Genomic DNA, 55,573 nt, shown 5'->3' with positions numbered 1-55,573 from the left:
GGGCGGCGGGTTCGCCCCAATAATTTTTCTTGACTATTTTATTTCTTAGTTTTATTATATACCACAGATAGAGGAAGGGACTTATTATAAAAAACATGGCAAGAGAAAGCGCAGCAGCTCTGCAGGAAGCAGCGATAAACCTGAAGCCAAAGATCAAGGCTGTTTTCGGGTATCAACTGCTGCTTGACCTTTATGACTGCAAGCCCGGCGTATGCGATGACCTGCATACCTGCTATCAGTTCCTTGATGAGATCGTAGGTTATTTAGGAATGGAAAAGCAGGCCCCGCCGGACATATTCAGGAGCGACGGGGTAAGGTTCCCCGATAAGGCCGGCCTTTCGGGCTGGGTCCCGCTTATTGAAAGCTCAATAGTAATTCATACCCTGAGCCCCAAAAACTTCATCAGTATAGATATCTATTGCTGCAAGGAATTTGATATCCAAAAGGCAAGGCAGTTCGTCAGAAGGTTTTTTGAACCCAGGCGGATGGACGAACGTTTTATAAAGAGGGGATTGGACTATTACAAATAGCGCCGGCAACTTAAAGGAGGAAGAGATGCAGGAAATTGAATTCTTTGATGTAAAGACGAAAAATAAATTCAAGACCACCGAATATCAGATCAGAGAGAAGGGCGGCAGGTGTTTCGCCGTTGCCAAATCACCCAACGGCCCCCATGAATGTTGGAGGGTGGTCAGCAAAGACAAGGTAAAGGACCTTAAGAAATAAGAAGGTTGTAGTCCCGATTTTAAGCAAGATGTATAGATCCCAGCTTCAGAAGGCAGTTGAGGCTGGGATTTATAATAAGGCGGTATAATGAATCTGGTTTGGGCGATAGGCGCTACTTTAGTGGTAAGCCTGGTTTCTCTGGTAGGCGTATTCAGCCTGATGCTTAATGAGAAGATCCTGAACAGGGCCCTCATCCTATTGATCGCCCTGTCGGCAGGGGCGCTTATCGGGGGAGCGTTGTTTCATTTATTGCCGGAGGCATTTGAGCATCTCAGCGTTCCTTTAGTTTTTGGCTCCTGTATTCTGGGGTTTTCCGCGTTTTTTGTCCTGGAGAAATACCTTTACTGGCACCATTGCCACAACGGCGTATGTGATGTGCATATCTTTACTTATCTTAACCTCATCGGCGACGGCATACACAATCTTATAGACGGGATAATGATCGGCGCCAGCTTTAACGCGGGGATCCATTTCGGCATCGTTACCACGGTCGCGGTCATCTTTCACGAGATACCGCAGGAGATAGGCGACTTCGGAGTCCTGGTTTACGGCGGATTCCATCGTTTCAAGGCGCTTGCTTTTAATTTTATCTGCGCCCTGGGGGCTGTGCTTGGGGCGTTGATCGGCTATTATTTCTCCCGTCAGGCAGGGCAGTTCTCTCTATTCATACTGCCGTTCGCGGCCGGAGGATTTTTGTATATCTCCACCTGCGACCTCATACCCGAGCTGCGTAAGCACGGCCCTTTCAAGCGGGCGAACCTTTCCGTGGCGTTTTTTCTCTTCGGGCTGCTTATTATGTGGGTAATGAAATTCTTTTTCCATAATCATTAATACATTAAGAATGGCGGATATCGGTTACGTTATAGAAAGCTTGATTGGGGAGATCTGGCATACTATGGAAGAGGCCGCCCCCTACCTTCTTTTCGGTATTTTTATTTCCGGCGTGATCCAGATGTTCATAAATAAAGACAAGATCGCCAGGCATCTGGGCGGCCGGGGGATAAAATCAGTCCTGCTTTCGGCTGTCTGCGGCATTCCCCTGCCTTTATGTTCTTGCGGCGTGATCCCCACAGCCGTATCTTTACGAAAGAACGGCGCGTCCAGAGGCGCGGTGCTTTCTTTCTTGATCTCAACGCCTGAATCAAGCGTGGACTCGATCGCCCTGTCTTACGCGTTACTGGACCCCATAATGACCGTGTTCCGGCCGGCGGCCGCCTTTATCACGGCTATTATCGCCGGCATCACGGAGAATATCTTCGGCAGAAAAGACGGGGCGCATTCATCAATCAGGCCGGGTTCCTGCGTTTTCTGCGAAGAGGAAGAGGCGCATACCCACAATTTAATCGAGAAATTTAAATACGGTATGCGTTACGCGTTTGTAGACCTGCTGGCGGATATCGCGGTATGGCTTGCCTTCGGCATAATAATGGCCGGCATCATAGCGTATTTTGTCCCGCAGAGATTAATTGAGGGGTATCTCGGTTATAACTGGCAGGCGATGTTCATAATGTTGATAATAGGCATCCCTCTCTATATCTGCGCTTCAGCCTCAACCCCTATAGCCGCCGCCTTGATCGCAAAAGGCATGAGCCCGGGAGCGGCGCTGGTATTCCTTTTAGCCGGACCGGCAACCAATATCGCCGGCATAATTACCACCGGCAGGTTCCTGGGAATGAGGTCCGTAGCGATATATCTGGCGTCTATCGCGGTTTGTTCAATAGTATTGGGGTTATTGCTTAATCAGATCTATCTGGCCTCGGGGATTGATGTGAAGAGCGCGCTGGGTGGGGCGGGAGAGGTTATGCCGCGCTATATCAAGGTATGCGCTTCCTGGCTTCTGATCATGTTGATGCTTAACAGCATTCGTTTGAAGAAACATAGTTGACGCGTGATCCCAGACAGGCGTTGCCGGTTAAATAAAATTATTTTTTTCTTGACAAATGATACTATTATGGTATCATTTATCAAGAACTGAAAGGAGAAGGGAGTGAAGCTGATCACCAGGAATACGGATTACGCGGTCAGGGCGCTTGTGTTCATAGCGGGCAGGAAAGGGGCATTAATCCCTGCAAGCGACCTTGTCAGCCGCCTTAAGATACCGCGGCCTTTTTTAAGGAAGATACTTCAGATACTGAATAGGGAGGGACTGCTTATATCTATCAGGGGGCAGGCAGGCGGATTCAGGCTCGCGGTCAGGCCTCAGAGGATATTTATTACCGACCTGATAAATATATTCCAGGGCCCGTTCAAGTTAAACGAATGCACCCTGAAAAAGCACATTTGTCCTAATACCAAAGAATGTGTTTTAAAAAAGAAAATCGACGCTATCGGCAGGTATGTGGCATCTGAATTAAGATCCATAACCATAGCTTCTTTGGTAAAAGAAGGAGGGCGTAGAGATGCCCAGGAGAAAGATCATAAAGATCGATGAAGGAAAATGTAACGGCTGCGGCCTGTGTGTCCCCAACTGCCCGGAGGGGGCGATGCAGATCATAGACGGAAAGGCGCGCCTCATAAGCGACCTGTTCTGCGATGGGCTGGGTGCCTGTATCGGCCACTGCCCTCAAGGGGCGATAACAATAGAGGAAAGGGAGGCAGAGGAATATGATGAATACAAGGTTATGGCAAATGTGGCAAAACAGGGCGGGAATGTTATCAATGCGCACCTTTTACATCTTAAGGAGCATGATCAGACGGTATATTTTAACCAGGCAGTGGATTATCTTAAGAAGAATAATATAAAGGTGCCTGATTTAAGTAAGCCCTCGCATGCCGCGCGTTCCGGCTGCCCCGGCTCAAAACTAATGGATTTCAGGAAAGAGCGGAATGAAACCGCCTCGCCAGCCACGGCCGGGCATATGGAGCCGCAGCTCAGGCAGTGGCCGATACAGATCACCCTGGTCCCTCCCTTCGCGCCGTATCTGCGGGGAGCGGACTTGCTGATAGCGGCGGATTGCGTGCCGTTTGCCTACGCCGATTTTCATAACGAATTGTTGAAGGGCAAAGTTGTGCTGGTGGGCTGCCCTAAATTAGACGATGTAGAGTCCTACAAGGAAAAATTTGCCCAGATCCTGCAAAACAACGAGATAAAATCCATAACATACGCCCATATGGAGGTGCCCTGTTGTTTCGGGCTGGTAAGCGTTATCCAATCGGTGATTTCCGATTCCGGGAAGAAGGTGCCTTTTAAGGAAGCGATTATAAGCATTCAGGGAGAGAGATTAAAATGATGCTGGAATGCCCGGGCGCGGGCAGGTTCAAACAGCCGGTGCCGGAAATTATAAACTGCCCTTATTGCAAACAGGAGATGGAGATATGGAGCGATGAGGCCAGGGCGATCTGCCCGTCCTGCAAGAAGGAGGTTATGCGTCAGGGGGATACAGCCGGCTGCCTTGACTGGTGCAAGTATGCCAGGGAATGCGTTGGGGATAAGCTTTATGCCAGGTATCTGGAAAACAAATCCATAATGCTTAAAGATAAAATAATAAAGGCCTTAGAGAATTATTTTGGGCAGGATAAGAAGAGGATAAGGCACGCGCGCAAGGTTATGGACTATGCCGAGGAGATACTAAGGAAGGAGCAGGCGGACTGGCATATAGTGATACCTGCCGCGTTGCTGCATGATGTGGGGATAGAGGCGGCAGAGCAAAAATACGGCTCATCGGCAGGCCATTATCAGGAAAGGGAGGGCCCAGCGATCGCGAAGGAGACCTTAAGGCGTATGGGGCTGGAGAAAAAGGACATAGATGAAATATGCCTCATAATAGCCAATCATCATTCACCCGGAAAGGTTAACACGGATAATTTCAGGGTATTGTACGATGCCGACTGGCTGGTCAACCTTAAGGATGAGGTCAAGACAGGGGATAGTGATAAACTGAGAGAGATGATCAACAAGATATTTCTTACGGCCACAGGCAAAAAATTAGCTGAGGAAATATATCTACAAGGAGGAAGGCGATGAGTATGTTCTGCTATCAGTGTGAACAGGCGGCAGGCGGCAAGGGTTGTACGGTATCGGGCGTATGCGGGAAGAAACCGGAGACGGCAGCGCTCCAGGACCTGCTTATATACGCTTTAAAAGGCATATCGGTCTATGGGAATGCCGCCAGAGAGCTGGGCGTAAGAGATGAGGCTACCGACATTTTTATAATTGAAGGCCTGTTCAGCACGGTTACCAACGTGGATTTTGACCCGGAAAGATTACGCGGGCTTTTATTGAGCGCGTACGAGCTGAAGGAGAAGAATAGGCGCCTGTTTCTTAAGGCCTATAAAGATAAGCACGGCGCGGAATTCAGGGGTAAGCTTGCCGCGGAGACCGATTGGGAGCCGGCTGATACGCTGGAAGGGCTCATAGATCAGGGTAAGGAAGTAGGCATAATGTCCGACCCCTCGCTTGATGAAGACATAAGAAGCTTAAAAGAGATCCTTGTTTACGGCCTCAAAGGCATGGCTGCTTACGCGGACCACGTCTATATATTAGGTAAGAAGGATGAGGAAATAATCTCTTTCTTCTATAAGGCGCTGTCCTTTATTACGAGGGATGGCCTGAAAGCGGATGATCTACTGGGCATGATCATGGATTTCGGCAGGGTGAACCTGAAGTGCCTGGAGTTGCTTGACGGCGCGCACGTTGAACGTTTCGGCCATCCCGAACCCACCAAGGTCTCACTGGGCGTGAGGAAGGGGCCGGCGATCCTGGTTTCAGGACATGACCTGCTTGATCTGGAGGAGTTGTTGAAGCAAACAGAGGGCAAAGGCATAAACATATATACCCACGGAGAGATGCTGCCCGCGCACGGCTATCCCGGATTGAAGAAATATAAGCATCTGGCGGGCAACTACGGAGGCGCCTGGCAGGACCAGATAAGGGAGTTTAATGATTTCCCCGGCAGTATCCTTATGACCACCAACTGTATCCAGAGGCCCGGGGATTCTTATAGGGACAGGATATTTACCACGGGCCTGGTTGCCTGGCCGGGTGTCAAGCATATAGAAGGCAAAGGCGGAAAAAAGGATTTCGGCGCGGTCATTGACAAGGCGCTTGAGGCCGGCGGCTTTAAGGATGACAGGGAAGATAAGGAGATACTGGTGGGATTTGCCCGTAACGCAGTTCTTAGCGTTGCCGATAAAGTGATAGATGCGGTCAAGGCAGGCAAGATAAGGCGTTTCTTCCTTATCGGCGGCTGCGACGGGGCAAAGTCAGGCAGGAACTATTATACTGAATTTGCCGAGAAGGCGCCCGGGGACACGGTAATACTTACGCTTGCCTGCGGTAAATACAGGTTTAACAAGCTGGAGTTCGGGGACATCGGCGGCATACCGCGGCTTCTTGACTGCGGCCAGTGCAATGATTCGTATTCCGCCATCCAGATAGCGCTTGCCCTGGCAGGGGCGTTCAAATGCGGAGTTAACGAGCTTCCCTTGTCGCTGGTCTTATCTTGGTATGAGCAGAAGGCGGTGTGCATTCTTCTCACGCTTCTTGCCCTGGGCATCAAGAACATACGATTAGGCCCTTCGCTGCCGGCGTTTGTTTCGCCGAATGTGCTTAAGGTACTGGTAGAAAAGTTTGGTATCAAGCCGATCTCAACCGCGGAGCAGGACCTGGATGCGGCGCTGCAGGGAAAATAATATTGTCATTTTCCTGATTCGGTGATATAAAAGTGTTGGGAAGGAGGCCCTTTATGGAAGAGATCAATATATTAAAGATAGGCGATAAGATCCCTGAGTTCGAGATAGATGTTTACCTGACCGAGAAGAAGGATTTCGCTAAGATCAAATTCACGGACATCTCCAAGAGGGGCAACTGGTTGATACTTTTCTTTTATCCTGCCGATTATACGTTTGTCTGCCCCACCGAACTTGCTGATGTGGCGGAAAAATACGAAGAACTCAGGAAAGAAGGCGCGGAGTTGATTTCCCTGAGCACCGACACTCATTTTGTGCATTACGCCTGGCAGAGATCTGAGGCGCTGCTGGCCGGTATAAGGTACCCCATGGGGGCAGACCCCACTCATATTGTCTCCAAGACCTTCGGGGTCTACGACGAGTCAACCGGACTGGCATTGCGGGGCACATTTATTGTTGATCCCGATAGAAAACTCGTTGCCTCAGAGGTGAATTATTTTCCGGTAGGCAGGAATTCCGATGAATTATTAAGAAAGCTCAGGGCGTTCAAGCATGTCAGGGAGAATCCCGCGCAGGTATGCCCCGCGAGATGGCAGCCGGGAGAGAAAACACTTACACCCGGTAAAGAGATGGTAGGTAAGGTCGCAGACAATCTAAAATAATGGCTGATTTCTCGGTTCTTATCGGCGGAAAGGCAGGGGAGGGCATAAACCAGGCCGCCTCCCTTATCGCGCATCTGCTCAACCGCCTGGGTTGGCGTATATATGTATACCTGGACTATCCCTCACTTATAAGAGGGGGGCATAACTTTGCTATTATCCGGGCGTCTGAGAAAAAGATCGCTGTTCATCGTGATAAGATAGACGTTCTACTCGCCTTAAATCAGGATACGGTGGACCTTCACAAACACCGCCTTAAAGATAACTCACTGATAGTCTATGATTCGGATACGGTTAAGTCAAAAGGCAGCGGCCTGCCTTTAGAAAAGATGATCAAGGAAGAAGGCGGCTCCGCGATAATGCGCAACTCCTGCATTATAGGCGCCTTTTGCAGGGCGGCGGGAATAAAACAGGATATTCTGGAGGAGGTATTTAAGAAACATATTCCCAGAGAGGCCGATTTGAATATCAAGATCGCCTTGCGGGGTTACAACGAAACAGAAGAGTCGCTTGCCCTGCCGGCGATATCTCAGGCGCCTTTTTCTCTATTTACAGGTAATGAAGCGATCGGTTTAGGCCTTATTAAGGCAGGGCTTAAGTCATACATTGCCTATCCTATGACACCTTCTTCCGGCGTCCTGCATTTTCTCGCCGGGCTTTCAAAGGAGTTTTCCTTAAAGGTGGTTCATCCGGAAAGCGAGATTTCCGTGATATTAATGGCGCTGGGTTTCGCCTATTGCGGAGAGAAGGCCGCCGTAGGCACTTCAGGCGGCGGCTTCTGCCTGATGAATGAAGGGTTGAGTTTGGCGGGTATGGCAGAGCTGCCCGTAGTTATTGTCATGGGGCAGCGGCCAGGCCCTTCCACAGGGGTCCCCACATATACGGCGCAGGCAGACCTGAATTTTGTTCTAAACGCCGGTCACGGAGAGTTTGTGAGGCTTGTAACAGCCCCCGGAGACGCGGAAGAGGCCTGTTACTGGTCAGCGGTCGCGTTAAACATCGCCTGGAAATACCAGATACCGTGTTTTGTCCTGACCGATAAGACATTAAACGAGGCAACATTCAGCTTTGAGGCATCCGCCGTAGACAGCGTAAAAGAGGAACCGCCGCTCTTATGGGATAAAGACGGTGATTATAAAAGATACCTGAATACGGAAACAGGGGTTTCTCCCCTGGCATTTGTCCCGCGTAAAGGCGCGGTTATAAAGGCCAGCAGTTATGAGCACGATGACTACGGTATAACCACTGAAGATCCCGCGACGATCACCTCTTCTTACGATAAGCGCCTGCGCAAGGAGAAATACCTGGCGCAGGATTTGGAGAAATATAGAGCGGTAAAGGCGTACGGTAATCCTTCTGCTGAATGCGCGGTTGTCTGCTGGGGCTCTAATAAAGGTGTATGCGTTGAGGCAGCGGAAAAGTTGGGGCTTAAGGTGATACAGCCGCTTGTGCTTTCACCGTTCCCCTTAAAGCAGTTCAGTGAAGCGCTCAAAGGCGCCAAAAAGGTAATCTGCGTGGAAAATAACGCCACAGGAATGCTCGCGGGCCTTATGTCAGCGCGCGGCCTGAAGGTTGACAAAATGATACTGAAATACGATGGAAGGCCGTTTTCTTTGGATGAGTTAGAATCCAGATTAGGCGAGGCGATGAGATGAGCCAGAATGACTTAGGCACTTACGCCGTAAATACCTGGTGTCCGGGCTGCGGAAACTTCGCCATCCTTAATGCTGTCAAGGCCATACTTGATGAGTTGAGGAATGAGGGTTTCCCTCTGGAGAAGGTTGTCCTGGTTTCCGGCATAGGATGCCACGCTAAGATAGTTGATTATATCAACGTCAACAGTTTTTATTCCATACACGGCAGGGTTGTGCCGGTAGCCATCGGCATAAAGCTGGCGAACCCTGATTTAAAGGTAATCGGCTTCGCCGGAGACGGAGACGCTTACGGGGAGGGCTTGGAGCATCTCATATTTGCCGCTAAACGCAATATAGACATAACAATGATCATACACAACAACCGGGTATACGGGCTTACAACCGGCCAATATACACCTACTTCGCCGTTGGGTTTCAGGGGCCGCTCCACGCCGTTCGGCACCAGGGAGTTGCCCATAAATCCCCTCGAACTTATGCTTTCAAGCGGCGCCACCTTCCTTGCCAGGGGTTATTCCCACGGCATAGAGCTTCTTAAGGGTATTTTTAAGGAGGCGTTGGCGCACAAGGGATTTTCCCTGGTAGACGTATTGCAGGTATGCGTTACCTTCTACAATATGTATCAGTATTATACCAGGCACGCGTATGAACTAAAAGACCATGACCCGCGTAACTATGACGGCGCCCTGCAAAAAATAAGGGAGTGGGATTATAACAAAGAGGCGCCGATCGCCCTGGGGACATTTTATAAGAAGGAAGCCGCGACATTTGAAGAGCCGTTTCGGGATTACGGCGCGCAAGTAGATAGAGGATCCAAGATCAGGCAATTACTGGAAAAGAATATATAGGAGGACAGGGTATGCCGGCAGTAAAGATAGCGCCAGATATTTATTGGGTAGGAGCGATCGACTGGAATCTGCGCTTTTGCGGTTCCTACACTACGCCGCGCGGCACAACGTATAACTCCTATCTTATTATAGACGATAAGATCGCGCTTGTGGACGCGGTGAAGAATGGTTTTGAGCATATTATGCTGGAGAGGATAAGGGAGATCGTTGACCCGGCGAAGATCGACTATATCATCTGCCAGCATTCAGAGCGCGACCATGCCGGATGCCTGCCGGAACTTAAAAAATACGCCGTAAACGCGAAGATCATCGCCACTAAGGCGGGCAAGGACGGCCTGCTGTCGCACTTCGGTACTGACTGGAATGCCGAGGCCGTAAAGACAGGCGATACATTAAAACTGGGCAAAAGGACGCTTGAGTTTATTGAAGCCGCCATGCTTCACTGGCCGGACAATATGTTTACGTATGTAAAAGAAGAAGAGATGTTGTTCACCAACGACGCCTTTGGCCAGCATATAGCGACCCATCAGCGTTTTGACGACGAATTAGGAGATGTGGTCATGCGCGAGGCGGCCAGGTACTTCGCGGTAATAGTAAGCATGTATTCCAATCTGGCGCAGGATAAACTCAAAGAGCTGGAAAAGATGAAGCTCAACTTGAAAATGATAGCCCCTGCCCACGGCTTGATCTGGCGCGGCCCCGGAAAGATAATTGACGCCTACAAGCGCTGGAGCAGCGGAGAGGCGGAGCCAAAGGTCACGATCGTCTTTGATACGATGTGGCAGAGCACGGATAAGATGGCGCAGGAGATCGCGCGGGGCATTGAGCAGGAGGGCGTGGATGTTACGGTGTTTAACCTGCGCTCCAGCGACTGGAGCGAGATAATGGCGGATATAATGGAGTCCCGGATAATAGCCATCGGCTCACCCGTCTTAAATATGGGGATGTATCCCACGGTCGGCGGCTTTATGACCTTTCTTAAAGGGATAAGGCCGGTAAACAAAAAGGCCGCATCTTTCGGAAGCTACGGCTGGGGAAAAGGGGCTGTAAAGGCCATAAATGAAGAATTGACAAAGATGAACATAGAGGTGCTGGACAGTATTGAGATAAGATACGTCCCCACGCCCGGGCAGCTATCAGAGTGTTTTGAGTTCGGCAGAAAGATAGCCGGATATACCCGCGGTTAAGCGCGGCACTTTGCGCTTTACAAAAGAAGCGTTATATTTTATAGTAAATATCCGGAAGACAGTTATGACAGATAATAGAGAAGCAGAGTTGTTGCGGGTTAAGAAATGCCGGCCCTGTGAAGCAGGAGGCCTTGCTATGCCTGAAGAACAGGCAAGGGGGTACGCGTCCGCGCTGCAGGACTGGGAGCTGGAAGAGGCGGTAAAAATAAAGAAGGAATTTAAATTCAAGGATTTCAAAGAGTCAATGAGTTTTGTAAATAAGGTCGCGGAACTGGCGGAAAACGAAGGGCACCATCCCAATATATTCATTTCCTATAACAAAGTCAGGATTACCCTGTCTACCCATGCCGTAAAGGGTTTATCCGAGAACGATTTTATCATGGCAGCTAAGATAGACGCTGTCATTTAGATCCGGGAGGAGGGGCCGATGGTACCGAGCGAGGCATTGGAATTGGCGTTGTCCAAGGAAATAGAGGCAATGGAGTTTTATGAACGGCTGGGAGTCGAGCACCCGGTAATAAAGGATATCTGCGTTTTTTTAAGCAACGAAGAATATAGGCACAAGGAGTTGCTTGAGAAGAAGATCCGGGAAATGGAAAAATAGCAACGGCATTATAGGAGGGAGAGGCCATGCAGAAGTATCGTTGTACCGTATGCGGTTATATATACGATCCGGCGGCGGGAGACCCGGCCAACGGCGTCAACCCGGGGACCGCCTTTGAAGACCTGCCAGCCGATTGGGTTTGCCCTGAGTGCGGCGTAGGCAAAGACCTGTTTGAGAAGGTGCAGGGATAGATTATAAGGGGGGTGAGATTGAGATGATGGCGATTATCAGATGGATGATCAGGCCCGTTACACATTGTAAAGAGGGCTGTAGTATCATGTCCTGGGCAAGACGCAAAACTGCCCGCCAGTCATCAGCATAAAGGTGTTGTCATGAAAAGATTGAACGAGAACATAGCGCATTTTTTGCGAAGCCAGAATTTTGTCATAGTTTCTACAGTCGGCAGGGACGGCACGCCCCATAATTCCTGCAAGGGCATAGTGAAGATAGACGGCAGCGGCCGTATTTATCTGCTGGACCTGTACAAAGAGAGGACATACGAAAACCTCAGGCATAACAGGCGTATGTCTATTACCGCTGTGGATGAGCATAAGTTCGCCGGCTTCTGCCTTAAGGGCGTGGCTAAGGTAATAAGAGAGGACCGGCTCCAGCCCCACATCATCAGGGAGTGGGAGGCCAAGATCACCCAACGGATAACGCACAGGGTGTTGAAGAATATCAGCGGGCAAAAAGGACATCCCAGGCATCCCGAAGTCGCCTTGCCTACTCCCGAATATATGATTGTCATGGATGTAAAGGAGATCGTGAATCTTACGCCCCATCATATAAAACAGCAGGGCTAGAGAGGAGAGGAATGTTCAGCGCGGCAGAGATAGCGGAGCTGGGGATCCAGATAGAGGAGAACGGGAGAGATTTCTACAATACATTGTTTGAGCGGTCGCCTGACGCTGAGGCGAAGGGGATATTTAAGTATCTCGCTGAGGCGGAAGAAAAACACATAAAGACATTTGAGCAGATACTGCGGGCGGCGCATCAATACGAGCCCAGGGAGGCATATCCGCAGGAGTATTTCGCCTATATGAACGCGATAGCGGCAAAATATGTGTTTACGCGAAGGGGCAAAGGCGCGGAGATCGCCGGAAAGATAAAAACCGACAAAGAGGCGGTTGATATGGGCATAGGGCTTGAAAAAGAATCCATCGTCTTCTACGAAGGCATGAAGACGGGTGTAGAAAAAAGGGAGCAGGGCTTAATTGATGGATTGATCAAGCAGGAGCGGGGGCATTTGAATAAATTGACAGAATTAAGAAAGAAGTTGTAGGAGGTTTATCATGCCAAGCAAGGTTATGATATATAGCACGCCGACGTGCCCATACTGCACGCGCGCCAAACAGTTCCTCAAGGACAGGAACATTGAGTTTGAGGATATTGATGTATCGCGGGACCAGGCGATGGCGGAGGAGATGGTCAGCAAGTCGGGACAGATGGGTGTCCCGGTATTGGATATAGACGGCGAGATCATAGTGGGGTTTGATAAAGAAAGGATAAGCCGGGCATTAGGGTTATGATACATGATCTGATCATAATAGGCGCGGGACCCGCGGGCATAACGGCAAGCGTATACGCGGCGCGCAAAGGGATGGACCTTCTGGTAGTCAGCGAAGACATGGGCGGCCAGGCCGCTTTAAGCGGTGATATAGAGAATTATACGGGGTATCAATTTATTACCGGGCCGGAACTTGCGGCAAAGTTTGAAGAGCATATGCGCAAGTTCAATATAACATTGAAAGAGGGCGAGAAGATAACCGGCCTCAAGAGTGAGCGCGGTTCCATATATGTCGGCAGCAGCAAAGGGACATACGAAGCAAGGACTGTAATAATCGCCTCCGGAAAGCGGTCAAGAGAGCTTGATGTGCCCGGAGAGAAGGAATTCAAGAACAAGGGGCTTACTTATTGCGCTACCTGCGACGCGCCTCTGTTTCACAAAAAGGACGTAGCCGTTATCGGCGGCGGCAATTCCGCCCTTGACGCGGCTTTACAGCTGATGAACATCGCCAACCACGTTTATCTTGTCAATATAGGCGCGCAGTTAGACGGAGACGCCATAATGCGTGAAAAGGTTGAGCGGAACAAAAAGGTTTCATTGCTTAATAATAGCAGGGTCAGCGCTGTTTTCGGGGACAAGATGGTAAGCGGGATCAAGGTACATAGCGATGGCGGCGAGAAAACCATTGACGTGCAGGGTGTTTTCGTGGAAATAGGGCTTATACCCAATTCCGAATTCGCCAAAGACATAGATAAAAACGAAAAAGGCGAAATAAAGGTTGATTGCTATAACAGGACTAATGTCCCGGCTGTATTCGCCGCCGGAGACGTTACAGATGTGCCGGAAAAACAGATCATCATTGCCGCGGGCGAGGGCTCCAAGGCGGCGTTGAGCGTATTCAGGTATCTGGCGCAGCAGAAATGAAGCCGTCTAAGATAACGCTTATTTTTGCTTCTTTTATCTTTATCTCTGCCTCTTTTATGAGGCAGGTTATGAATTTCTTATTAGATATTATAGGGTATCCCGGGATAGCGGCCCTGCTTTGGGTCCTTTTTATTATATTGGCAGCCCTGTCTTTCAGGACGGTTATCAAAGGCCCGAGGTTATTGTTGCTTCCGATTCTTTTATCGGCGCTTATCTACATTTCACAGATGCATATAATTGAAGAGCGCCTGCATATTATGAAATACGGCGTTTTAGGATGGCTTGCCTTAAGGGATACAATAGGAAACAAGCGTGTTCTTGCCTCTGTTGTATTCTCATTTTTTTTCTGCCTGTTGGTTTCATCTATAGATGAAACGTTTCAGTACTTTCTGCCCTACAGAGTAGGGGAGGTCCGCGACGTGGGGCTGGCCGCCCTGGGCAGCGCTTTCGGTATAGGCGTTTATCTGGTCAATCTCTATAACCGCTTAAAATAAAAGAAGTTAAGCTTCTGCTAAACAGGGATGGCGCGCAGAATTCGTTGTCCCTATTTTATTGACATTATTGGCATATTGATATAAAATAATATCCTTATGAAAGCGCGTGCTTTGGTTACGGGAGGGGCGGGTTTTATCGGCAGCCATCTGGCAGAGCGCCTGTTGGCAGACGGCCATCAAGTGGTTGTCCTGGATAATTTATCCAACGGCAGGATAGAGAACCTCAACCACCTTAAAGGCAACAAGAATCTGCTTTTTCAGCGGGCAGACGTGTCTGATTTCTCTGAGATCAAGCCGTTCTTTGAGGGGGTTGACTGGGTATTCCATCTGGCGGCATTAGCCGATATAGTGCCCTCGGTCCAGGAGCCGCTTAAATACCATAGGGCCAACGTGGACGGCACAGTCAATGTTTTAGAAGCGGCGCGCCTGAACGGCGCCAGGCGCTTTGTCTACGCCGCCTCTTCTTCCTGTTACGGCATACCCGATAAATTTCCCACTTCCGAGACAGCGGCGATAAGGCCGATGTACCCTTACGCCCTTACAAAATATATCGGCGAACAGTACCTGTCGCATTGGGTTAAGCTTTATAAGCTGCCCGCGGTATCGCTTCGGCTGTTTAATGTTTACGGGCCGCGCTCAAGGACATCCGGCGCCTACGGCGCTGTCTTTGGGGTATTTCTGGCGCAGAAACTGGCAGGTAAGCCCTTTACGATAGTAGGTGACGGCAGTCAGGCCAGGGATTTTATTTTTGTCACAGATGTGGCTGATGCCTTCGTAAAGGCGGCTTCGTCCGGCATAGAAGGAGAAATCTTTAATGTCGGCTCAGGCAGCCCGCAGAGCGTTAACCATCTGGTAAAACTTATGGGAGGGGAAGCGGTTTATGTCCCAAAGCGCCCGGGCGAGCCGGACCGCACGCACGCGGATATTCTAAAGATCAAGAAAATGTTAAGATGGCAGGCCTCTGTTTCCTTTGAAGAGGGGGTAAAGATGATGTTGAATAAGATCGACTATTGGAAGCAGGCGCCTGTGTGGACTCCGGAGAAGATCGAGGAGGCCACGAAGGACTGGTTCAGATACCTTTCCAGGTGAAGAATATGTTAAGAGACGCGCACAATAAAATCAAGACGATAGATGAGCTTGCCGCGATCCTGGCGTCATTGAGGAAAAAGGGCAGGAAGGTAGTGCATTGCCACGGTGTGTTTGACCTGCTGCACCCAGGGCACATAAAGCATTTTGAGGCCGCCAGTAAAAAGGGCGATATATTGGTGGTTACCCTGACTAAGGACGAGTATGTGAACCGGGGCCCGGGCAGGCCGGTATTTAATCAGAACCTGCGCGCGGAGAGCATCGCCGCGATAGAGTGCGTTGATTTTGTGGCTGTCAATGAATGGCCTACAGCGGTAGAAACCATAAAAAGATTAAAGCCGCGCTTTTACGTTAAGGGCAGTGACTACGCCATGAGGCAGGATGACGTAACGGGAAAGATCCTTGAGGAAGAGGAGGCGGTCAAGGCCGTAGGCGGCGTTATCCATTTTACCGACGAGATAACATTCAGCTCATCGTCGCTTATAAACGCCTATCTTGCCCCCCATCCGGAGGAGTCAAAGGAGTTCTTTTCCAGGTTCAAAAAGCGCTATAGCGCGCAGGGCTTGATAAAGGCGCTTAAGGATGTAGAAAAGGTAAAGGTCCTGGTCATAGGCGATATTATCATAGATGAATACCATTATTGCATCGGCATGGCAAAGACGCAGAAGGACAACATAATCGCGGCCAGGTTTCTAAACGAAGATATCTTTGCCGGAGGGGTACTGGCGGCATCCAATCATCTGGCGGGGTTCTGCAGGCAGGCCTCGCTTCTCAGCTGCGCGGGAACGAAGAATGATTACCGGGATTTTATTGCCGGGCATTTAAAACCAAACATCAAGCCGAACATTTATAATTGCCGGGACGCGCATACGATAGTCAAACGCAGGTTTGTTGACCCGAATTTTTTGACTAAGTTGTTTGAGATATGCTATCTTGACGGAACCCCGCGCCTTTCCAAAGATATTGAGAAGAAAATAGTCGGCTACCTTAATGCCAATCTTAGGAAATTTGATATGGTAATAGCCACGGATTTCGGCCACGGGCTGATCACTCCGGCTATAGTTGATGTTCTTTCCAGGAAGGCAAAGTTTCTCGCGGTCAATGTCCAGACCAACAGCTCCAACATAGGGTTTAACCTGATCACGAAATTTCCCAGGGCCGACTATGTGTGCATAGACGAGCCGGAGATACGCCTGGCTTTCCAGGACAGGTTTTCCAACCTGGAAAAGATCATTATAGATATGAGCAGGCGGCTAAGCTGCGGCAAGATAATCATTACCAGGGGACACAAGGGTTCTCTGGCTTATTCTAAGAAAGACGGCTTTACGGAGATCCCCGTATTTTCCAAGGAAGTAGTGGACAGGATCGGCGCGGGCGACGCCTATTTTTCCATAACCGCGCCCTGCGTCTTTAATAATATGCCGATAGAGGCCGTCGGCTTTATAGGCAACGCCGTCGGAGCGATGAAGGTGATGATCGTGGGTAATAAGGCCTCGGTTGAGCCGGCGCCGTTGTTCAAGTATATAACCACATTATTGAAATGAGACCCCGCACTTACGTGTGTAGAGGAAAACTATGAGATACTTTGAAGACCTAAATGAAACTCTTGGTAAGACAGAGGTAAAAGATAGAAAGGGAAAGGCGCTTCCTTTTATCAGGGCCGTAGATAAGATAGTCGGCGTAATCATCAAGCAGGGCAAAAAGGGCAACAATGTCATCCTGATAGGCAACGGAGGCAGCGCCTCTATTGCAAGCCACATATCCACGGATTTTCTTAAGAACTGCCGCGTACCCGCGGTGGCCTTTAACGATACCTCGCTTATCACCTGTCTTAGCAATGATCTGGGATATGAGCATGTCTTTCAGGTGCCCGTTAAGATGCTTGCCAAAAGAGGCGATATCCTGTTCTCTATAAGCAGTTCAGGCAGGTCCAAAAATATACTGAACGCCACGGCAGAGGCAAAAAAGCGCGGTTGTTTTATAGCCACGCTCTCAGGTTTTGATAAAAATAATCCATTGAGGAAGATGGGGGAGATAAATTTCTATGTCCCCTCACGCTCTTACGGATTCGTAGAGATCAGCCATCTGGCGATCTGCCATCTTATAGCCGATAATATACAAGATCATGGACACATACCGCATAGACAGCCATAAGCTTGCCTTCCATCCTGAAAGGGTGGCGGACTGGCTTAACGGCAGGGATATTTATCCTATTTACGTTGAAATAGCGCCCTGCGGAAGCTGCAACCACCGTTGTATGTTCTGCGCCCTTGATTATCTGGGATATAAGCCCGTCTTTTTAGAGACATCCGCGCTTAAGAAGTTCTTAACGGATATATCCAGGAGAGGGGTTAAGAGTATAATGTTTGCCGGCGAGGGAGAGCCGTTGCTGCATAAGGATATCGCGGAATTAATAGCGCACGCGAAGGCCGGCGGCCTGGATATATCGATCACCTCTAACGGCGTTTTGTTGTCTAAAGATATCGCGCTGAAGATACTTCCTCACCTCAGCTGGTTCAGGATAAGCCTTAACGCGGGGACAAGGAAGACATACGCCGCTATTCACGGGACAAAACCGGAGGATTTTGACAGGGTCATTGATAACATCAAAGAGGCGGCCGGAGAGAAAGAATCCAGGGGGCACAGGTGCACGCTGGGGGTCCAATTCCTTCTTTTGAATGAGAACTATGATGAAGTCACAACGCTGGCCGGCATCCTGAAAGAAATAGGGGCGGATTATTTGACAATAAAACCTTATTCCCAGCATCCCTCGAGCATCAACCGCCTTAAGACAGACCTGGATTATGGAAAGCTCTTATTCCTGGAAAACGAACTTAAGAAATACGTTGATGATGATTTCAGGGTTATATTCAGGAAAAGGACCATGCTTAAGATCGACCAGGAGAAGACATATCGTAAGTGCTACGGGCTTCCGTTCTGGGCCTACCTTTCTTCAAAAGGCGACCTTTATGCCTGCAGCGCCTTTTTAGGCGACGAGCGTTTTCGCTACGGCAATATTTACAAAGAAGGCTTTGAGGATATCTGGAAGGGCGAAAAGAGAAAAAAGGTAAAGGAAATGATGGATAAAAAGTGGCGTATTGAGGATTGCCGCGAGGTCTGCCGCCTGGATGAGATAAACAGGTACCTTTGGGACCTGAAAAACCCTCCGGAGCACGTAAATTTCATATAGAGATGAAGAATCCGCTGGTCGGCCCCGCCGTCCTTAAAAATCTATATTATTACCTGGTAAAGATAAGGCGGTTTGAAGAGAAGGTGATCGAGCTTTATCCCGGGCAGGAGATCCGCTGCCCGGTCCATCTGTGCATCGGGCAGGAGGCTATCGCGGTGGGCTTCTGCGCCAACCTGAGGAAGGATGATTATATTTTCAGCAATCATCGCAATCACGGCCATTTAATTGCCAAGGGTATGCAGCTTGATTCCATGTTCGCGGAGCTTTACGGAAGAAGCGCCGGTTGTTCTGAGGGCAAGGGCGGCTCCATGCATATGGTGTCAACGGAGCATGGGATAATGGGCACCTCCGCTATAGTGGCGGGAGGCATACCCATAGCCGCGGGCGCGGCGTTGTCTTCAAAGATGAAAAAAGACAAAAGGGTCACCACGGTATTTTTCGGGGACGGCGCGGTGGACGAAGGCGTATTTTATGAGACGCTGAATTTTTCCGCGTTAAAGAAACTGCCGGTGGTTTTTGTATGTGAAAATAATTCTTACGCCACGAATTCTCCTCAGAGAGACCGGCAGGCAAATATAGACATTTATAAAATAGCCGATTTCTTTCACGTACCCGGTAAATGCATAGACGGCAACGATGTCCTGGAGGTTTATAAAACAGCGAAGGAGTGTATCGGCAGGGCCAGGGACGGCCGGGGGCCTTCTTTGATCGAGGCGCGGACTTACAGATGGAAGACGCACGTGGGGCCGGAAACGGATATTGAAAAAGGGCTAAGGGACGCGGAGGAAGTTGAGGAGTGGTTTAAGAAATGCCCTTTGAAGAAATTCCGGCAGCATGTTTTGAAAAACGGCCTGGTTAAAGAGAAGGAACTGGCAGGGCTGGAAAAGAAGGCGGATAAAGAGATCTCCGAGGCGCTTGATTTCGCCCTGGGCAGTCCGTATCCCGAAGAAAAGGAATTATATAAGGGGGTATACTAAGCATGTCGTGGGATAAGGCGCCGATAGACCTGTCCACCATAAAGACCTTGAATGACGATAGCGGCCGGTCAAAAGGGAGAATGGCCACCTATAGAGAGGCGATACGTGAGGCATTATATCTGGCGTTAAAAGAGGATAAGCGCGCCTTCATTTTTGGGGAAGGGGTGGATGATGCCGGAGGCGTATTCGGCACAACTCTCGATCTTCATAAAGAGTTTGGGAGGGAACGGGTTTTTGACACGCCTCTATGCGAAAATACCTTGACGGGGATCGCTATCGGTTCTTCACTGGGCGGTTTAAGGCCGGTCCTGGTCCACATGCGCACCGATTTTATGCTCCTGACCATGGATCAGCTTATTAACCACGCGGCAAAATGGAAATATATGTTTGGGGGAAAGGTCAGCGTACCCATGGTTGTAAGGGCGATAATAGGGGGCGGCTGGGGCTCGGCAGCCCAGCACTCTCAGCCGATCCAGGCGTTATTTACCCATGTCCCCGGCTTAAAGGTTGTTATGCCTTCCTGCGCCTATGACGCCAAGGGACTGCTTTTATCCAGCATAGCCGGTGATTCGCCCGTGATATTTATCGAGCACCGCTGGCTTTACGACCATAAGGAGGCGGTGCCTAAGGAGGCTTATTTTGTGCCTCTGGGTAAAGCTGTGTTAAGGAGAGAGGGCAGGGACCTGACCGTCATCGCCGATTCGTTCATGGTAACGCTGGCTCAGGAAGCGGCTATGAGGTTGGGAAAAGACGGCATAGACATAGAAGTGCTGGACCTGCGCACAGTAAGGCCGTTGGATCATGATCTGATCCTCGCCTCCGTTAAGAAGACGGGAAGGGCGCTGGTGCTGGATTTCGGTTATAAGTTCGGCGGCATAAGCTCCGAGATATCTTCCTTCTTGATGGAGTCGGCATTTAAATATTTAAAGTCCCCTGTCCGGCGCCTTACGCTGCCGGATACTCCGACCCCCTGCAGCCCCGCCCTGGAAAAGGCCTATTATCCCGATACAGACAGGGTCGTCCTTGAGGCCAAGAAACTCTTAAGAGCGGATTAATATTATGGAAGGTAATAAATTGTTCTTAAGTATCATAATGCCGGCGCTTAATGAAGAGAAAAACATTTCTTTAGCGCTTGACAACACCCTTTCTGCCTTTAAGGCCTCCGGTATTGACGGAGAGATAGTGGTAATTAATGACGGCAGCAGCGACGCGACGCCCGAGATCGTTCAACGCAAAATAAGCGAACACGCCGGAAATATCCGGATCATTAACCACTCCGCGCCTAAAGGCATAGGCGTTTCTTTCTGGGATGGGGTCAGGGAGGCGCGGGGCAACGCGGTATGCATGCTGCCGGGGGACAATGAGAACGACCCCTGGGAGATCATGCGCTACGCGATGCTTCTTGAACATGTGGATATAGTGATCCCCTTTAATTATAATAAATGGGTGCGCTCCGTATTGAGGAACGCCTTGTCATTTATCTACAGATTTATTATCAATACGACTTTCGGGGTTACGTTGAATTATACCAACGGAACGGTGTTATACAGAAAATCCATATTGTCCGGCTTGAAGCACCAGAGCAGCGGGTTTTTCTTCCAGACCGATATGTTGATACGGCTGGTCACGAAGGGCTACCTTTTTGCCGAGGTCCCTTACCGGCTGGGGATGAGGCATTCCGGCTCTTCCAAGGCGGTCTCTTTTCCCAGCCTGTTCCGGGTAATAAAAGGGTATCTAAGATTAGTCAGGGATATTTATTTCAGTTCCGAAACAAAATTAGACAGGCGAAGGTTCAGCGATGACTCATTATCGGCAAGGCGGATCAATGGATGATCTGGTCCTGGACGGCCATAAGCTTAACTGGCATAAAGAAAGGGTGGAGAGCTGGCTGCGCGGGGAAAGGATCGCGCCCATTACGGTGGACTGCGCCTTGACCAGAAGGTGCACTTATAGATGTGTCTATTGTTACGGCCGGCTGCAGGAAAATGACGAGAAAAAGATGACGCGCGAGGTCATATTCCGTTTCCTGGATGATGCCGCCGAGATCGGGGTAAAGGCGGTAAGCTTTGTCAGTGACGGAGAAAGTACCTGCTCTCCTCATTTATATGACGCTATTTTAAAGGGTAAAGGTAACGGCCTGGATATGGCGCTGGGCACGAACGGATTTTTGTTAAAGGACGAGCGCCTGGAGGAGATACTGCCCTGCCTGACGTATCTTCGGTTCAATATCTCAGCGGCCACCCCCTCCGCTTACGCCCGCATAATGGGCTGCAAGGAAGAATGCTTCAACAAGGTTTATAACACCATAAAGAAATGCGTTGAGATCAAGAAAAAGAGCGGACTTGAAGTCACTCTGGGGTTGCAGATGGTTTTATTGCCCCAGTTTTCCGAACAGATCATTCCTTTCGCGAAACTGGGAAAGGAATCAGGGGTGGATTACGCGGTCATCAAGCACTGCAGCGATGACGAGGATGGTAATTTAAAGGTTGATTATCCCGCCTACTTTGGCCTGGTAGATATCTTAAAAGAGGCGGAGGGTTATTCTGACAGGGATTATCTGGTCAAGGTAAAGTGGTCCAAGGTCTTAAGCGGCGGAAAACGCGGCTACGGGCGCTGCTATGGGCCGCCTTTTATCGTGCAGCTGTCCGGCTCCGGCCTGGTAGCACCCTGCGGTATGCTGTTCAACGAAAAGTATAAAAGATTCCATATCGGCAACATAGCGGATACGTCTTTTAAGGAGATCTGGCAGGGCAAGCGTTATTGGGAAGTGATGGATCTGCTGGCTTCGGAAAAATTCGACCCTCGGACAATGTGCGGGACGCTGTGCCTTCAGCATAAGGTAAATGAATTTTTATGGGATCTGAAAAACAATAATGCCTCGCTTGAGGAGCTAAAGGGCGCGGCGCCGATGCACATCAATTTTATTTAATATTATGCCGAAAGGCCGGAACATAACTATCGCGGTCAAATGCGCGCCTGAACGCCGCATACTCTCCGCTGCACAAAAGGCCGGCATAAAGGCCGTGGAGCTGTATCTCTCTTCAGAGATACTCAAGGGTTTTAATAAAATAGCGCGATTATGCGGGGATTTTTCTTTCAGGTATGCCATCCACGCCCCCAGTAATGAATACGATCCGCGTAGATTGGCCGGCCTGGCAAAAGAGATAGGCGCCGGGATCGTTGTTTTTCATAATATTTACTGGGAAGATGAATGGCAGGACATCGCCGCTATATTTAGGGCTGTCAAGGTCAGGCCTTGCATTGAGAATACTTACAGCGTGCATGAGCCGCTTAAATTTATGAGGAGGTACGGCTGCGGCAGGTGCCTGGACCTTGAGCACCTGGAGATGGAGTGCGCCGGCATATATGAGGAAGAGTTCATCAAGGTGATAAAACAGGCCTCTCATATACATATGACCGGTTACGTCGGCGGTTCGGCGCTATGGCATACGCACATTCATCAGTCGCCGGAACACAGCCGGTATTTGTTGGGGCTCTTGAACAGGGCCGGCTACCGGGGGATGGTGGTCTCTGAAGCCAGGGCATCGCTTCAGACCTATGAAGAATTTAAAAAATTGAAGGACTTCTGCTCCGGTTTATGAGCGTATTGTTTTACGGCCTGGGGTTTTTTCTCGCAGCGTTCCTATTTCATATTCTTATATGGAGGGCACGCCCGCCTAAGAATCATGCCGCGGCCCTGTTGTATATATTCGCCGTTGTTTTCGCTTTCAGCATACTTTTATTTAAGGCCAACCCCGGTGCCGCCTTATCCGGCATAGCCGTGCCTCAGGGTATCTACCAATACCTGCGCTACTGCCTGTTGTTTATATCATTGTCCTGCGCCTATATAGCAAGCTATCCGGCGATAGAAGCGGAAAGCCCTTCAATCGCTATGATATTGAGCGTTGCCGCGGCTCGCCAGCAGGGGCTGGACATCAATATATTTAAAAATAAGATTAATAACGATACGCTGATCAAGCCAAGGATAGAAGACCTTCTCAGGGCCAAACTTATTTATCTGGAAGGCAATAAATATAAGCTTAGCTCAGCGGGGTTAACTGTCGCCCGTCTGTTCACGTTCTTTCGCGGTATTCTGGGGCTAAAAGGCATGGGAGGGTAAGGCCATTGGAACACGCGCGTGCTTTCGCGTCGGTATTCGCCTTCGCGGCCGGCGCCTTTCTTCAGGTATTATCCTGCCGTAGCCAAAAGGGAGACGGGCTTCTCAGGTCTGTTTTTACCGGTTTTGGCACGGGGGCATTCGTCCTGTTCTTGTTTGAGACAGGGTATATTTGCCGTTCATCCGGGGCCGTGATAGATACCTTTGGCCGTCTCGCGGCAAACGCGATCATTTACCTGGCTTTCTGGAATACCTATTTTCATTTTCTGAATATGGGCGAGACCGCCCGCAGGATACGCATATTAAGAGAGCTGTATTCCGCTCCCGGCGGGCTGACCCTGGATGAGATAATCAGCCGCTATAATGCCGAAGAGATCATAGGCAGGCGGCTTTCACGGCTGGTAAGCTCCGGACAGATAGCGCTGAAGAACGGTAAATATTACATCGGTTCTCCGTTTATGCTGTTCGCGGCAAATGGCATAATGTTACTAAAGACAATACTTTTTGGAAAAATTGATATAGATAAACCTGAAAAAGGAGGGATATAAGATGAAGGCGATAGTTGACGCTGATACCTGTATCGGTTGTTCTTTATGCACCCAGGTATGTTCCGATGTATTCAAGATGGAAGGCGATAAGGCCGTTGCTTATGTTGACCCTGTGCCGTCTTCGGCAGAACAAAGCTGCGGGGAGGCCGCCGATCAGTGCCCTGTAGAGGCTATTAAGATAGAAAAATAGGGGTTTTATTTAGAGAGGGAATATGTGGGCGGCAAGGCGCTGAAGGAGTTAGCGAAGGGCGGCTGCCACATCGTTTATGGTTGATTCAGGGGTTGAAGCGCCCGCGGCGACACCCACGCTTCCGGCGCCTTTAAACCACCCCCGTTTTAAATCCCCGCTTGATCGTATCCAGTAGCTGCGTTTATTAAGCGATTTGGATATTTCGTATAATCTTCTGGTATTGGCGCTGTTTTTTGAACCGATTATAACCATCACGTCGTTTTCAAGCGGCATCTTTTTTATCTCTTCCTGTTTTATGGTCGTAGGCCTGCAGATCGTATTGCAGAATACCAGGTCAGGCACGTATTTTTTTACCCTCTTCAATATTTTGATCGCCTTTTCTATATTCTGAGTAGATTGGACGACAACGGCGGCCTTGTTTACACCTTTTATCCTGCCGGCGGGTATATTATCCGGGTTGTCGATCACTATAGCCCTGTCCTTAAGATGCCCAAGGATGCCGATGACCTCGCTGTGTTTCTTGTCGCCGATAATGATGATCCTGCGGCCCCTGTTCTCCATGTCCAGAGCGGTTTTATGTATCTTTTTGACCATGGGGCAGGTGGCGTCCATGACCTTGAATCCTGCCGCGGCAGCGCTACGGAATATCTTTACCGGCGCGCCGTGCGCGCTGATCAAAAGTATCTTGCCTCCGCCTTTTCCCAGGCGGCCGATCTTTTTGATGCCAGATTTTTTTATCTCCCTGACCACGTCCTCATTATGGACTATGTCGCCGAGCATATAGACCTTGCCTTTTTTTCCGGCTATGCCCAGGGCGATAGCCAGCGCCCTCTTGACGCCGAAACAAAACCCCGCGGATCTGGCGATATTGACCTTCATAGGCAAAGGAGGTTCTTGTAGTAACCCGACAGCGCCTGGATGTATTCCGGCAGCATTCCCGAAGACAGAAGCAGGCCTTCAGCTGTCTTTATAAGACGGCTGGTCTCTTTACGCGTATAATCCAGCGCGCCGCTTTCTTCTATTATCCCGCGTATCTTCAACAGGTCGGATCTGCCCGTTTTTTTCTTTGAGAACGCCTTTCTGATAAACGCCTTGTCTTTCTGGGAGGAGTTGTTGTAGGCGTACCATATAAGCAGCGTCTTCTTCGATTCCTTAAGGTCGGTGAGCGTTGATTTGCCCGTCTGCTTTTCTTCGCCGAACATATCCAGTATGTCATCGTTGATCTGGAAGGCCCTGCCGACGCATATCCCGAAGTCGGACAGTTTTTTTATCCGCGGCTCTTTCGCGCCGGCGAGTATCGCCCCTGCCGACAGCGGGGTAGAGAAGGTATAGCAGGCGGTCTTGTAATCGTATATTTTATAGATGTCGTTTTTGTTTATCTCCTTGATGTCTTTAAGACCTGCCAGTAATTCAATAAATTCCCCCGCCCCTGTGCGGATCGCCGCCTCGATCAACTTCCTCAACGCCTTTTCCTTGCGCCGCGCGTCTTCTTTTATGGAGAGGAACGCGTGTATCGCCGCCGCGTACATTACATCTCCGGCCACGATCGCCAGGTCCGCTCCATTGAATTTTGCCTTGCCCTTTTTCTTCAGGTAGGCGTTGAATACCTCATGCAGCGAGGGCCGGCCTCTTCTTAGGGGGGATTTGTCTATGATGTCGTCGTGGATAAGCAGAAAGTCGTGCAGCAGCTCAATTGATAGCGCGCTTGTATACAGGTTCTTCGTCTGCCTGCCTTTGAAGCCCAGGTAGCCGATGAGGAAAAGGATAGGGCGGATCCTCTTGCCTTTTCTTAAGAAGAAACCCCTTATTGATCGGAACAGAAGTGGGGATGCCCCGCTTAACCCATAGAGCCCGTCTATTTTATCGATAAAGACATGCAGTTCTTTTTCTATCCTGTTTTTTATCCTGTAAATCATGGCAAGTTATGATAACATATATGGTAAAGAGTAGCAAGCAGCGAGTAGAGAGTAGAGGGATTGATGGGGGTAATTGAAAAATACGTCAGGGCTTTGCGTTTGCCGTTCATTACCGCAAGTATCCTTCCGTTTATAGCCGGGTCGCTTATAGACAGAACAGATTTCGGGTTTACTGCTTTCTTGCTGGGGCTGGCCGCGGTAATCTCGACTCATTTAGGCGCCAATCTTATAAATGACTACGCCGATTCAAAGACAGGCACGGACTGGCAGGATATAAGGCCCTACGGATTATTCGGCGGCTCAAAACTCATACAGGAAGGAGTTTTTTCCGAGCGTTTCTACCTTCGGCTGTCGCTTATTTGTTTCTCTTTGGCCTCTATCTGCATTGTCACGCTGGCCGCGCTTCTCGGCAGCGGCCTGGCGGTTATCTTTTATCTGCTTGTGTTATTTCTGGGATTCTCCTATTCCTGCCCGCCATTGCGCCTTTCTTATCGCCGGCTGGGTGAACTTACGGTATTTCTTCTTTTTGGCCCGGCACCTGTTATGGCGGGATATTTCCTTCAGACAGGGGCGTTCCCTGATCTAATGCCTTTCATGCTGTCTTTGCCTTTCGGCTTTCTGACCGCGATGATACTTTTCTCTAACGAAGTTCCGGATTTCCAGGACGATCTGAGATCAGGCAAGCGGACGCTGGTAGGGCTGACAGGAGCGGACAGGGCGTTCCTGCTATACCGCGTGCTCATAGCCGCGGTCTTTCTTTCCATAATAGTCAATATCGCCTTTGGATATCTGAGCGCCTACGCGCTGTTGAGTTTTGCTTTTATACCGGTTTTTCTTAAGGCAGGCGGCATTTTGAAATGTTATTATAACGATAAGAATAAATTAGTTGAATCGTCCAGGATCACTATAATGGCGCATACGTTTCTTAGTATCGCTTTGATCCTGGATCTAATACTATGAGTAGAATACTGATCATCGGAGGCGGGTTCGCGGGCATCAGCGCGTTGCGCGGGCTTTCTAAGCTCAAGGGGCACGCGGACATTATCCTTATAGACAAGAAGGAAGAATTCAATTTCCTGCCTGCCCTGCCCGATATTATCGGAGAACGGATCAGGCCTGAATTCTTAGCCAACCGGCTTGAGGATGTCAGCAGGATATGCGGGTGCAGGTTTATAAACGCAGAGGTAAGAGGCATTGACCTTGGAAAACAGATGGTCTTTACTTCCGGCGGCGATCTTAATTATGATCATCTGCTTATCTCCTCCGGATCAGAGACCAATTTCTACGGCAATGAAGCGGTAAAGAAATACGCGCATAAGCTGGATGATGTCGGCGACGCCGAAAAGATCCTGCAGGGGCTGGCTGGGGGAGGATTTGAGACGTTTATGATCGCGGGAGGCGGATACACCGGAGTTGAGATAGCCGCTAATTTACGCAGATATCTCATCAGGCACAAGAGGCGGGGGAGAATAGTGATCATTGAAAGGGCGGATTCTATTTTGGGGCCCCTTCCTGAATGGATGAAGCGCTATGTTTCTGCCAATTTAAACAAACTTTCCATAGAGGTATTTTTAAATACCGTTGTAGAGAATATAAACGGCGCCAGGGTCTCTTTATCAAGCCGGGGCACCTTTGACAAGGCCATGCTTATTTGGGCGGCAGGCGTAAAGACCGCGGATTTCCTGTCGGGTTCAGGCGTGGATAAAACCCCGCAGGGCCGGCTTAACGTGGACGGGTATTTGAGGGCGGCGCAAAGATGTTTTGCCGTGGGGGACGCGGCGAATTTCTATCATAGGAAGAGCCCTTTAAGGATGGCTGTGCAGTTCGCGGTCGCGCAGGGGGCGCTGGCGGCGGAGAATATCATAAGGAGCGAGAAAGGCCTCGCCTTGAAGCGTTACCTGCCTCTGGATCCGGGCTACATAATACCTATGGCAAATAACCGTTCTTGTGGTAAAATTTTAGGTATAAATACTTCAGGTGTCGTCCCTACGGCTCTGCACTACTTGATGTGCGTATATCGTTCATACGGCATAAGGAATAAATCAGGCATAGTCAGTAGTTTGATAAGAAGGAGGTAGTCATGGGAAGCGGACGGATATTTGATGCTGCTGTGCTGGTTCTCAGGGTAGTGTTGGGCGTGATATTTCTGGCGCACGGAACGCAGAAAGTGTTCGGCGCTTTTGGGGGAGGCGGTATAGAGGCAGTGGCGGCAATGACCGGGCAGCTGAACTTTATGCCGGCGTTATTCTGGGCATGGGTTCTTAGTATCTCTGAAGCAGCGGGCGGCGCCTTTTTGATCCTGGGCATACTGCCGCGGATAAGCGCGGCCGCGATCGCGGTTATAATGCTCGTAGCCATTCTAAAGGTCCACGCCAGCAAGGGATTTTTTATGATGCAGGGCGGCTTTGAATACCAGATGCTTATCCTGGCTGTCTCCATATTTTTGATGATGGCCGGAGCCGGCAGGTTTTCTATTTACAACAAATGGTGACACAGGCAGCGTGATCTACCGAGGAGAGGGGTATGCCTAAGAAGACGGGTTTTGACAACGATAAGTACCTGAGAGAGCAGACGGCGGCTATACTGGAGAGGGTAAAACTTTTTGGCAACAAACTCTATCTTGAATTCGGAGGCAAGATCGTTTTTGATTACCATGCCTCGCGGGTCCTGCCGGGATTTGACCCAAATGTCAAGATGCGGCTTTTGAAAGAATTAAAAAATAAGGCCGATATCCTGTTGTGTATCTATGCCGGGGATATAGAGAGAAGGAAGGTCAGGGCGGATTTCGGGATAACCTATGATGCCGACGCTTTGAAGCTTATCGACGACCTTAAAGATTGGGAAATAGAGGTTTCAGCCGTAGTTATAACCCGTTTTGAAAATCAGCCGGCAGCCAGGATATTCAAGAATAAACTGGAGCGGCGCAATGTAAAGGTCTATACGCATCCTTTTACAAAGGGCTATCCCACGGACATAGATTCCATAGTCAGCGACGAAGGTTACGGGGCGAATGAGTATATTAAAACCAGGCATCCGTTAGTTATCGTCACGGGCCCGGGGCCAGGCAGCGGAAAGCTGGCTACATGCCTTTCTCAGTTATACCACGATTACAAGCGGGGCTATAAAAGCGGGTACGCGAAATTTGAGACCTTCCCCATCTGGGACCTGCCTCTTAAGCATCCCGTAAATGTGGCTTATGAGGCAGCCACGGCGGATATCAAAGATTTCAATCTGATAGATAATTTTCATCTTGAGGCATACAATAAGACGGCCGTAAATTACAATCGCGACATTGAGGTGTTCCCTGTGCTCAAGAGGATACTGGAAAAGATAACAGGGGCCGAGCCGATGTATAAATCCCCCACCGATATGGGCGTCAACTGCGCTGGATCCGGCATTGTGGATGACAGCGCGGTCCAGGAAGCGGCCAAACAAGAGGTCATAAGGAGGTATTTCAGGTATGCCTGCGAGTACGCCATGGGCCTTGCCGACAAGGAGACCGTGGAGAGGGTAGAGGTTATTATGGAGGGCATGGATGTAAAGGCGCAGGACAGGCGGGTAGTTGAGCCGGCGCGCAAGGCGGCTGAAGAGGCCAGGGGCAGGGGCAAAGGCAACGAAGGCATCTTCTGCGGCGCGGCCATAGAAATGAGCGATGGTTCTATTGTCACAGGCAAGAATTCCGCGCTTATGCACGCGGCTTCAAGCCTGATCCTCAATTCCATAAAGAAATTGGCCGGGATACCCGATAAGATACACCTGCTGCCTCCCAATATAATAGATGCCGTGACTGATTTTAAGAAGAATATCTTGAGCGCGAAGACGGTAAGTTTGGACCTTGATGAGGCGTTGATAGCCCTCACCATAAGCGCGGCATCTAATCCCGCGGCGGGATTGGCTATGGAACGCCTGAAAGAATTGCAGGGCTGTGAATTACATATGACGCATATGCCTACTCCTGGAGACGAGGCAGGGTTGAGAAGGCTGGGCGTAAATCTTACCAGCGATCCGAATTTCTCCACCAAAGAACTGTTCGGGGTATTATAAAAAGGGGGTATTATAAAATGCGGCATTCATTTACGGTCGGGTTTAGTTTTGGCCTGACTTCCGGGATAATCACTACGCTGGGCCTGATGATAGGGCTGCACTCCAGCACTCACTCAGAGATAGCGGTCATAGGAGGTATACTGACCATAGCGATAGCAGACGCGTTCTCCGACGCGCTGGGCATTCATATTTCCGAGGAGTCCGAGAATAAGCACACCGCGAAAGAGGTATGGATAGCCACGATCTCCACATTTCTATCCAAGTTTCTCTTCGCGCTGACCTTTATTATCCCCGTATTATTATTTAGATTATCCACGGCGATATTTGTAAGCGCGGCCTGGGGGCTGTCTATGCTGTTTATATTGAGTTATAAGATGGCACGCTCGCAGGGAGAGAATCCATGGAAGGCAGTGACGGAACACCTGCTGATCGCGATTTTGGTCATAGTGGTGACTCATTATATAGGGGACTGGGCGGGAGGCAGACTGCCTTAAGGAGGGATCTGATGGATTGGCGGATATTTATTACGGCTTTCGTAACGATATTTTTGGCGGAATTAGGCGATAAAACCCAATTAGCCAATCTTTCTTTGTCTGTCAGGTCCGGTTCCTGGATGTCCGTATTCCTGGGTTCTCTTACCGCGTTTGCCGCGGTCACCTTAATAACGGTCTGTTCAGGAGCGGCCCTGAGCAGGTATATAAGGCCCGAATATATAAAGTACGCGGCTGCCTCGTTGTTTGTTATCGTCGGCCTGCTGATGTTCTCAGGAAGGATATGACGCGTGATTTTCTAAAGTCCAGGGAAAAGATACTTAAGGCAGGCAGCGTAGTTATTGCCGGCCACATTAATCCCGATGGAGATTCTATCGGTTCGCTGCTGGCGCTGGGCCTGGCTCTGGAAGGGCTGGGCAAGCGCGTATATATGGTTTCCCGCGACGGCGTGCCGTACAGATACCGGCTTTTACCCGGCGCGGACAGGATCATAAAACACACTCAGGCAAAATGCGATCTGGCGATATCAGTTGACTGCAGCAATAAGGAGATACTGGGTAAGTCCTACGGGATATTCAAAAGGGCTGAAAATATCCTGGAGATAGACCATCATGAATTCAGGAGGCCGTTCGGCGACATAAGTATAATAGACACAAAAGCGGCCGCGGTAGGCGAGATCATATATTCCCTTTTAAACAGCATAAAGGGAACAGATATAAATTCCAACGTAGCACAGAATATCCTTACTTCAATAATAGTTGAGACGAATTCTTTCAGGTTGCCCGGCGTCAGGCCGCTCACCTTTGAGATCTGCGCGAGGCTTCTTGAGATAGTAGATGATTTCTCCAAATTGACCGATATGGTCTACTGGATAAGAAGAAGGGCATCGGTGATCCTTTCGGGGATATGCCTGTCAAGGTGCAGGTTTCTAGAGGGCGATAAGGTTGCCTGGTCTATTGTGAGGCGGGAGGATTTCCGGAAGGCCAGCGGCCGGGATGAGGACGTGGACGCGGTAGCAGGCGAGATGATCTCTATAAGCGACGTAAAAATAGCGGTATTGTTCAGGGAAAAGGACGGTAAATCTCTAAGGGTCAGTTTAAGGTCAAAAGGCGCCATCAACGTGGCGTCTTTGGCGGAGGCCTACGGCGGCGGCGGGCATTTTGATATAGCCGGCTGCAGCATACCGAATAACAGAGCGTCCATAAACCGTTTATTAAAGATGTCTGAGAAGCTTTTATAGGCAGGGAAGCGGCAGGTGGCGAGAGTTTACGATATTGCCGTTATCGGCGCCGGGGCGGCCGGCTGCATGGCCGCGATAAGCGCCGGACGGTTTAGAAAAAAAATAATTTTGATAGAAAGAAACAACGCGCCCGCGAGAAAGCTCCTGCTTACCGGAAAAGGCAGGTGCAATCTTACCAATGCCGCGGATATAGATGCCTTCATAGAGGCATTTGGGAAGCAGGGCAATTTTCTCAGGTCGGCATTTTCCGCGTTTTCCAACCATGGCCTGATGAGTTTTTTTAACGACAGAGGGCTGGAGTTGAAGACAGAAAGGCAGGGCCGCGTTTTTCCTGCCAGCGATAGATCGTCTTCCGTAGTGGATGTCCTGAAAAAATGTTTGAAAGAACGCGGGATAGAGATTTTATACGATAGCCGCCTGTCAGGCATAATCAGGAAAAACGGCGGTTTTGAACTTGAAATTATGAATAAGGCAGGGAAGATCTACGCGGAAAAGGTAATATTGGCTACCGGCGGCGCTTCTTTCAGCGCGACCGGTTCATCCGGAGACGGGTTTCGTATCGCGCAAAAGTCAGGGCATACCATAGCGGCATTGAAACCGGCTCTGGTGCCGTTAAAAACCAAAGAGAAATGGGTCAAACAGTTACAGGGGCTTCCGCTAAAAAATGTGCGGGCCATTTTCAAATACGGCAATAAAAAGATCTCCTCCGGGGTAGGCGAGGTCATGTTCACGCATTTCGGGGTTTCCGGCCCGTTAGTCCTGGATCTAAGCGGCCGCGTTGTTTGCGCGCTTCAGGAATACAAGGAGGCTATGCTTTACATTGACCTCAAGCCGGGATTAAGCCCCGAACAGATAGAGGGCAGGTTGTTGAGGGAGTTCGGCCTCAACAAAAACAGCCAGATAAAAAACGTTATGAAAAATTTATTGCCGCATAGCCTGATCCCCGTATTCCTGGGCATAGGCGGCATACAGCCTGAAAAAAAGGCGAATCAGGTAAATCGTAATGAACGCCGCGCGATCGCGGATTTATTGAAGGCCTTTCCCTTGACCGTTAACGGCTCTTTGCCTGTTGAAGAGGCGATGGTCACCAACGGCGGGATCCCGGTCAAGGAGATCAACCCCAGGACTATGGAGTCAAGGATCGTCCCCGGGCTGTATTTTGCCGGCGAGATAATAGACGGCTGCGCTTACAGCGGCGGCTACAATTTACAGCAGGCATTTTCAACCGGCTTTCTGGCGGGAGAGAGCGCCGCGTATGCGTAAGATAATACTGGCTTCCAGGTCAAAGGCGCGGCAGAAACTTTTAAGGCAGCTCGGCCTTAAATTTCAGGTGGCGGTTTCGAACGTAAAAGAAGACCGGTCGCTAAAAGCGGGATGCGGCGATCTGGTCATCGCGAACGCCCTGAACAAGGCCAGGGACGCGGCTAAGAGGTTTGATTCCGGAATAGTCATCGGCGCGGATACGGTAGTTTTGGCCGGCAGGAAGATAATCGGCAAGCCGAAGGATAAAGATGAGGCATTTAAGATCCTTAAACTGCTTTCCAGAAGGCCGCAGTGGGTTTATACGGGCCTGGCGGTCATAGATATTGATAAAGATAAGGCATTTGCCGCATACGAGAAGACCAGGGTTTATATGCGGCGTCTGAGCGACAATGAGATCAGAAGGTACTTCAGGAAGGTATCGCCTTTGGATAAGGCAGGCGCCTTTGACATACAGGGGCCAGGCAGTATTTTTATAGAACGCGTAGAGGGCTGTTTTTATAATGTTGTCGGCCTGCCGCTCTCAAAACTTGCCGCCATACTGGATAAAGTCAAAGTAGATATTTTTTAGATATTGCTGGAGTTAAAAATGGAACCAAACAGCCGCAAGAAGGCATTCCAGGTAATAATCCTTTTTGGATTGGTCAGTTTGTTCGGGGACATTATCTACGAAGGGGCGCGCAGCGTTAACGGCCCATATCTTAAGACGCTGGGAGCCAACGCGGCGGTTGTGGGCATAATCGCCGGCCTGGGTGAATTCCTGGGATATGCCATACGCCTTATCTCGGGATATCTCTCCGACAGGACTAAGTCATACTGGTTTTTCGTCTTTATCGGCTACGGGATGCTTGTTTCGGTGCCGCTTTTGTCTTTATCGGGGGTCTGGCAGTTAGCGGCATTCTTGATAGTTGCCGAGAGGATAGGCAAGGCGTTACGCGGCCCCGCGCGGGACACCATCGTTTCCATGGCTACGAAGCATGTGGGAACCGGCTTTGGCTTCGGCATTACGGAGGCGTTGGATCAGATAGGCGCGGTTACGGGGCCGCTTATTTTTACCGGATTATTTCTCTTTGGCGCCGCTGTGGAAAAAGGCGCGCGCGACTACCAGCAGGGATACGGGCTGTTGTGGATCCCGTTTTTCATTCTGGCCGCCTGTATCTTTGTCGCCTACCGGAAGGCCCCGCGCCCCCAGGAGCTGGAGGTCCAGGACGGCAAAAATACCGCCTCGGATAAGCTCTCAAAACTTTTCTGGCTCTATACCGCCTTCAGCTTTTTAGCGACAGCCGGTTTTGTGAATTTTCTATTATTGGGCTATCATTTTAAGGCAAGGCAGGTATTTTCAGACGCTATGATCCCGTTTATGTATGCCGTGGCTATGGGCGTAGACGCGTTAGCGGCGCTGATCATAGGCAAGGCATACGATATCTTAAAGCGGAGGCGTAAGAGCGATACGGCGGGATTGAATACGCTTGTTATCATTCCGTTTCTCTCCATACTCGTCGTGCTTTGCGCTTTTTCCGGCAGCTTTATTCTGGCGGTAACAAGTATGCTGCTTTGGGGCATAGTGATGGGCGCCCATGAGACGATCATGAAATCCGCGATAGCGGACCTCACCCCGCTTAAGAAAAGAGGGACCGGCTACGGTATTCTAAACACCTCTTACGGCCTGGCCGTTCTTGCCGGCAGCGCGCTTATGGGCATACTTTACGAGGACTACCTGTCTCTGCTTATCGGCGGGGCAGTAGCATTACAGATAGCGGCGCTGGCCTTATTCTGGGCAATGCGCAAAGAAGCGGTGAAATGGCAGACGGCGTAAAGATTTTTACGATAATTTTGGCCTTTGTATGCGGCGCGCCTGAGATCGCGCGGGCACAGGAGGTTTTTACGTGGGAGGATTGCCTGGCGCAGGCCAAAGAAAACAATCCGGAATTAATTTCTGCCGCGGAGGGTATCAAGTTACAGAGATCTGAAAAGGATATAACTGCCAGCGGCCTGTATCCTCAATTTAGCGCGGATGTAGATGCCTCTACTTCAAAGACCAGCACTACCAGCAGTTCAGGGATCACTACCAGCGCGACAAACGATTCCTATTCCTACGGCATTAGCGGCTCCCAGCTGATCTTTGACGGTTTTAAGAGCATTAATGACCTGAAGGCCGCCTCTGAGAATGTAAAGGCCGCGCAGCAGGCGTATCGTTTTACTTCTTCCGAGGTCCGGCTGAATCTGCGCTCAGCTTTTATCAATTTATTAAGGGCCCAGGAACTCATACGGGTGGCGGAAGAGATCGTCCAGATCAGAAGGGACAATTTAGTATTGATCACATTACAATATCAATCCGGGCTGGAGCATCGAGGCGCCTTGTTGACGGCAGAGGCAAATGTGGCCGACGCGGATTCCGAACTCTCTCAGGCGAGAAGAAATGTTGATTTCAGCCAGAGGCGGCTTTCCAAAGAGATGGGGCGCAAAGAATTTGAACCGCTGTCGGTTGAGGGAGGATTTATCGTTAATGAGACGGTCAGGGAGAAGCCGGATTTCGAGGCATTGGTAAAGACCAACCCTTCAATTTTACAGGCCGCGGCCGAGAAAAACTCAAGTTTGCTGGGGATCAGGTCCGCTTATGGTAATTTTGCCCCCCAGATTTCAGGCACTGCAAGCGCGAATAAGAAAAGCCCCAAGTGGCCGCCGGAAAACGACCAGTGGAGCGTGGGCCTGGGTTTGACCTTGCCGTTATTTGAAGGCGGCTTGAAGGCCGCTGAATTATCCAAGGCCTTTGCCGCGTATAATCAGGCGGTGGCGGATGAACGCGATATAAGAGATACGGCGATCGTGGCCCTTGAGCAGGCATGGGCAGCCCTGCAGGATGCCATAGAGACGGCGGAGGTCCGGCGTAAGACCCTGGAGGCCTCGGAGGAGCGCTCGAAAATAGCAGAGGCGCAGTATTCCACGGGATTCATTTCTTTTGATAACTGGATCATTATTGAGAACGATCTTGTGCAAGCCAAGAAGGCTTACCTGGAAGCCCGGGCCAACGCCTTGCTGGCCGAGGCAAATTGGGTCCAGGCGAAAGGAGAGACGTTAGAATATGTTCAATAAAAAAATGATATCCGCAGTCCTGATCTTGATAGCCGCGGCATCCCTGTTTTATTATAAATTTAAACGTTCCCAGCCGGATGGCGAAGTGATCAAAGAGATAAAGCCGGCGATCGGGGCTATCCAGAATGTCATCTCTACCACCGGAACGGTTTTGCCCAGGAACAGGCTTGAGGTACGGCCTTCTGTTAACGGCAGGATAGATGAGGTCCTCGTTGAGGAGGGCGAACGAATAAAGGCGGGACAGACACTGGCGTGGATGAGTTCAACGGAAAGGGCGGCCCTGCTTGATTCAGCCCGCGGCCAAAACCAGGAGGCGCTGGAATACTGGAAAGACGTATATAAGCCGATCCCTCTGATCGCCCCTATTGACGGAGAGGTCATCGTAGCGAAAACCCAGCCCGGGCAGACCGTGACTACCAGCGACCCCATTATTGTCTTATCCGACCGCTTGATCGTAAGGGCGCAGGTTGATGAGACGGATATCGGCAAGATAAAGCCGGGGCAGATCGCGGAGATAGCGCTTGACGCTTATCAGGACGCGGAAATAAAAGCCGCGGTAAGCCATATCTACTATGAATCAAAGACCGTTAATAACGTTACCATATACGAAGTGGACCTTTTACCCGAAGAGGCGCCTGAGTTCTTCCGTTCGGGAATGAACGCGGCGATCGATTTTATAGTAGAGAGCAAAGAAAGCGCCCTGCTGCTTCCGGCTGAAGCGGTAATAAAAGAGAAAGGGCTGTCGTATGTGCTGGTAAGGGAGCCCGGGAACGGCGCCGCGATGAGGCGGGCGGTCGAAACGGGCATTTCCGACGGCAGGAATGTTGAGGTTGTCTCCGGCATAAGCGCGGACGACACGGTTATTTCAGAGGCAAAAAAATACGCGCTTCCCGTAAATAACAGCGTAGGAACCAACCCTTTTCTGCCGCCCGGCCGCCAAAGAAAAAGATAAAAGATGATCGAATTAAAGAATATTTCCAAGACCTATCAGATGGGCAAGGTCCAGGTAAGGGCCCTTAATGATGTCTCCTTAAAGATCTCAGCCGGAGAATTTGTGGCAATTATGGGGCCGTCCGGATCAGGAAAGTCAACTTTGATGCACATAGCCGGGCTGCTTGACAGGCCTGATACCGGCGAGTATCGTTTATGCGGCCGGCCGGTCACGGCATTATCGGATGAGCAGCTGGCTGTTATGAGAAACAGGTTCGCCGGCTTTATCTTTCAGCAGTTCCATCTGCTGCCGCGCGTAAGCGCGCTGGAGAACGCGGAACTGCCGCTTATTTATGCCGGCAAGAAAAATCTCAAAGAGAAGGCAAAAGAGAAGATCGTAGAGGTGGGGTTAGAGGACCGTATGTTCCATCACCCCAATGAGCTCTCAGGCGGCCAGCAGCAGCGTGTTGCCATAGCGCGGGCGTTAGTCAACGACCCCCTGGTCATCCTCGCGGATGAGCCGACCGGCAACCTTGATTCTAAAAGCAGGGAAGAGATCCTTTCAATGCTGGAGGGCCTGAATAAAAAAGGCAAGACCATTATAATAGTGACTCATGAAAACGAGATAGCGGAGCGCGCGAAACGGATCATTTTTATGCGCGACGGACGGGTCATTTCCGACAAACGTAATGAAGCCGCCCCCGTCCCCGCGGCCGTTGAAGACGCGGAGGATATATGCGCCTCTATCCCGAGCCCGCATCACAAAGTCGGCAGGGCGGAATTTGGAGATTTCCTGCGTCAGGCGGTATTCGCCATGCTCTCGCATAAAGTCCGCTCTTTTCTTTCGATCCTGGGTATATTGATCGGCGTCGCGGCCGTTATCGCCATGCTTGCCCTGGGACAGGGCGCGAAGGAGTCGATAGAACAACAGCTGGTGTCGCTTGGCTCAAACCTGCTGGTTGTCCGGCCGGGTTCTTCCCGGCTTCACGGAGTTGCCCTTGAGTCGGGCACGGTTACGCGTTTTACTTTTCAGGACGCCGAAGAGATAAAAAAACTTGGCAGCGCGGTAAACAGGGTAAGTTCTTCGGTATCCGGGCGCGGCCAGCTGGTTTACGAAGACAAAAACTGGAATACGCAGATCGAAGGCGTGGATGTGGATTACGCCGAAATGCGCGCCTCAGTGCCGGCCGCGGGGAGATTTTTCGGCGAACATGATATCAAGATGAGGGAGAAAACGGCTATTTTAGGCACGACCGTGGCACGGGAACTTTTCGGGGATTCCAATCCCGTGGGAGAGACCATAAAGATCAATCTCATTAATTTCAGGGTGATCGGGGTTCTACCCTCCAAAGGAGCGGCTGGTTTTCGCGACCAGGATGACATTGTCCTTTTACCGGTTACAACCGCCATGTACAGGCTGCTGGGCAAAGATTATATAGATACCATTTACGTGGAGGCAGAGACAGCGCAAGACCTGGAGCCGCTCACTGAAGCGATAAGCCGGCTCATCAGGCAGCAGCACCGCCTTAATAAAAACGAAGAGGATTCTTTCCAGATCAGGAATATGGCCGATATCAGGAGCACGCTGGAATCTACCACAAAGACAATGTCCATGTTATTAGGCGCTATCGCGGCGATCTCTCTTCTGGTCGGCGGAATAGGGATCATGAACATCATGCTTGTCTCTGTGACGGAACGGACGCGCGAGATAGGTTTACGCAAGGCCCTGGGGGCGAACAACCATGATATTATGACGCAGTTCCTTATTGAGGCGGTATTGATGTCTTTTCTGGGAGGGATAGGAGGCATCGCGCTGGGAACGGGCATATCGGCGTTGATAACTTCTTTCGCGGGTTGGGCAGTAAGGATCTCGGCGTTTTCAGTGACACTGGCGACGACCTTTTCGCTGATGGTGGGCGTGATATTTGGTATCTGGCCGGCTAAACAGGCCTCTAAACTTGACCCGATCGAGGCCTTAAGATATGAATAGCCTGTACTGTCTGCTGTTCGCCTTACTGTTGGCCGGCTGCCGGAATGATCATCTCTACAGAGAGGTTCGCGTTGCCATGGGGACATTTGTGGAGATAACCTCCGCGCATAAAGAAGCGGCGGACATCGCCTTTAAAGAGATAAAAAGGGTGGAAGCCCTGTTAAGTAAATATGACCCGGAAAGCGAGGTCTCCAGGTTGAATAGATCCGGCGCGTTAGAGGCAAGCCCGGAGACATTTTTTCTGGTAAAGAGATCAAAGGAATTCTGGCAGGCAAGCGGCGGGGCGTTTGATATTACCGTTGCCCCTTTGGTGGACCTTTGGGGGTTTACGGACAAAAAATATAAAGTACCCGCGAAGAAAGATATTGAAGATACGCTTAAACTTGTCGGCTCAGATAAAATTATTTTGCGGGAGGAAGGCAATACCATAACATTTAAAGCTGCCGGAATGAAGGTGGACCTGGGGGCGATAGCCAAGGGTTATGCCCTTGATCGCGCGAAGGAGAAGTTAAAAGAGGCGGGGATAAAAAGCTGCCTGCTAAATGCCGGCGGGCAGATATACGCTTTGGGAAACAGGTCCGGCAGGCCTTGGAAGATAGCCGTCAGGAGCCCCCGCGCGAATAAGCCCGCGGGCTATTTGGAGCTGGAGGATGAGTCGGCTTCCACCTCCGGAGATTACGAACAATTCTTTCTTAAAGATAACGCGCGTTACGCGCATATTATCGATCCCAAGACGGGTTATCCCGCTGATTCGGGCATAATCTCTGTGACAGTGGCCGCTGCCGATGGTTTGACCGCGGATGCCCTTTCCACGGCGATCTTTATTTCAGGCAAAGAGAAAGGCGGGGAGTTAATTAAGGGATTTCCCGGAGCAGAAATAAAAACATTAAATTAAAGGAGAGGCATGGTCACTGTAAGGAAGTTTTTATTGTACTTGTTGAGGTGGCAGCTCAGCACGCCCATACTTTGGCTGGTGGTGAGGCATTTAGGCGTAGGCATAGCTTCCACCGTTATCGCGAACTTGATAGGCGGCGCCATATTCTTCTGGGTGGACAGGTTCATATTCACCTCTAAGGCGGTTGAGATGTGGCATTTCAAGGAAAAGGGCATCTGCGACAACTGCGGCGCGGAGACGGCGCTGTGGCGGCTGGTGCTGGCGCCAAATTATGACAAAAGGAACGCCGAGGCAAAATTCTTCTGCATGAAATGCTCCAAGCAAAGGACCGACGAACTCAGGCGCAGGGGCATCAAGATCAGGGGCAGGAGCAATTAAGGAGCCGGCATTATTATGATACCAATTGATACTATTTTATTATGGGTGGCGGTATTGATCTTCGTGAGCGTTGTCTCAAGTAAGCTCTCGGACCGCTTCGCCATACCTGTTTTATTGCTGTTTTTAGGGATCGGTATGCTTGCCGGCTCAGAAGGGATAGGCAAGATCTATTTTGACAACGCGCAGTTGGCGAAATCCATCGGCGTTGTCGCCCTTATTTTTATCATCTTCTCCGGAGGTTTTGATACTAATTGGAAGGACACAAGATCAGTTGCCGGGCCGGGGATCATGCTTTCCACGCTCGGGGTCTTAATGACCGCGCTCATAACAGGGTGTTTTGCCGTTTATATTTTAAAGTTCTCTTTTCTGGAAGGGATGCTTCTGGGTTCTATCGTTTCTTCTACCGATGCCGCCGCGGTATTCACGATCTTAAGGTCGAAACGGATAGGATTAAAAAAGCCCTTGAAGCCGCTGCTTGAGTTTGAATCCGGCAGCAATGACCCGATGGCTGTTTTTTTGACTATAAGTTTTATCAGCCTTCTGACGGTAAAAGACATGGGCATCGCCGCGTTGATCCCCAGATTCATGCTGGATATGGGCATGGGCGCGCTCGTAGGATATTTAATGGCGAGGTTTATCGTGTTCCTCATTAACCGCCTGAAGCTGGGGCATGAAGGGCTTTATCCGGTGATAATGATCTCGCTCGTCCTGTTAACGTACGTGATCGCTGTCTTTCTGAAAGGCAATGGATTCCTCGCGGTATATCTGGCGGGCCTGGTATTGGGGCAGGCGGAGTTCCCGAATAAAAGAATGATCATGAGGTTCCACGACGGTTTAGCGTGGCTTATGCAGATCGCCATGTTCGTGACGCTGGGCCTGTTGGTTTTTCCCCCGCGCATTGTTCCGTTAATGGGGGCGGGATTATTGCTTACGCTTCTTCTTATGGCGGTCGCCCGCCCGGTCAGCGTATTGCTCTGCCTGTCGCCGTTTAAAATGAATATACGCAAAAAAGTCATGGTCGCCTGGGTCGGCCTCAGGGGGTCGGTCCCGATCATCCTGGCGACATTCCCTTTCATGGCCGGCATTCCGCAGGCGGATACCATCTTTCATATTGTGTTCTTTGTCGTTTTCGCGTCGGTCCTTATTCAAGGGACATCCATTCCGGCTGTATCAAAGATCCTCAAGGTTGCCACCCCGCCCGACGCGAAGAAGAAATATCCTATTGAATTTGAGCATTCAGACGCCATCGATGCCTCGCTTGTAGATATGATCGTGCCGTATGATTCGGATATCGTTGGAAAGACCATCGCCGCGATCAATATCCCTGCCAAGGCCCTGGTCGTCCTCATTTCGCGCGAAGATAAGTTTATCGTGCCGAATGGCTCTACGGTATTAGAGGGGGGCGACGTCTTATTGGTGCTCGCCAATGACGAGGACCTCAGGGCATTACAAGGAATATTGTCAGACCTTAGCAGCCCGCGAGATGAATAACCGCGGGGTATTTATAAACTTGATTTATTGATCGATTCAACATATTGAAAAGACGGAGGAAGATCATGAAACAATGGTACGAGTCATTATTTGAGAATTACGCGAATAAATATGATAAAGAGGTTTATGTGCGAGGGACGATAGGTGAATGTGATTTCATCGAACGCGAAATAGCGCATGATAAATCCTTAAGAATTATTGATATCGGCTGCGGCACTGGCCGCCACGCTATTGAGCTTACGAAAAGAGGGTATAAGGTGACCGGTGTTGATCTTTCCGAGAATCAGATCAAAAGGGCAAGGGAAAAGGCGCAAGAGGCAGGGGTGAGCACCGACTTCCAAACACAAGATGCCCGAAATCTTCCGTTTGACGGTGAATTTGATCTGGCAATTATGCTATGCGAAGGCGGGTTTTCTCTTATGGAAACGGATGAGATGAATTTTGAGATCCTCAAGAGCGCGACAAAAGCGCTTAAAAGTAAAGGCAATCTCATTTTCACCGCATTAAACGGATTGTTCCCGCTGTTTCATTCGGTCAGTGAATTCTATAAGTCGGCGCAGAAAGAAGGCCAGTCCCAGTGTAAAGAGTGCTCCTTTGATCTGATGACCTTCCGTGATCATAACACTGTTGTTTTTGAAGATGATTCCGGCAATAAAAGGGAGCTTAAGTGTAACGAACGTTATTACGTGCCCAGCGAGATAACGTGGCTTTTAAAGACGCTTGGGTATAAGAAAATAGATATTTTTGGAGCGAAACTGGGGGTTTTCTCAAGGAAGGATAGATTGACTCCGGAAGATTTTGAAATGCTTGTCGTCGCGGAAAAATGAGAGAAGACAAGAAAAGGGTTTTACTGCGAACTTTTGGCTGGGAGATGGGAGCGCTACAGGAAGGTGATGGAAGAAATGGCCATCACCTTAATCGGTTGGAATTTGAAAAATGATTAATGAGGGGTAAATTATGACGATAAATTTAAGTCAATTAAATTCTCTCCTTGAGGATTATAAGAGACAAAACAATTTGGAACTCGATAAAACGCTGCATTCTGCAGAAAACATGTTAGATGCTTGTAATAAAATTGCTAATTCATGGAGTGGATCCTTTGCGGGTTGGCATGGGCGCATGTATTTTGGAGATTTCGATTCCCCACCGCTAAATAAAAGATTCAGCGTAGAATGGGGAGATATTCACGGTTTACCTAATGGGTGGGGAGAAAAAAGCGCTGACGAAGTAAAAACTATGATAGAAAAATTAAGTGGTAGCAATTTCTCCATTGATAAATTTGAGAGCAAACTTAAAGAGTTATTTCGAAGGATAGTTGAGGTTAAGGACGAAATCGAACTCATTTTTTTAAATTATAAATTCGACAGCGATACAAAAGAAGAGCGGAAAGTTTTTTATCAAATTAAGAATTTTGTCTTTGAAAAGGGAAAAAAGCAAGCATTTATTCAAAGTCGAATGCCCAAAAGTATTATGACGCGGGATTCAAATGCTCTAAGCCAAGGAATGCTGTTGCCAAGCCATATATATTATGAATGCGTTGCTCAAGAAGGCATTTATTTATTCAACCAAATCAAAGATTTCATTGAACTTTCAATAAAACTTTACAAACGTTTAAGTCTAAAGCACCCAACCCAAAGCAATAAAAACAAATGCAAGCTTGGAGTAAAATTTGTCAATGAAGACAGGATTAAAGAATTACAATCTATAAATTCAAAGGAGTTTGATTTGAGCAAATTAATTAAATTTTGTGAAGAGCTTAATATGGCGTTTGAGAATGAGGCATACTTTTCAGTCATTTTATTAACGCGTGCAATTATTGACCATGTTCCGCCACTACTTAACGTTAAAAATTTTACGGAAGTGGCAAATAATTACAACGGTACAAAAAGCTTTAAAGAGTCCATGCTGCATCTCGAAAATTCTTCACGAAAAATTGCGGATAGTTGTTTACATTCTCAAGTTAGAAAAAGAGAAGTTCTTCCGACTGTGACGCAGGTTGATTTCTCAAATGATTTAGACGTTTTGTTATCGGAAGTATGTCGAATTCTAAAATAGCGACTTAGGCAATACATTGATTCGAAGAATGATCACACTCATTCATTTCGAACACCGATGAATGAGTAAAGGATATTTGCGTAACATTATGGAAGACAACGAACTAAAAAATAAAAAAGTCTACCTATCCACCTATGGTTGACCGTTGGTGCAAGTACCGAGAGATGATTCTGGGAATAATAAAGAAATTAAGTAATTTAGAATAAGAAAGTTGTAAAACTGATAGAAAGAATAGATCTAATTGTATGAGAAGGAGGGGAAATGCGCGTATTTATTTTAGGTGCTGGCGCAACCAAGGCGGGTTTCGATCAAGAAGGAATCCCTCCACCCGTAGACAAAGATTTTTTTGATATAGCCCATCTTATTAAAGGCAGAGGCACTCAGGAGTTAGCACGTAGAGTTCTTAAACAAGTTTGGGATTTATATAAAAAAACATCTGAAGTAAGTTTAGAATATTATTTTAGAGATATTGAGGCTCGAGAAGGTATTTGTGCTGTATCAAAATCTATTGGGCAACCATTCAAATGGTCAATGCGACTAGGAGATTTAACGGAATTGATTCGTAGGGTTTACATCCAAACAACCTGTAAACTTAAGAATAATCATTTACATTCAGTGCAGAGTAAATGTCATGTAAAACTTTTGGATAATTTAAAAAAAGGCGATGTTATCATAACATTCAATTATGATTTAGTTATCGAAGAATCTTTTAATAAGAAAAATCATAATATCTGGAATCCTAAATTCGGTTATGGAGTTAGCGGAATTGGAGGCCTATCTGGTCGGTGGGTAAAGAAATGGCTTGGTACTACGCAAACCCCAGATGATTTTCCCGAATGTAAAGTAATGCTACTGAAAATGCATGGAAGTTTAAATTGGCTTATTCATAAATATAACAAAAGAATAGCGTTAAAAGATCGTCCGTTACATGTTGAAAAATCACGAAGTGGGCATCCGAGGCCAGAGAGAATCTCAATACTTCCACCTGGGATTGCGAAAGATATCGCAGATGAGCCATATTCATCAATATGGTCTTTAGCAAGAAGTTCATTAGAAAAGTGTGAGGCTCTAATAATAGTTGGGTATTCATTGCCAGAGACTGATTTTATGGCTCACTCATTATTAAATGAAGTTGTTCGGTCTCGTCTTTCTAAGAAAAAGCCACTATATTTAGATGAATTGTATTTGGTAGATCCTAGCAGGGAAGTCTTAGATAAGTTTATTAAATTATTAACGCCAATTTTAGGACCACAAGGAAAATTGTATAAATATGATAAGTTTTCAGAATATTGCTCAAAAGTTAGACTAGGCTAATTTACAATTTTGTAATGTGCATTATTAATGTTGTAAGAGCCGATGAACGTAAGTGATATTTTTAAGCGAATGTCATGAAGCAGCGCAAGAGGAGGAAGTTTAAACGCGCAGGAAAGTTCTGGGTTTATATCGTGGAGTGCTGTGATGGGACATTCTATACTGGTTATACTCCGAATGTCGAAAAACGGCTTGAGCTTCACAATAATGGCAAAGGCGCTAAATATACCAGGGATAGAAGGCCGGTAGAGCTGGTGTGGTCTAAGGAATATAAGTATTTTAAGAAGGCGTTTTTGATGGAGAAGAGGATAAAGGGGTTGACGAGGGAGCAGAAAGAGAAGTTAGTAGGCGGCAAGAGATTGGATAAGGTACTGGCTGAGGCGTCTGGCCGCCAAGCGTGCGGGGTAAATGTTGCGCAGCAAGATTTACCCCGCGGCGGCGCAGACACGGCAGCCAAATGTTCTCGAGTTTACATCAAAACATTTGGCTGCAAGATGGCGGCAATGTTACATACCGATTTTACAATTGTTGGGTGATGTGTATATGAAGGTCTAACTCGTTGTGAAATAGTGAATTATAAAAAAAGAAAATAGGAACCGAGCGTAGGTAACAATCGTATATAAATATGAAAACAGACAAAGCTACTTCTTTTAGAATGAAAAAAGTCGGCCAGAAAAATACTTCAATTGAAAAAGAAGTAAGAATGGTATTAAGGGGGCAAGGAATAAAATATAGCCTGAGAACAAATCAACTACCGGGAAAGCCGGATATAATCATACCAAAGAATAAAGTAGCCATTTTTGTCCACGGTTGTTTTTGGCATGGGCATAAACATTGCAGGAAGGGAAGACTGAAACCAATTAGAAATGCAGTCTTTTGGAATGATAAAATTAGCAAGAATAGAATAAGAGATAAAATTGTACAAGAAGAGCTAGAAAAGCGAAAATGGAAGGTTGTAATTTTATGGGAATGTCAGATAAAAAAGATCTTACAAAAATGTCAAACACAATTTCTAAGAAAAATAAAATAGGGTAAGCATATGTGGATTAGAACTGAACGACTGAGGCGGAAATTGAGTCAGGCTAAGATGGCAGGCTTAATGGGACTTCAGCAATATATTCTTTCTCAGTGGGAATTGGGTACAAAAACTCCAACAAAAGCAGAGGGAGAGAATATAAAAAACTTTTTTAGCAAATTTGACGTAGAGTATAAAAAAGGGAAAATCTCTTTTAAAAAACGATATGTTAAGCATCAGTATAAGCTTTCTGCACAAACATCAAATGGTCGCAACGGACGAAGAAAAGAAGCAGAGGCGCGCGACCACAAAGATGGTGTTGGCGAAATTGCGGGTGACCTATTCCCGAAAGAAAGAGCTGTTATTGCACTTTTCTCTGGTATAGGAGGTTTGGCACTTGGCTTCAAACAAGCCGGGTTTAGCATATTGGGATTTGCGGAAAAAGAAAAATCCGCAAGAGATATGTTTAAAGCTAATTTTCCAGAGGCAATAAATCTTGGGAATGACGTTAAAGATATAACGAATGATAAGTTATTACATTGGCATGAACAAATTAAAGCATTAGATGGGATAGTCGGAGGGCCGCCATGCCAAGGCTTCAGCCTTGCTGGTAAGCGAGACGTGTATGATCCACGAAATCAACTTTATAACGAATTTGCTAGAATTTCATCTATTTTAAAACCAAAGTTTGTTGTTTTAGAAAATGTCAGAACGCTATTGTCTATGATGACCCCAAGCGGAGGTTTTGTTAAAGATGATATGGTTGAAAAATTTGACAAAGCCGGGTATAAATGTTTATATCAAGAAATTAATGCTCAAAATTATGGGGTACCACAATCGCGGGAACGAGTTTTATTTGTTGGGATTAGAAAAGATATCAACATCGTGCCAGCTTTCCCTGTACCTACTCACGGCAAGAACCAGAATATGCTGCCCGGAATTGGATTAAAGCCGTATAAAACATTTAGAGATGCTACTAAAGACTTGGAATGTCTTGAATCGGGCGAAGAATCTAAAAATGATCGGTGGCATTTTGCAATTGCTCATCCAGATCATGTAATAAAATGGTTAAAAAATGTTCCTGAAGGAATGAGCGCGCACGATAATACAAACCCAGCCCTGAGACCGCCGAGCGGCTACAATACGACTTACAAGCGAATAAAATGGAATGAGCCTTGCTCAACTATTGGTACGAATTTCAGCATGATTTCTGGATGTCGAAACGTGCATCCTTCCAGCACAAGATCATTGACGATTAGAGAGGCCGCTAGATGTCAAACATTTCCAGACAATTTTATATTTCTTGGTAATTATGGAGATGTCAGGAAGGGGATAGGTAATGCAGTGCCGCCGTTACTTGCTAAGACAATAGCAGAGTATCTATTGAAGAAGTTTTATTAAGCATTTTCTCCAATCTTATAGAAATAACCGGCCTGAAGATTAAATTGTAATTGCGTTGGATGTTGCTTTTGACCTCCTCGCTGCATCTGTATAAAACCAAATCGAGGAGCTAAATGTTTACTCGGATCTCCTTTAAACCTTCCTTTTCTTACAAAATAAGGTTTTAAAGTAAATCGGCAGGCTTTGCAAGACAAGTCGATTAATTCGTCTATTGTAAATAAAGCGACCTCGCAATTATTAATATTAGAGTATTTCTTTGTTTGATGAAGTAAAAATTCTGGAGGATACGGGTCATTTGGGTAAGCTTTTTGTAACAAAACCGTGCTTATTTCTTTTTGGTATTTAATGAAAGCTGCCTCTAGTTCTAAACGTAATTTCTTTGGCAATTCTTCCCAAAACCATCTGTCCGGGTCAGATTTTCTTTCTTTGATGGTTGCTAAAGAATCGGTTGGTCTAAATCCCGCGTCACCACAGAACATTTTTAAAGCAATTTCAGCATCCTTTGAGATAGGTATATTGTTCGCTCTTAATAAGCCACAAAAAGCTGAAGCTGTAGTGAAATAAAGCTGGTCGTTAGTCGGAGTTTCCTTATCACAAGTTTTTACAGAAATCCCCGCAATGTCTACCTTGTCTCCGTGTTGAATTTCAATTAGGACATCGCTTTTGCTTTTTGCAATTGGTTGACCGTCTTTATCGGTTAATTTATCTCCTTCCCCTGAGGTTGCGAGTCCTCCAAGCCACCAAGCTTTAATCTTTTTAATATTTTTTAATTCCTTCTTTTGAGCTACATAATATAAAAGCAGCAAGGAAGGTTTTCCCATGACGATATGGTGCGGAATATTCGGGTAGGGGAAGATTTGTCTGACGTCTATCAAATTGAGAGCACAAGTCAAATCCTTTTCAAAATTGTGCCCTTTTTTTCTTCCAATGGTGCCTGCTAGAATTTGTGCTTCGTGTTTTTTATTCTGTGGTTTTAGTGCCATATAAAGCCCTTCCAGTTGAATTATATCAGGTCAATATCTATAAGTCCACAGATTAATTCCTAGCAGATTTCTATTGACAAAAACCATACAGTAACATACAATTGTATGTATGAAGAACGAGAATTGCTTAACAAAGAAACAGTTAGAGGCTATTCGTCATATTAGAAACTGGCTTATGCACAAGGGATATGCTCCATCCATAAGGGAGTTAATGGCTGATTTAAGTTACAAATCTCCGCGATCAGTACAGGATATACTTGAGCAGCTTCAAGAAAAGGGTGTCATAAAGAAATTTAAAAATGGGGATTACCAGCTTATTAGAGATTTGGATTTCGGTTCGATGCATGCCCAAACTACGAACATCCCAATAGTTGGAACCGTAGCCTGCGGCACGCCAATATTGGCAGAAGAAAATATAGAAGGATTTATTCCTGTATCCACTGCACTTGCAAAGCCAGGGTCAAAATATTATCTATTACATGCCCAGGGAGATTCTATGGATAAAGCAGGGATTAACGATGGGGATCTTGTTTTGGTTAGACAACAGTCAACAGCCAATGAAGGAGATAGGGTCGTAGCATTGATTAATGAGGAAGCGACCATTAAAGAATTTCACCGTACGCAAAATATGATTATTTTAAGACCAAAATCTTCTAATGAAGGACACAAACCGATTATTTTAACTGATGATTTTCAAATTCAAGGTGTTGTTATAGCAGTTATACCCAAAGAGAGCCATAAAGAATAGATATAATCAATTTGGAGAATATAGCTTTGAGCCAAATTAAAATATCGAAAAGTAGCGTATTATTCATCCTTATCTTATTTCTTTTGTCGTTTTATAATACTCCATTTGCCGAAGCCAGAAGTGGGTGTTGTTCTCATCATGGTGGGGTATGTGGATGCAGATGTTGTGATGGGACGCCCCTTTCCGCAAAATGTGCGCCATATTATCCAAATTGTAGTGATTCACAGCCAACTTATCCAAAACAGAATTATACTCAAAAATATGAGGCTATCTCACAGAGGTCTCAAGAGAATAAAGAAGCCATTGAAACAGAGAGAAAGGAATCTGTCTACGTAGGCAGCATTAATTCTAATAAATATCATTATACATGGTGCAGATGGGCTAAGAAAATCAAACCTCAAAATTTAATAGTTTTCAGTTCTGTTAAAGAAGCAAAAAGCAAAGGCTATGTGCCTTGTAAGGTATGTATGCCACCTGGAAAAGATGAACAGAACGAGAAGAGTGAATAAAACTAACAATGAATGCTAAAACATGAAAAGGAGGATTTATGGCTAGAAGAATAACAGGAAGAAAGGAAAATGATACAGGCGGCAACACTCATTATAAGATTGGAGACAGGGTTGTTCGGCGAACAGAGGCAGTCAAAATGGTTAAAAATGGTAATCTGCCCGGTTATCATACGGTTAAAATTAATGGTGTAAACTATCTACGCGATAATCCGGACAAGAGAGAAGGTGATAATATTGATAGTCAGCCTTTAATATAGCTTAACCAAAATTAATCATATCAAAAGGAGGTCAATTATGGCGCAATATTGCGTAAATAAACAAGCACAAGCAAACGGTGATCACGAGGTCCATAACTATAGCTGTAACTGGCTACCTGAGCCTGAAAACAGGGAACCTTTAGGAAATTTTGCAAGTTGTCACGGTGCCGTTCAAGAAGCTAAGAGAAGGTATTCAAGGGCAGATGGTTGTGCGTATTGTTGTCCGGAATGCCATAGAAGATAAGGCTTAGCAAAAACAATAAATAAAAGAATTCTCTGCAAAGAAAAGTTCCTTTTGGTCAAATAAGAACAAACAAAAGGCTGGTCTGAGCTTTACGGTAGACAGATAGACAAAAATTACAAATCTGGTGGGGTTTTATCTATGGAGAACATTTCTCATAATATATTAAAAGAGCTTAGAGATAAAAAGGAAATGAACTTAGGTCAAATTATTAAAATCTTACCTAAGAGATATAATGATCACCGGGATGCTTATCCTTTCGTTAATTTAATAACAGGTGGTTATATTGATTCTATAATGAGTCAGAATGGCAAAGATATTTACAATTCTAAGAATAGAGAATTAGCTATTACGTTATACACTGCATCATTTGGAAAAGGAGAATTCGAATATATCGGACAAAAGATTATAAATAGGGATGATTTTAATAAACAGCTTTTCTTTTGTACAACAAAAGCTGATCTCTATTTAGAAGAAGAACGGCAACGAAGATCAGATAGAATATGGACGCTCTTCATTGGTATTGCTATTGGTATAATAGTAGCTATTATGTCTTCTGCTTTTACTAAAAAGTTTGGGTTGAATTAAAACTTCAACAGCTCGGCAGGATTTATTTTTAGCACGTCTGCGATTTTTTCTATGCTATCAATTTTAATCGCAGGTGGAGTTTTCGATTCTAACATCTGATAATATCGGACGCTGAACTCGATGCGGTCGGCCATTTCTTCTTGAGTCAATTTAGCCTTCCTGCGCGCCTCACGTAATTTCTGAGCAAATTTAAGCCTAATTGTAGGTATAGCCATAAAGTAATTATCTCGCCAAATTGTCGTTTTTACCACGAAGTGGCACTTCGTGTTTTGTTCTTTACGCTTCCCGGTTATTATGCTATGCTTAAAGACATGGCAGATTTATTCGAGGACATAATAACGGGCTGGTTAGCTTCCCAAGGCTACTTCGCCGTGCAAGGCTTAAAATCCGGTCGGAAGGAGCTCGACATTCTCGCGGTTAAAGTCAGAAACGGCAAAATAGAAGGTAGCGTGCATGTGGAAGTTCAGTGTAGCAGCGACCCTATGGCCTATCTTGACCGAGATCCCGGTAAGAAAAACCAACAGCAAATCGGCGAAACCGTCAAAGACTATATTAAGAAGAAATACGACGATTTATCCGTCAAACAAAAAGCTGAATTTTTCCTCGGTAAGAAATACGATAAAATGTTTATTTACGGACGTCTGAAAGACGAAGCGATGCAGCTCAAATCGTTTAAAGCGAATGGGGTTATAGTAAAAAGTATGGGCGAAATACTAAAAGAGCTTCTGTCGATAAAAAAGAATAAAGATGACACGTCGTTTATAACGAGCGAAAGTAACCGGTTCCAGCAAGTTTTAAAACTGTGCGAGCAGGTCACCCCTGACAAATACCGGGAAACGACGATACCGTAACTTATACTCCCCTCTAAAGATGTAACATCAAAATAATTTCTGCCAATTTATTTTAAAAAACCTTTTGCAATTCCCCCATTTTTTTGTTATAATAATTGTTGTAAGCCATTGATAATGTGGGGGATATAGAAATTTAACATTCGTGCACGAATTAGGGCGAGGTCACAAAATCCCCCACAGGATTGGCCTCGCCCGTTTTATTTTACGAAAGGTGGGCATCCCATATGAAAGTCGGAATTTATGCAAGAGTTAGCAGTTCAGACCAAAGAACGGATACACAGATTATCCCGTTAAAAGATTACTGCACCCGCATGAACTATCAGATTACTCGCGAATACGTCGACCATGGTTTTAGCGGCAAAGACAATAACCGACCAGCTTTTGAAGAGTTGTTAGGTGATATTCGCGCCGGCAAGATTGATTGTGTTGTTTGCTACAAGCTAGACCGAGTGGGCCGCAGCTTAAAGCACTTGCTTAATCTGTTTGAAGAATTCAAAAATCGCGGCGTTCACTTTATTTCTCTTTCCCAGAACATTAACACCAGTACGCCAGAGGGCCGGATGTTTCTAAAGATGCTCATGGTTTTGGCCGAGTACGAGCGCGAACTCATCGTATCAAGGACAATGGACGGCCTAGCAAGGGCATTAAGGCAAGGAAAGAGGCTGGGAAGGCCCGCAGGAAGCAAGGATAAGGGGCAGAGGACTAAGTCAGGTTATTTCTTGCGCTACGTTAAGGACAAAAAATCCTCCCCCCAGAAATTGGGGGTTTTCTAAGGGTGGAATTGAAGGACAAAATAATGTTCGGTTGTTTGTTAGAGAATAGAATTTAAAAAAGGAGAGTGCAAAAATGAAAGTAAGAAAAGATGGGGCCTTCAGTGATACATTAGTATACGCGGGGTTATGTATATTAACCCTAGGATGTGTATATTTATTCCGTGTGGTTATTACGACAGCGATTAAATGTGCCTTTGATAACGAGAAGGCTTGAAACCTATTTAAATGGGAGTTTCTTAGCCACAAAGAAATCTTTGAAAAAATACTTGACAACTAAGAATTAAATGGTAAACTTACTGTAAGTATTGCGTATTTTGCATAGGTTTAAATATATGTTCAGAGGAGAAAATGACAGACAATAGACTTAAGGAAGCCATATCGGATTTATTACCCCCATTAGAGAACCGGCTTACTCTTGATGAAGTGGTAGCCATTCTGAAGAAGAAAGGCATTGCGATAACGCGGAGGACTATACAGTATTATTGCGAAATAGGAGTAATCCCAAAACCTATTCATATCGGGCGTAATGCTTACTTTGAAGGAAGCATTATTGATCAGCTCTGCTCTTTATTTATATTGAAGAATATGCTTCATTTCGATCTTGAAGATATTACCATGTCATTGACGAATACGCTAAACCTGACAGAAGTAGTAAAGGTTTTCCGCGACTTCTTAAAACATTATTACGATAGTTTCTGCAAGAACAGGAAGACTCAAGCTTTCATATTTCAGGTAGAAAATGACCGGGTTGCCAAACGGATTATCGAAAAATTAGCATCAGTTCTTGGAAGAGCAGAAGACCCACACGGCATTGATAAAAATAAGTTCATTGAAGAAACAATTAAGGAGACTCGTACCGTAAAAGTAAAAATCCAAAGAAAGAATAGGGCCGATACCGGGAAATAATATTTTTTTACCTTAATATGCGCAAGACACGCAAAGCATACAGTAAATAGGAGGATAAAATGTTTAAACCTAAGCACTTAAATAAGGAATGGCCGAAACACGTTAAGGAAGTCTTGCTACCACAGCATTTGGCGGACTTACGTAGATCTAAACTTTTAGATGAAATGATTCTCGCGGTGCGTATATATTCAGCTTCAGCGGAAGAGAGTAAAACTTTACTTAATCGGCAACAAGGGGTCGGTGGCGGCTACGTTATACCATATATAGGTAAAGATGGTTTCTTGGAAAAGGATTTAAATTTTAAGCTAGATATACCTTTGCCGGAAGATGTGGCAGGTAAAAAGTCCCGTAAATATATACGGCCTATAGGAGTTAAATCCCGTCTTTACATTCCGCCGAAAGTTTGGCCGATTATTGATGATGTGAATGTCCCGATTTTCCTAACGGAAGGCGAAAAAAAGGCACTAAAGGCCTGCCAAGAAGGCTTCTTTGCAATCGCTATTTCAGGGGTTTGGAATTGGTCGAGTGGACATGAGCCAGTAGAGGATTTTGACAACATAGCCTTGAAGGGGCGCGTAGTTCAGATTGTCTTCGATTCGGATAAATTTACCAATAAGAATGTTTTTTTGGCCGAGAGGTGTCTTGCCGAGATGCTTATAGGCAAAGGGGCCATAGTGAAAATAATTAATTTACCGGAGAAATAACAATGAAACTAGATGACTTCTTCATCGTGCATAAAAAGCAGGGATTCGAAAAGTTAGTCGATAAAGCCCAATTATATCCCGACTATCTATTGGGCCGCATACCCAAGAATATACACTCCACAGCATTAATCGAAGAATCAATGCCATTATTGCTCTATTTATCTAAAATCCCGGAAGAGGCGTCTAGGTTATACATTAAAACGGAATTTAAAAAGCATTTTCAGTGTAAAGATTCCTCAATAAATATATCGGGTAAGGAGGTTGAACAAATATTCAAACGGGTAATGAAGTTAAAAGAGGAGTCGCAGGAGCAGGTCGATACCGTCCCTGAAGAAATCAACATCGATAAAATAAAGAAAAATCTCGGAGAAGAAAAAGAGCAGACAATAATACACCCATGCCAAGACTATAAGAAGGGGAGGATGTTTTATATGTTTAAGTCAAAGGACGGAAAGTATCTTTTAACATCGCGCAAGGAAATCCTTACCTATTATAAGGCTGCACAGGAATTAGGGTTTAAACTAGAGCCCGAAGGCACAGAGGTGTCTAATTTTTCAAGTAAAGGCGTAATTGAATTTATTGAGAGAGAGGGAGGGCCGGATGCCCATCGGCTTTTTGTTTCCATAGTAGATTATTTAAGAACGTATATTTTATTCCAAAATGACCAACAGGCAGCTTTTTTGGCACTTTGGTTAATGGGAACTTACTGCTTCAAGATGTTCCGATATTATCCATACCTTTGGATTACAGCACCAAAGCGTAGCGGGAAATCACTACTCATGGATATTATGGCTCCACTATCCTTTAACGGGTGTTCTCTTGCAAACATAACTATGGCAGCTCTTTTTCGCGATGTCCACGCTAACTTAAGAACATTATTTATTGATGAAGCAGAAAGTTTTACAAAAGCAAACAGGGAATTAAGCGGAGATTTTATTTCGCTTCTAAATAGTGGTTTTTCATGTTCAGGCGAAATTAAAAGATTAGCAAAAGATAAATATGGAAATTTTATCCCTGAGACATTCTCTGCGTATTGCCCAAAATGCCTTGGAGGAATATCACAACTCGACCCCGTATTAGAAGACAGGGTCACAAAAATTACAATGATAAGAAAGAAGAAAGAGGAGAGTATTAAAAGATATAAACAGAGCGAAGAAATCCAAAAA

Annotated in this window: 68 protein-coding genes and 1 pseudogene (2 of these 69 cut by a window edge); 65 read left to right on the top strand and 4 right to left on the bottom strand. The window is 47.2% G+C overall.

All coding sequences use genetic code 11. The features are described 5' to 3' along the window. From PHR44_07790 to PHR44_07630, 33 genes are all read left to right on the top strand, one after another. Positions 1–23 carry the 3' end of a hypothetical protein gene (locus PHR44_07790; GenBank protein MDD4910559.1) on the top strand. Its footprint begins 349 nt before the window's first position, so 23 of the gene's 372 nt are visible here — the last part of the coding sequence; its start codon lies beyond the left edge, outside the window; the stop codon is at positions 21–23. A 72-nt stretch (positions 24–95) separates the two neighbouring features. Beyond that, positions 96–530: an S-adenosylmethionine decarboxylase gene (locus PHR44_07785; GenBank protein MDD4910558.1), complete on the top strand. Its 435-nt coding sequence runs from the start codon at positions 96–98 to the stop codon at positions 528–530. Between the two features lie 25 nt (positions 531–555). Next, positions 556–726, top strand: a complete 171-nt coding sequence (locus PHR44_07780) for a hypothetical protein (GenBank protein ID MDD4910557.1) — start codon at positions 556–558, stop codon at positions 724–726. Positions 727–813: 87 nt separating this feature from the next. Then, positions 814–1,557 carry a ZIP family metal transporter gene (locus PHR44_07775; GenBank protein ID MDD4910556.1) on the top strand — a complete coding sequence of 248 codons (744 nt, stop codon included), beginning with the start codon at positions 814–816 and terminating at the stop codon, positions 1,555–1,557. A gap of 64 nt (positions 1,558–1,621) precedes the next feature. Continuing rightward, the gene (locus tag PHR44_07770) at positions 1,622–2,611 is read left to right on the top strand and encodes an SO_0444 family Cu/Zn efflux transporter (GenBank protein MDD4910555.1); all 990 of its coding nucleotides are present in this window, start codon (positions 1,622–1,624) and stop codon (positions 2,609–2,611) included. 102 nt (positions 2,612–2,713) lie between these two features. After that, entirely contained in the window at positions 2,714–3,157 is a 444-nt protein-coding gene (locus PHR44_07765; GenBank protein MDD4910554.1) for an Rrf2 family transcriptional regulator, read from the top strand. Further along, complete coding sequence (locus PHR44_07760; protein MDD4910553.1) at positions 3,126–3,956, top strand: 4Fe-4S binding protein; 831 nt, start codon at positions 3,126–3,128, stop codon at positions 3,954–3,956. Before PHR44_07765 ends, PHR44_07760 begins: the two co-directional genes overlap by 32 nt. Beyond that, positions 3,953–4,690, top strand: coding sequence for an HD domain-containing protein (locus tag PHR44_07755; protein ID MDD4910552.1), 738 nt, complete (start codon positions 3,953–3,955; stop codon positions 4,688–4,690). The genes PHR44_07760 and PHR44_07755 overlap by 4 nt, the downstream gene beginning before the upstream one ends. A 2-nt stretch (positions 4,691–4,692) precedes the next feature. Beyond that, positions 4,693–6,357, top strand: coding sequence for a hydroxylamine reductase (gene hcp / locus PHR44_07750; GenBank protein ID MDD4910551.1), 1,665 nt, complete (start codon positions 4,693–4,695; stop codon positions 6,355–6,357). Positions 6,358–6,410: 53 nt separating this feature from the next. Then, entirely contained in the window at positions 6,411–7,016 is a 606-nt protein-coding gene (locus PHR44_07745) for a redoxin domain-containing protein (protein MDD4910550.1), read from the top strand. Further along, complete coding sequence (locus PHR44_07740; GenBank protein ID MDD4910549.1) at positions 7,016–8,668, top strand: 2-oxoacid:acceptor oxidoreductase subunit alpha; 1,653 nt, start codon at positions 7,016–7,018, stop codon at positions 8,666–8,668. Before PHR44_07745 ends, PHR44_07740 begins: the two co-directional genes overlap by 1 nt. Then, positions 8,665–9,513, top strand: a complete 849-nt coding sequence (locus tag PHR44_07735) for a thiamine pyrophosphate-dependent enzyme (GenBank protein ID MDD4910548.1) — start codon at positions 8,665–8,667, stop codon at positions 9,511–9,513. The genes PHR44_07740 and PHR44_07735 overlap by 4 nt, the downstream gene beginning before the upstream one ends. 11 nt (positions 9,514–9,524) lie before the next feature. Next, entirely contained in the window at positions 9,525–10,700 is a 1,176-nt protein-coding gene (locus tag PHR44_07730; protein MDD4910547.1) for an FprA family A-type flavoprotein, read from the top strand. A 64-nt stretch (positions 10,701–10,764) separates the two neighbouring features. Then, positions 10,765–11,109: a 4a-hydroxytetrahydrobiopterin dehydratase gene (locus PHR44_07725; GenBank protein MDD4910546.1), complete on the top strand. Its 345-nt coding sequence runs from the start codon at positions 10,765–10,767 to the stop codon at positions 11,107–11,109. Between the two features lie 18 nt (positions 11,110–11,127). Continuing rightward, positions 11,128–11,304, top strand: coding sequence for a hypothetical protein (locus PHR44_07720; protein MDD4910545.1), 177 nt, complete (start codon positions 11,128–11,130; stop codon positions 11,302–11,304). A 26-nt stretch (positions 11,305–11,330) separates the two neighbouring features. Further along, positions 11,331–11,495, top strand: a complete 165-nt coding sequence (locus PHR44_07715; protein ID MDD4910544.1) for a rubredoxin — start codon at positions 11,331–11,333, stop codon at positions 11,493–11,495. Between the two features lie 141 nt (positions 11,496–11,636). Further along, positions 11,637–12,107 carry a pyridoxamine 5'-phosphate oxidase family protein gene (locus PHR44_07710; protein MDD4910543.1) on the top strand — a complete coding sequence of 157 codons (471 nt, stop codon included), beginning with the start codon at positions 11,637–11,639 and terminating at the stop codon, positions 12,105–12,107. 11 nt (positions 12,108–12,118) lie between these two features. After that, positions 12,119–12,586: a ferritin family protein gene (locus PHR44_07705; protein MDD4910542.1), complete on the top strand. Its 468-nt coding sequence runs from the start codon at positions 12,119–12,121 to the stop codon at positions 12,584–12,586. 10 nt (positions 12,587–12,596) lie between these two features. Then, positions 12,597–12,833: a glutaredoxin family protein gene (locus tag PHR44_07700; protein ID MDD4910541.1), complete on the top strand. Its 237-nt coding sequence runs from the start codon at positions 12,597–12,599 to the stop codon at positions 12,831–12,833. Continuing rightward, entirely contained in the window at positions 12,830–13,735 is a 906-nt protein-coding gene (locus PHR44_07695) for an FAD-dependent oxidoreductase (protein ID MDD4910540.1), read from the top strand. The genes PHR44_07700 and PHR44_07695 overlap by 4 nt, the downstream gene beginning before the upstream one ends. Further along, the gene (locus PHR44_07690; GenBank protein MDD4910539.1) at positions 13,732–14,229 is read left to right on the top strand and encodes a VanZ family protein; all 498 of its coding nucleotides are present in this window, start codon (positions 13,732–13,734) and stop codon (positions 14,227–14,229) included. Before PHR44_07695 ends, PHR44_07690 begins: the two co-directional genes overlap by 4 nt. Before the next feature lie 96 nt (positions 14,230–14,325). Beyond that, positions 14,326–15,318 carry an SDR family oxidoreductase gene (locus PHR44_07685; protein MDD4910538.1) on the top strand — a complete coding sequence of 331 codons (993 nt, stop codon included), beginning with the start codon at positions 14,326–14,328 and terminating at the stop codon, positions 15,316–15,318. Between the two features lie 5 nt (positions 15,319–15,323). Then, positions 15,324–16,859, top strand: coding sequence for a PfkB family carbohydrate kinase (locus PHR44_07680; GenBank protein ID MDD4910537.1), 1,536 nt, complete (start codon positions 15,324–15,326; stop codon positions 16,857–16,859). A gap of 31 nt (positions 16,860–16,890) precedes the next feature. Further along, entirely contained in the window at positions 16,891–17,469 is a 579-nt protein-coding gene (locus PHR44_07675; protein MDD4910536.1) for an SIS domain-containing protein, read from the top strand. Beyond that, a complete protein-coding gene (locus tag PHR44_07670; GenBank protein MDD4910535.1) occupies positions 17,441–18,505 on the top strand; it encodes a radical SAM protein in 1,065 nt (354 codons plus the stop codon). The genes PHR44_07675 and PHR44_07670 overlap by 29 nt, the downstream gene beginning before the upstream one ends. Before the next feature lie 2 nt (positions 18,506–18,507). Further along, positions 18,508–19,482, top strand: a complete 975-nt coding sequence (locus tag PHR44_07665; protein ID MDD4910534.1) for a thiamine pyrophosphate-dependent dehydrogenase E1 component subunit alpha — start codon at positions 18,508–18,510, stop codon at positions 19,480–19,482. A gap of 2 nt (positions 19,483–19,484) precedes the next feature. Continuing rightward, positions 19,485–20,537 carry an alpha-ketoacid dehydrogenase subunit beta gene (locus PHR44_07660; GenBank protein MDD4910533.1) on the top strand — a complete coding sequence of 351 codons (1,053 nt, stop codon included), beginning with the start codon at positions 19,485–19,487 and terminating at the stop codon, positions 20,535–20,537. A 4-nt stretch (positions 20,538–20,541) separates the two neighbouring features. Beyond that, positions 20,542–21,315 (top strand): glycosyltransferase family 2 protein, encoded by a 774-nt coding sequence (locus PHR44_07655; protein MDD4910532.1) that lies wholly within the window; start codon positions 20,542–20,544, stop codon positions 21,313–21,315. Next, a complete protein-coding gene (locus tag PHR44_07650) occupies positions 21,308–22,411 on the top strand; it encodes a radical SAM protein (GenBank protein MDD4910531.1) in 1,104 nt (367 codons plus the stop codon). Before PHR44_07655 ends, PHR44_07650 begins: the two co-directional genes overlap by 8 nt. A 4-nt stretch (positions 22,412–22,415) precedes the next feature. Further along, positions 22,416–23,084 carry a hypothetical protein gene (locus tag PHR44_07645; GenBank protein ID MDD4910530.1) on the top strand — a complete coding sequence of 223 codons (669 nt, stop codon included), beginning with the start codon at positions 22,416–22,418 and terminating at the stop codon, positions 23,082–23,084. Further along, positions 23,081–23,602: a hypothetical protein gene (locus tag PHR44_07640; GenBank protein MDD4910529.1), complete on the top strand. Its 522-nt coding sequence runs from the start codon at positions 23,081–23,083 to the stop codon at positions 23,600–23,602. Before PHR44_07645 ends, PHR44_07640 begins: the two co-directional genes overlap by 4 nt. Before the next feature lie 5 nt (positions 23,603–23,607). Then, positions 23,608–24,147: a hypothetical protein gene (locus PHR44_07635; protein MDD4910528.1), complete on the top strand. Its 540-nt coding sequence runs from the start codon at positions 23,608–23,610 to the stop codon at positions 24,145–24,147. Position 24,148: 1 nt separating this feature from the next. Then, positions 24,149–24,337, top strand: coding sequence for a ferredoxin (locus tag PHR44_07630; protein ID MDD4910527.1), 189 nt, complete (start codon positions 24,149–24,151; stop codon positions 24,335–24,337). Positions 24,338–24,385: 48 nt separating this feature from the next. On the opposite strand, the gene ispH is transcribed toward PHR44_07630, so the two are convergent. After that, positions 24,386–25,216 (bottom strand): 4-hydroxy-3-methylbut-2-enyl diphosphate reductase, encoded by an 831-nt coding sequence (ispH, locus tag PHR44_07625; GenBank protein MDD4910526.1) that lies wholly within the window; start codon positions 25,214–25,216, stop codon positions 24,386–24,388. Beyond that, positions 25,213–26,253, bottom strand: a complete 1,041-nt coding sequence (locus PHR44_07620) for a polyprenyl synthetase family protein (protein ID MDD4910525.1) — start codon at positions 26,251–26,253, stop codon at positions 25,213–25,215. Before PHR44_07620 ends, ispH begins: the two co-directional genes overlap by 4 nt. A gap of 63 nt (positions 26,254–26,316) precedes the next feature. Here PHR44_07620 and PHR44_07615 point away from each other — a divergent pair, with 63 nt between their 5' ends. The 22 genes and pseudogenes from PHR44_07615 to PHR44_07510 all read left to right on the top strand — a co-directional run bounded on the left by PHR44_07615 (position 26,317) and on the right by PHR44_07510 (position 47,847). Continuing rightward, complete coding sequence (locus PHR44_07615; GenBank protein MDD4910524.1) at positions 26,317–27,213, top strand: prenyltransferase; 897 nt, start codon at positions 26,317–26,319, stop codon at positions 27,211–27,213. Beyond that, on the top strand, positions 27,210–28,331 hold the full coding sequence (locus tag PHR44_07610; GenBank protein MDD4910523.1) for an FAD-dependent oxidoreductase: 1,122 nt from the start codon (positions 27,210–27,212) through the stop codon (positions 28,329–28,331). The genes PHR44_07615 and PHR44_07610 overlap by 4 nt, the downstream gene beginning before the upstream one ends. Positions 28,332–28,333: 2 nt before the next feature. Beyond that, entirely contained in the window at positions 28,334–28,744 is a 411-nt protein-coding gene (locus PHR44_07605; protein ID MDD4910522.1) for a DoxX family protein, read from the top strand. A 32-nt stretch (positions 28,745–28,776) separates the two neighbouring features. Further along, on the top strand, positions 28,777–30,297 hold the full coding sequence (locus PHR44_07600; GenBank protein ID MDD4910521.1) for a DUF1846 domain-containing protein: 1,521 nt from the start codon (positions 28,777–28,779) through the stop codon (positions 30,295–30,297). Between the two features lie 17 nt (positions 30,298–30,314). Next, on the top strand, positions 30,315–30,791 hold the full coding sequence (locus PHR44_07595; protein MDD4910520.1) for a hypothetical protein: 477 nt from the start codon (positions 30,315–30,317) through the stop codon (positions 30,789–30,791). Positions 30,792–30,802: 11 nt separating this feature from the next. Then, positions 30,803–31,075 (top strand): TMEM165/GDT1 family protein, encoded by a 273-nt coding sequence (locus PHR44_07590; protein ID MDD4910519.1) that lies wholly within the window; start codon positions 30,803–30,805, stop codon positions 31,073–31,075. Next, positions 31,072–32,028 (top strand): DHH family phosphoesterase, encoded by a 957-nt coding sequence (locus PHR44_07585; protein ID MDD4910518.1) that lies wholly within the window; start codon positions 31,072–31,074, stop codon positions 32,026–32,028. Before PHR44_07590 ends, PHR44_07585 begins: the two co-directional genes overlap by 4 nt. A 15-nt stretch (positions 32,029–32,043) precedes the next feature. Next, the gene (locus PHR44_07580) at positions 32,044–33,291 is read left to right on the top strand and encodes an NAD(P)/FAD-dependent oxidoreductase (protein MDD4910517.1); all 1,248 of its coding nucleotides are present in this window, start codon (positions 32,044–32,046) and stop codon (positions 33,289–33,291) included. Beyond that, positions 33,284–33,859 (top strand): Maf family protein, encoded by a 576-nt coding sequence (locus PHR44_07575; GenBank protein MDD4910516.1) that lies wholly within the window; start codon positions 33,284–33,286, stop codon positions 33,857–33,859. The genes PHR44_07580 and PHR44_07575 overlap by 8 nt, the downstream gene beginning before the upstream one ends. An 18-nt stretch (positions 33,860–33,877) precedes the next feature. Beyond that, a complete protein-coding gene (locus tag PHR44_07570) occupies positions 33,878–35,104 on the top strand; it encodes an MFS transporter (protein MDD4910515.1) in 1,227 nt (408 codons plus the stop codon). Continuing rightward, positions 35,089–36,381: a TolC family protein gene (locus tag PHR44_07565; protein ID MDD4910514.1), complete on the top strand. Its 1,293-nt coding sequence runs from the start codon at positions 35,089–35,091 to the stop codon at positions 36,379–36,381. Before PHR44_07570 ends, PHR44_07565 begins: the two co-directional genes overlap by 16 nt. After that, complete coding sequence (locus tag PHR44_07560) at positions 36,371–37,333, top strand: efflux RND transporter periplasmic adaptor subunit (GenBank protein MDD4910513.1); 963 nt, start codon at positions 36,371–36,373, stop codon at positions 37,331–37,333. Before PHR44_07565 ends, PHR44_07560 begins: the two co-directional genes overlap by 11 nt. Before the next feature lie 3 nt (positions 37,334–37,336). Further along, the gene (locus PHR44_07555) at positions 37,337–39,301 is read left to right on the top strand and encodes an ABC transporter permease (protein MDD4910512.1); all 1,965 of its coding nucleotides are present in this window, start codon (positions 37,337–37,339) and stop codon (positions 39,299–39,301) included. Beyond that, positions 39,294–40,196 (top strand): FAD:protein FMN transferase, encoded by a 903-nt coding sequence (locus tag PHR44_07550; protein ID MDD4910511.1) that lies wholly within the window; start codon positions 39,294–39,296, stop codon positions 40,194–40,196. The genes PHR44_07555 and PHR44_07550 overlap by 8 nt, the downstream gene beginning before the upstream one ends. A 9-nt stretch (positions 40,197–40,205) precedes the next feature. After that, the gene (locus PHR44_07545; GenBank protein MDD4910510.1) at positions 40,206–40,574 is read left to right on the top strand and encodes a hypothetical protein; all 369 of its coding nucleotides are present in this window, start codon (positions 40,206–40,208) and stop codon (positions 40,572–40,574) included. Between the two features lie 15 nt (positions 40,575–40,589). Next, positions 40,590–42,065 carry a potassium/proton antiporter gene (locus PHR44_07540; GenBank protein MDD4910509.1) on the top strand — a complete coding sequence of 492 codons (1,476 nt, stop codon included), beginning with the start codon at positions 40,590–40,592 and terminating at the stop codon, positions 42,063–42,065. A gap of 65 nt (positions 42,066–42,130) precedes the next feature. Next, on the top strand, positions 42,131–42,892 hold the full coding sequence (locus PHR44_07535) for a class I SAM-dependent methyltransferase (protein MDD4910508.1): 762 nt from the start codon (positions 42,131–42,133) through the stop codon (positions 42,890–42,892). A 130-nt stretch (positions 42,893–43,022) separates the two neighbouring features. Further along, positions 43,023–44,120, top strand: a complete 1,098-nt coding sequence (locus PHR44_07530) for a hypothetical protein (protein MDD4910507.1) — start codon at positions 43,023–43,025, stop codon at positions 44,118–44,120. A 261-nt stretch (positions 44,121–44,381) separates the two neighbouring features. Then, positions 44,382–45,434 carry an SIR2 family protein gene (locus PHR44_07525; protein ID MDD4910506.1) on the top strand — a complete coding sequence of 351 codons (1,053 nt, stop codon included), beginning with the start codon at positions 44,382–44,384 and terminating at the stop codon, positions 45,432–45,434. Between the two features lie 74 nt (positions 45,435–45,508). Beyond that, positions 45,509–45,778 (top strand): annotated as a pseudogene (locus PHR44_07520) (GIY-YIG nuclease family protein). Between the two features lie 278 nt (positions 45,779–46,056). Then, entirely contained in the window at positions 46,057–46,461 is a 405-nt protein-coding gene (locus PHR44_07515) for a very short patch repair endonuclease (GenBank protein MDD4910505.1), read from the top strand. Positions 46,462–46,503: 42 nt separating this feature from the next. Next, a complete protein-coding gene (locus tag PHR44_07510; GenBank protein ID MDD4910504.1) occupies positions 46,504–47,847 on the top strand; it encodes a DNA cytosine methyltransferase in 1,344 nt (447 codons plus the stop codon). Here PHR44_07510 and PHR44_07505 read toward each other — a convergent pair. Continuing rightward, positions 47,844–48,830, bottom strand: coding sequence for a hypothetical protein (locus PHR44_07505; protein ID MDD4910503.1), 987 nt, complete (start codon positions 48,828–48,830; stop codon positions 47,844–47,846). The two genes, PHR44_07510 and PHR44_07505, sit on opposite strands and share 4 nt — an antisense overlap. Positions 48,831–48,939: 109 nt before the next feature. On the opposite strand from PHR44_07505, the gene lexA reads away from it, so the two are divergent. The 5 genes from lexA (at position 48,940) to PHR44_07480 (ending at position 51,173) form a co-directional block, all read left to right on the top strand. Next, positions 48,940–49,578 (top strand): transcriptional repressor LexA, encoded by a 639-nt coding sequence (gene lexA, locus PHR44_07500; protein ID MDD4910502.1) that lies wholly within the window; start codon positions 48,940–48,942, stop codon positions 49,576–49,578. A gap of 11 nt (positions 49,579–49,589) precedes the next feature. Then, entirely contained in the window at positions 49,590–50,087 is a 498-nt protein-coding gene (locus PHR44_07495; protein MDD4910501.1) for an Ada metal-binding domain-containing protein, read from the top strand. A gap of 38 nt (positions 50,088–50,125) precedes the next feature. Continuing rightward, positions 50,126–50,344: a DUF3892 domain-containing protein gene (locus PHR44_07490; protein ID MDD4910500.1), complete on the top strand. Its 219-nt coding sequence runs from the start codon at positions 50,126–50,128 to the stop codon at positions 50,342–50,344. 37 nt (positions 50,345–50,381) lie between these two features. Beyond that, entirely contained in the window at positions 50,382–50,588 is a 207-nt protein-coding gene (locus tag PHR44_07485) for a hypothetical protein (GenBank protein MDD4910499.1), read from the top strand. A 138-nt stretch (positions 50,589–50,726) separates the two neighbouring features. Next, positions 50,727–51,173 (top strand): hypothetical protein, encoded by a 447-nt coding sequence (locus PHR44_07480; GenBank protein ID MDD4910498.1) that lies wholly within the window; start codon positions 50,727–50,729, stop codon positions 51,171–51,173. On the opposite strand, the gene PHR44_07475 is transcribed toward PHR44_07480, so the two are convergent. Then, positions 51,170–51,388, bottom strand: a complete 219-nt coding sequence (locus tag PHR44_07475; GenBank protein MDD4910497.1) for a helix-turn-helix transcriptional regulator — start codon at positions 51,386–51,388, stop codon at positions 51,170–51,172. The two genes, PHR44_07480 and PHR44_07475, sit on opposite strands and share 4 nt — an antisense overlap. Positions 51,389–51,472: 84 nt before the next feature. Here PHR44_07475 and PHR44_07470 point away from each other — a divergent pair, with 84 nt between their 5' ends. The 5 genes from PHR44_07470 to PHR44_07450 all read left to right on the top strand — a co-directional run. Then, positions 51,473–52,024 carry a hypothetical protein gene (locus PHR44_07470; protein MDD4910496.1) on the top strand — a complete coding sequence of 184 codons (552 nt, stop codon included), beginning with the start codon at positions 51,473–51,475 and terminating at the stop codon, positions 52,022–52,024. A 224-nt stretch (positions 52,025–52,248) separates the two neighbouring features. Continuing rightward, positions 52,249–52,797, top strand: coding sequence for a recombinase family protein (locus tag PHR44_07465; GenBank protein MDD4910495.1), 549 nt, complete (start codon positions 52,249–52,251; stop codon positions 52,795–52,797). Between the two features lie 348 nt (positions 52,798–53,145). Next, complete coding sequence (locus PHR44_07460) at positions 53,146–53,703, top strand: hypothetical protein (protein MDD4910494.1); 558 nt, start codon at positions 53,146–53,148, stop codon at positions 53,701–53,703. 59 nt (positions 53,704–53,762) lie between these two features. After that, positions 53,763–54,407 carry a DUF3854 domain-containing protein gene (locus PHR44_07455; GenBank protein MDD4910493.1) on the top strand — a complete coding sequence of 215 codons (645 nt, stop codon included), beginning with the start codon at positions 53,763–53,765 and terminating at the stop codon, positions 54,405–54,407. A 2-nt stretch (positions 54,408–54,409) separates the two neighbouring features. Continuing rightward, a protein-coding gene (locus tag PHR44_07450; GenBank protein MDD4910492.1) for a DUF3631 domain-containing protein crosses the window boundary here: on the top strand, positions 54,410–55,573 show its 5' portion. It continues 552 nt past the right edge of the window; the window shows 1,164 of its 1,716 coding nt (coding positions 1–1,164); the start codon lies at positions 54,410–54,412; its stop codon lies beyond the right edge, outside the window.

It is taken from the genome of Candidatus Omnitrophota bacterium, assembly GCA_028707125.1.
In the GTDB taxonomy this organism is placed as follows: Bacteria; Omnitrophota; Gorgyraeia; order Gygaellales; family JAQTUX01; genus JAQTUX01.
Note: the sequence above shows the minus strand (reverse complement) of the source record. Positions and strands in the feature narration are given on the sequence as shown.

Excerpts from the sequence above, each read along its gene's own strand:
- PHR44_07785 (MDD4910558.1), top strand. The coding sequence starts at position 96 with ATGGCAAGAGAAAGCGCAGCAGCTCTGCAGGAAGCAGCGATAAACCTG.
- PHR44_07780 (MDD4910557.1), top strand. The coding sequence starts at position 556 with ATGCAGGAAATTGAATTCTTTGATGTAAAGACGAAAAATAAATTCAAG.
- PHR44_07775 (MDD4910556.1), top strand. The coding sequence starts at position 814 with ATGAATCTGGTTTGGGCGATAGGCGCTACTTTAGTGGTAAGCCTGGTT.
- PHR44_07770 (MDD4910555.1), top strand. The coding sequence starts at position 1,622 with ATGGAAGAGGCCGCCCCCTACCTTCTTTTCGGTATTTTTATTTCCGGC.
- PHR44_07760 (MDD4910553.1), top strand. The coding sequence starts at position 3,126 with ATGCCCAGGAGAAAGATCATAAAGATCGATGAAGGAAAATGTAACGGC.
- PHR44_07755 (MDD4910552.1), top strand. The coding sequence starts at position 3,953 with ATGATGCTGGAATGCCCGGGCGCGGGCAGGTTCAAACAGCCGGTGCCG.
- hcp (MDD4910551.1), top strand. The coding sequence starts at position 4,693 with ATGTTCTGCTATCAGTGTGAACAGGCGGCAGGCGGCAAGGGTTGTACG.
- PHR44_07745 (MDD4910550.1), top strand. The coding sequence starts at position 6,411 with ATGGAAGAGATCAATATATTAAAGATAGGCGATAAGATCCCTGAGTTC.
- PHR44_07740 (MDD4910549.1), top strand. The coding sequence starts at position 7,016 with ATGGCTGATTTCTCGGTTCTTATCGGCGGAAAGGCAGGGGAGGGCATA.
- PHR44_07735 (MDD4910548.1), top strand. The coding sequence starts at position 8,665 with ATGAGCCAGAATGACTTAGGCACTTACGCCGTAAATACCTGGTGTCCG.
- PHR44_07730 (MDD4910547.1), top strand. The coding sequence starts at position 9,525 with ATGCCGGCAGTAAAGATAGCGCCAGATATTTATTGGGTAGGAGCGATC.
- PHR44_07725 (MDD4910546.1), top strand. The coding sequence starts at position 10,765 with ATGACAGATAATAGAGAAGCAGAGTTGTTGCGGGTTAAGAAATGCCGG.
- PHR44_07720 (MDD4910545.1), top strand. The coding sequence starts at position 11,128 with ATGGTACCGAGCGAGGCATTGGAATTGGCGTTGTCCAAGGAAATAGAG.
- PHR44_07715 (MDD4910544.1), top strand. The coding sequence starts at position 11,331 with ATGCAGAAGTATCGTTGTACCGTATGCGGTTATATATACGATCCGGCG.
- PHR44_07710 (MDD4910543.1), top strand. The coding sequence starts at position 11,637 with ATGAAAAGATTGAACGAGAACATAGCGCATTTTTTGCGAAGCCAGAAT.
- PHR44_07705 (MDD4910542.1), top strand. The coding sequence starts at position 12,119 with ATGTTCAGCGCGGCAGAGATAGCGGAGCTGGGGATCCAGATAGAGGAG.
- PHR44_07700 (MDD4910541.1), top strand. The coding sequence starts at position 12,597 with ATGCCAAGCAAGGTTATGATATATAGCACGCCGACGTGCCCATACTGC.
- PHR44_07695 (MDD4910540.1), top strand. The coding sequence starts at position 12,830 with ATGATACATGATCTGATCATAATAGGCGCGGGACCCGCGGGCATAACG.
- PHR44_07690 (MDD4910539.1), top strand. The coding sequence starts at position 13,732 with ATGAAGCCGTCTAAGATAACGCTTATTTTTGCTTCTTTTATCTTTATC.
- PHR44_07685 (MDD4910538.1), top strand. The coding sequence starts at position 14,326 with ATGAAAGCGCGTGCTTTGGTTACGGGAGGGGCGGGTTTTATCGGCAGC.
- PHR44_07680 (MDD4910537.1), top strand. The coding sequence starts at position 15,324 with ATGTTAAGAGACGCGCACAATAAAATCAAGACGATAGATGAGCTTGCC.
- PHR44_07675 (MDD4910536.1), top strand. The coding sequence starts at position 16,891 with ATGAGATACTTTGAAGACCTAAATGAAACTCTTGGTAAGACAGAGGTA.
- PHR44_07670 (MDD4910535.1), top strand. The coding sequence starts at position 17,441 with ATGGACACATACCGCATAGACAGCCATAAGCTTGCCTTCCATCCTGAA.
- PHR44_07665 (MDD4910534.1), top strand. The coding sequence starts at position 18,508 with ATGAAGAATCCGCTGGTCGGCCCCGCCGTCCTTAAAAATCTATATTAT.
- PHR44_07660 (MDD4910533.1), top strand. The coding sequence starts at position 19,485 with ATGTCGTGGGATAAGGCGCCGATAGACCTGTCCACCATAAAGACCTTG.
- PHR44_07655 (MDD4910532.1), top strand. The coding sequence starts at position 20,542 with ATGGAAGGTAATAAATTGTTCTTAAGTATCATAATGCCGGCGCTTAAT.
- PHR44_07650 (MDD4910531.1), top strand. The coding sequence starts at position 21,308 with ATGGATGATCTGGTCCTGGACGGCCATAAGCTTAACTGGCATAAAGAA.
- PHR44_07645 (MDD4910530.1), top strand. The coding sequence starts at position 22,416 with ATGCCGAAAGGCCGGAACATAACTATCGCGGTCAAATGCGCGCCTGAA.
- PHR44_07640 (MDD4910529.1), top strand. The coding sequence starts at position 23,081 with ATGAGCGTATTGTTTTACGGCCTGGGGTTTTTTCTCGCAGCGTTCCTA.
- PHR44_07630 (MDD4910527.1), top strand. The coding sequence starts at position 24,149 with ATGAAGGCGATAGTTGACGCTGATACCTGTATCGGTTGTTCTTTATGC.
- ispH (MDD4910526.1), bottom strand. The coding sequence starts at position 25,216 with ATGAAGGTCAATATCGCCAGATCCGCGGGGTTTTGTTTCGGCGTCAAG.
- PHR44_07620 (MDD4910525.1), bottom strand. The coding sequence starts at position 26,253 with ATGATTTACAGGATAAAAAACAGGATAGAAAAAGAACTGCATGTCTTT.
- PHR44_07615 (MDD4910524.1), top strand. The coding sequence starts at position 26,317 with ATGGGGGTAATTGAAAAATACGTCAGGGCTTTGCGTTTGCCGTTCATT.
- PHR44_07610 (MDD4910523.1), top strand. The coding sequence starts at position 27,210 with ATGAGTAGAATACTGATCATCGGAGGCGGGTTCGCGGGCATCAGCGCG.
- PHR44_07605 (MDD4910522.1), top strand. The coding sequence starts at position 28,334 with ATGGGAAGCGGACGGATATTTGATGCTGCTGTGCTGGTTCTCAGGGTA.
- PHR44_07600 (MDD4910521.1), top strand. The coding sequence starts at position 28,777 with ATGCCTAAGAAGACGGGTTTTGACAACGATAAGTACCTGAGAGAGCAG.
- PHR44_07595 (MDD4910520.1), top strand. The coding sequence starts at position 30,315 with ATGCGGCATTCATTTACGGTCGGGTTTAGTTTTGGCCTGACTTCCGGG.
- PHR44_07590 (MDD4910519.1), top strand. The coding sequence starts at position 30,803 with ATGGATTGGCGGATATTTATTACGGCTTTCGTAACGATATTTTTGGCG.
- PHR44_07585 (MDD4910518.1), top strand. The coding sequence starts at position 31,072 with ATGACGCGTGATTTTCTAAAGTCCAGGGAAAAGATACTTAAGGCAGGC.
- PHR44_07575 (MDD4910516.1), top strand. The coding sequence starts at position 33,284 with ATGCGTAAGATAATACTGGCTTCCAGGTCAAAGGCGCGGCAGAAACTT.
- PHR44_07570 (MDD4910515.1), top strand. The coding sequence starts at position 33,878 with ATGGAACCAAACAGCCGCAAGAAGGCATTCCAGGTAATAATCCTTTTT.
- PHR44_07565 (MDD4910514.1), top strand. The coding sequence starts at position 35,089 with ATGGCAGACGGCGTAAAGATTTTTACGATAATTTTGGCCTTTGTATGC.
- PHR44_07560 (MDD4910513.1), top strand. The coding sequence starts at position 36,371 with ATGTTCAATAAAAAAATGATATCCGCAGTCCTGATCTTGATAGCCGCG.
- PHR44_07555 (MDD4910512.1), top strand. The coding sequence starts at position 37,337 with ATGATCGAATTAAAGAATATTTCCAAGACCTATCAGATGGGCAAGGTC.
- PHR44_07550 (MDD4910511.1), top strand. The coding sequence starts at position 39,294 with ATGAATAGCCTGTACTGTCTGCTGTTCGCCTTACTGTTGGCCGGCTGC.
- PHR44_07545 (MDD4910510.1), top strand. The coding sequence starts at position 40,206 with ATGGTCACTGTAAGGAAGTTTTTATTGTACTTGTTGAGGTGGCAGCTC.
- PHR44_07540 (MDD4910509.1), top strand. The coding sequence starts at position 40,590 with ATGATACCAATTGATACTATTTTATTATGGGTGGCGGTATTGATCTTC.
- PHR44_07535 (MDD4910508.1), top strand. The coding sequence starts at position 42,131 with ATGAAACAATGGTACGAGTCATTATTTGAGAATTACGCGAATAAATAT.
- PHR44_07530 (MDD4910507.1), top strand. The coding sequence starts at position 43,023 with ATGACGATAAATTTAAGTCAATTAAATTCTCTCCTTGAGGATTATAAG.
- PHR44_07525 (MDD4910506.1), top strand. The coding sequence starts at position 44,382 with ATGCGCGTATTTATTTTAGGTGCTGGCGCAACCAAGGCGGGTTTCGAT.
- PHR44_07515 (MDD4910505.1), top strand. The coding sequence starts at position 46,057 with ATGAAAACAGACAAAGCTACTTCTTTTAGAATGAAAAAAGTCGGCCAG.
- PHR44_07505 (MDD4910503.1), bottom strand. The coding sequence starts at position 48,830 with ATGGCACTAAAACCACAGAATAAAAAACACGAAGCACAAATTCTAGCA.
- lexA (MDD4910502.1), top strand. The coding sequence starts at position 48,940 with ATGAAGAACGAGAATTGCTTAACAAAGAAACAGTTAGAGGCTATTCGT.
- PHR44_07490 (MDD4910500.1), top strand. The coding sequence starts at position 50,126 with ATGGCTAGAAGAATAACAGGAAGAAAGGAAAATGATACAGGCGGCAAC.
- PHR44_07485 (MDD4910499.1), top strand. The coding sequence starts at position 50,382 with ATGGCGCAATATTGCGTAAATAAACAAGCACAAGCAAACGGTGATCAC.
- PHR44_07480 (MDD4910498.1), top strand. The coding sequence starts at position 50,727 with ATGGAGAACATTTCTCATAATATATTAAAAGAGCTTAGAGATAAAAAG.
- PHR44_07475 (MDD4910497.1), bottom strand. The coding sequence starts at position 51,388 with ATGGCTATACCTACAATTAGGCTTAAATTTGCTCAGAAATTACGTGAG.
- PHR44_07470 (MDD4910496.1), top strand. The coding sequence starts at position 51,473 with ATGCTTAAAGACATGGCAGATTTATTCGAGGACATAATAACGGGCTGG.
- PHR44_07465 (MDD4910495.1), top strand. The coding sequence starts at position 52,249 with ATGAAAGTCGGAATTTATGCAAGAGTTAGCAGTTCAGACCAAAGAACG.
- PHR44_07460 (MDD4910494.1), top strand. The coding sequence starts at position 53,146 with ATGACAGACAATAGACTTAAGGAAGCCATATCGGATTTATTACCCCCA.
- PHR44_07455 (MDD4910493.1), top strand. The coding sequence starts at position 53,763 with ATGTTTAAACCTAAGCACTTAAATAAGGAATGGCCGAAACACGTTAAG.